Here is a 49972-nt window from a genome sequence, read left to right as displayed (position 1 = left end):
ATGATCGCCCGGGGCTTCAGCGTCCTCGTCACGACGGGGACGCGCAGCGCCGCCGAACTGATCGGGCGGCGCCTGCCGGCGGGCGCGGTCCATCAGTACATGCCCCTCGACGCGCCGCGCTGGATCGAACGGTTCCTCGATCACTGGCAACCGGACCTGGCGCCGGTGGCGGAATCGGAGATCTGGCCGAACACCCTCATCGCCCTGCACCGGCGTTGTCACTGAAGCAAGTCGCGTGCGCCCTCTAACGCATCGACCCATCACTAGTGCGCTGGCTCAGACGGATGGTTCAGGGGTTCGGCTGATGGCTGCGAGACCGTCAGGCATGGCTTGCCCAATGAAGAATGCCGCCGCACTGAGTGCGCTAATGGTTGCCGGGAAAGCGGCGCGGCTCTACCATTCGGAATGACCGAAAAGCTGACGACAGCCGCCCTGTGCGACCTGAATTTGATTTCCCAAGAGGAAGTGGCGGCTGCCGTCGAAGTGTTTCTTGCAAATTCGATGGCGCCGCCTTTCGTTTTCAAGGAAGGCTACCGTCTCGATCTGGGAAAAGCCGTGCGACGGCATCCCGGCGCGAATGATTTCGTCAACCGGGGCAATGCCGGCCCCCTGATGAAGCGCCCCTTCGTGTTGGCGGCCATCCTGCAAGCCCGCCCCATGCGGGGCTGACCCCGTTTTCCGGTCTCGGCGCCAGCTGTTTCGTTGAAAACGGGAGTCGCGCGGCCTCTTTGTGCGGCCTGACCCAGCATCGGCTCATGCCGTTGCCCGTGTTCTGAGATTTTCGCTGAGAGTCCCTGGCGGCCCGATCACAATGCGGGCGGAGACGACAAAACTCTGACCGCCGCGGCCTTCAGTACCGGCAGAGCCGCCTTTCCCCCCGATAGGCCGAGAGCGACATCCTCAGACAGGGCGCGCTCCACAGCGACGCATCTTGACGCTTCTCTTTGGCAAAATATATGTTACTCATCATCTTATTCGCGATGAGTCGTCGACGGGGAAATGCGTGATGGATGCGAGGATTGCGCTCGGGATGATCGGGCTTGCCCTGACGGCATGCTCGCCGGCCGAGACCGCCGTGTCACCTCAGCCGCCCTTGGTCCAGACCGTGGAGGTCGTGCGCAGCGGCAGCGGGATGGCCCGCTACACGGGGGTGATCCGGGCTCGCACCGAGAGCAATCTCGGCTTCCGCGTCGGAGGTAAGATCTTCGAACGTCTCGTCGATCCGGGTGACCGGGTGACGCGCGGCCAGCCTCTGATGCGCCTGGACCGGACCGATTTCAGCCTCGCGCTCAACGCCGCCCGCGCCTCCGTCGAGGCTGCCCGCGCTCAGATGATCAAGGCCAAAGCCGACGAGGAGCGCAGCCGAAAACTCGTCTCAGACGGCTGGACCTCGAAACAGACCTACGATCAGAACAAAGGCGCGGCCGACGCCGCCACCGCGCAATTCGCCAATGCCGAAGCCCAAGCGAGCCAGATCGCCAACCAGGCCGGCTATGCCGAGTTGCAGGCCGATGCGGACGGGGTCGTGATGGAGGTCCCCTCGGAGCCCGGTCAAGTGGTCGCCGCCGGGCAGACGGTGGTGAAACTGGCACGCGATGGCGCGCGCGAGGCAGAAGTGTTCCTGCCGGAGGGCAGCCGGCGTGCCGCGCAAGGCGAAGCCTCGGCCACCCTCTACGCCGAAGGCGAGAGCACCTATCCCGCGCGGCTACGTGAACTCTCGGCAACCGCCGACCCCGCCACGCGCACCTACCGCGCGCGCTACATTCTGTCGGGCGGCGGCGAGACCGCGCCACTCGGCGCGACCGTGACCCTGCTGCTTAAGACCTTGAGTGCCGGCCGTGCCGCCGCGGTGGAAGTTCCGCTTGGCGCGCTGTTCGACCAAGGCCAAGGCACCTCCGTCTGGCGCTACGACGCAGCCACTGAAACAGTGCGGCCTCAAGTCGTGAAGGTCGCTCGTATGGGCGAGGAGCGCGCGGACATCTTCGCGGGCCTGAGTGCGGGTGACCGTATCGTGGCGCTGGGTGCTCATCTGCTGAAGCCCGACCAGAAGGTCAGGCCGGCCCCGGCGAGCATGACGGGAGTCGTGCGGTGAGCGGCTTCAACCTTTCAGCACTTGCGGTCCGAGAACGAGCGGTCACGCTCTTTCTCCTCATTGCCCTTACGGGCGCCGGCTTCTTCGCGTTCGAAAAGCTCGGGCGCGGAGAGGATCCGGCCTTCACCGTCAAGGTGATGACGGTTTCGGCTGCCTGGCCCGGCGCCACCGCCGAGGAAATGCAGCGTCAGGTCGCCGACCCGCTCGAAAAGCGCCTGCAGGAACTCGTCTACTACGATCGCGCCGAGACGACAGTCCGGCCCGGCCTGATGATGACCAAGGTCATTTTCAAGGACAACATGCCGCCGGCCAAGCTCCAATCGGAGTTCTATCAGGCCAGGAAGAAGCTTTCCGATCAGGCCTCCAGCCTGCCACGTGGCGTGCTTGGGCCGCTGTTCAACGACGAATTCTCCGACATCTATTTCGCCCTCTACGCGGTGCAGGCAAAGGGTCTTCCGCACCGGCAGCTGGTGCTACGGGCCGAGGATATGCGCCAGCGCCTACTGCGCGTGCCCGGCGTCGAGAAGATCAATATCCTCGGCGAGCAGGCCCAAAAGATCTTCGTCGAAATCTCGTATCAGCGCCTCGCCACCCTCGGAATCACCGGCCAGCAAGTGCTGGCGGCGCTGGCCAATCAGAACGACGTCACACCGGCAGGCTTCGTCGAGGCGGTGGGTCCACGCGTCTACCTGCGCCTGGACGGCGCCATCGACGGACTCGACGCGATCCGAAACCTCCCCGTTGCGGCCGGGGACCGCAGTCTCAAGCTCGGCGATATCGCCGAGGTCAAGCGCGGCTACGAAGACCCGAAGACCTTCGAGATCCGCAACGACGGCGAACCGGCGCTCATGCTCGGCCTCGTGATGAAGCCTGGCTTCAATGGCCTGAACCTCGGCGCGGCCCTCAATGCCGAGGAGGTGGCGATCCATCACGAGACGCCGGTGGGCATCACATTCACCAAGATCACCGACCAGGCCAAGGTCATCGACGACGCCATCCATGAATTCATGGTCAAGTTCTTCACGGCCCTCGGCGTGGTGATCTTCGTCTCCCTTGTGGCGCTCGGCTTCCGGGTCGGCATCGTCGTGGCGCTCGCCGTGCCGCTCACCCTCTCGGCGGTGTTCGTCGTGATGATGGTGACGGGCCGCGACTTCGACCGCATCACACTGGGCGCCCTCATCATTTCGCTCGGGCTACTCGTCGATGACGCCATCATCGCCATCGAGATGATGGTGGTGCGCATGGAGGAAGGCGCCGACCGGATCGAGGCCGCGGCCTATGCCTGGAGCGCCACCGCCGCGCCGATGCTGACGGGCACGCTTGTCACCATCGCAGGCTTCCTGCCGGTGGGCTTCGCCGCGTCCACCGCCGGGGAGTATGCCGGTAACATCTTCTGGGTCGTAGCATTCTCGCTGATCATTTCTTGGATCGTCGCCGTGACTTTCACGCCGTATCTCGGCGTCAAGCTTCTGCCGAACATCAAGAAAGTGGAAGGTGGCCACGAGGCCATCTACGCCACGAAAAACTACCAGCGCCTACGCCGCGTCGTGCGGATGTCGGTCGACCACAAATGGATGGCAGCCGGCATCACGGTAGGTCTGTTCGCGCTCGCGGTGGTCGCCATGGGGAAGGTCGAACAGCAGTTCTTTCCGAATTCCGAGCGCCCCGAACTCATCGTCGAGGTGACCCTGCCGGCGGGATCGGCTTTCGCCACCACCGAGGCCAGCGTCAAGCGGATCGAAGCGGCCGTACGCGAACTGTCCGAGGCTGGGGAGATCACGAGCTATATCGGCCAGGGCATGCCCCGCTTCGTGCTCTCTTTCGATCCCGAACTGCCAGATCCGGCCTTCGCCCAAATCGTGGTGCAGACCGCCGATGCGGCGACCCGCGACGTCCTACGCGGCAGAGTCCGCAAACTTGTGGAAGAGGGCCGCTTCCCCGAGGCGCGGGTGCGCGTGCTGCAGATCGTGTTCGGCCCCCCCATCCGCTTCCCCGTGGCCTTCCGGGTCGTCGGTCCTGATCTCGACGTGATCCGTGGCATCGCAGCCGAGATCCGAGAGGTCATGGCGGCCAACCCGAACCTGCGCCTGGTTCATCTGGACTGGGGCGACAAGACCCCCAATCTGAGGCTCGCCTTCGACCAGGAGCGACTGCGCCTGATCGGGCTGACCCCGAAGGAGGCAGGCCAGCAGCTGCAGAATTATCTCAACGGCACCCCCGCCACGCAGGTGCGCGAGAACCTGCGCTCGGTCGATGTGCTGCTGCGCAGCCCCGGCCCGGAGCGGCGCTCACTCGGCGAGATCGGTGACCTGACGCTGGCGACGAAGGACGGCCGCCAAGTGCCCGTGTCCCAAGTCGCCCGGCTCGAGAGCACCAGCGAGGATGCAGTCCTGAAGCGCTACAATCGCGAGACCTATATCCGCGTCCAGGGCGACGTGATCGACGGAAAGCAGCCACCGGACATCCACGCTCAGGTTGCGCCCCTGCTCGATCCGATCAAGGCCAAGCTACCCCCGGGCTACCGCATCGACACAGCCGGCGCGGTCGAGGAAAGCGCGAAGGCGATGATGTCGCTCGTGGCGGTTTTCCCGATCATGTTGATCGTGACCCTCACGGTCATCATGATTCAGGTGCGTTCGTTCGCGGCCATGTTCATGGTTTTCGCCACCGCCCCGCTGGGCTTGGTCGGTGCCGCGCCGACTCTGCTGATTTTTCACCAGCCCTTCGGCTTCAACGCCATCCTAGGGTTGATCGCCCTGTCTGGCATCCTGATGCGCAACACACTGATTCTGGTGGACCAGATTCACCACGACCGTGAAGCGGGCCTGTCGGATTACGACGCCATCGTCGAATCGACGGTGCGGCGCGCCCGCCCCGTCATCCTGACCGCAGCCGCCGCCATGCTCGCTTTCATCCCGCTCACCCATTCGGTGTTCTGGGGGGCGCTGGCTTACGTCCTCATCGGAGGCGTCGGTGTCGGGACGCTTCTGACCCTGCTGTTCCTCCCCGCGCTCTATGCCCTCTGGTTCCGCGTGAAGCGAGTTCCGGACAAGGACCGGACGACTGTTGGCGCGACCTCGATGGCTCACCCGGCCGCATCGTAGCAGGACACATCAATCATGCCCGGCCGCTTCGGGCATGCCGACATCGCGCATTCACCCGGTGAATGCGCGGTACATCGACCGGCTCGCGATGGTGCCCTCCTCGCGCGGGCCGGTCGATCGTCTGATAACTGGTCTACGGTCGATTAAGCGGAGCGGCTTCCGCCCAAATGCAAATACCGGATTGCGTGAATGCCATACAGGCCACGAATTCATCACACCCGTAGCGTTCTAATTTTCAGCAATCGAATGAATAAAATCTAATGTCGAGCTGATATCATCGTATAAGCCAAGTCATATCTGCCGATATAAAGCCCTCGTTCAACGAAATCCTAGATCTATACCGTCGGCACGAGCAACTGACTAGCACCAATACGGTTGTGTGAGTACGTCCAAAGCACGGTCTATCGTCCGCCACCACCGCCCGTATTGGGGATCGCGACTTCAGGCTTGTTGGCGTTGCCCGCAGCACCCGAGTTATTCGAACGGCTTTCCGCGCCTACGGCACCATACGCCTCGGTTCCAATAGAGCCTGGACCACCGTTATCGATGCCCCCCGGCTTCACCACCGGTGCGCCGGTGGTCCCTGGCGTTGTCATACGTGCCGGGCCGGGTTGCTTGATTTCCGCCGGCCCTGTCGATTGCGCGAAGGCGGGAGCGGACGCAGTCATCATCACCGCAAAGAAGGAAGTGGCGATCTTCGTCATGAAACGTCCCAGAATTCACAAGTGAATCTCTGAGACGTCAACCTACGTGAAGGCGATCAGTTTCAAGCTTTGCAGCGTATCACACTCGCCACAACTCAAGACCTTGTAGGCAGCCAGCTATGAACCCGGCAATATGGCGGGTCGAACAAGCTCCTTACGTTCGGTCGCATGGCTGTATCCAGGTTCCGCCTGCGGTATCCGCTCGCTTGGCGTTCCGCCCTGAAGCCCATCCTCTATCGAAGGAGGCACCTCATTGGGTTCGTCCGGAAAAGGAGGCCAGATTGGACGATCGGGTTGCACCAGCTTCACCATCGAGCGACCTCCCAGCAATCGGCGTCAGAGACACATACTGGGATATAATATGCCAACGCAATTTGCAAAGCGGCCGGCAGGACCCATACGGATTAGGTCGCTGCGGCCATGGTAGTCAGGAAGGAATTCGGCCGTTCGTGGAAGGGCTCAGGCATCAACCATGACGCCATATATCCCATCGGCCGAAGCCAATTAGGGAAGCCCGCTCCCACGTCACGTTCCGGCGATACGGTCTTAGCGGCGGTCCGGCGTTCAACCAGGACCTGCTGCTATCCGGGTGCGGAACCGAAGAAAACCGAGCTTATCGCTCGCCAAAGCCCGATAGGAGCTTCTCGATCTGAGCGAGACCGTTCTCGCGGGCCTTGGCCTCGCTAGTCAGGCTTCGGTCCGAGCGCTGAACCAGCTTGCCACCCTTGCGAATGGCCCATTGGTAGGTCGCGCCCTCGGTGCGGGGGCTGAGGATTTCCAGGGTGTAGGGGTATGTCGATGTTTCGGTCATGTCCCCTATATGGCGCAAGCCTTGCGCGCCTTCCACCCTTTAATAGCCATATCGCTTACTGACGGAACAAACCCAGCGGGCGCTCTGGGTCGGAGCAACGTGCGAAGTGGTGGCGCTATCCCGGCTCCGGTCCCGCCTGGCTCGTCACATGGTCGGCGATGGCTCCAGCGGTGGTGAGCCAGATTTCGTCGCGGTGGGAGGCAATGTGGGCAAGCGCCGCCCGAAGCGGCCGCAGCCGATGCGGCTGACCGACGATATAGGGGTGCAGGGCAATCCCCATGACAAGCGGGGCCCGCTCCGATTGCAGCAGCATCTCGTCGAAGCCATCGACGATCATATCGGCGAAGTCCCGCGCGGAATCTTTCCTCGCCACGATAGCGGGGATGTCATTGAGTTCCTGGGGATACGGCACTGAGAGGATGCGCCCGCCTCCGCGTGTGGAGAACCAGATCGGCTGGTCGTCATGGGCCCAATCGAGGAGATAGCGGTATCCCGCCTCGGCCAGGAGGTCCGGCGTCACGCGAGATTGCGAGATCCAGGGACCGAGCCATCCGGCGGGGGCCTTGCCTTCCTCCCGAGCCAGGATGGCAGTGGCTTCGGCGATGAGGGCGCGTTCGGCATCCTCGTCGAGGCTGCCCTGTCGCTCCGCGTTGGTGCGGCCATGCCCGACGATCTCGTCGCCGCGTGCCCGGAAAGCCTCGATCAGACCGGGGCAATCCTCGTAGATCCGGCTGTTGGCAAGGACGCTGGCGGGAAGGCAAAGCTCGTCGAACAGCGCTTTCATCCGCCAGGCACCGACGCGATTGCCCCAGTCGCGCCAAGCATAGTTCAGCACGTCCGGCTGGAGACCGCCGGGAGCCAGTTCGGCGCCGAGGCCCGATCCGAAATCGAAAGTCTCGAGATTGAGCGCGACATAGACCGCGAGGCGCTTCCCCCCCGGCCAGTCGTAGACGGGACGATCGGGCAGGGCGCTATAGCGGTAGCGGCCGTGGTGTTTCGGTGCATCCCTCAATGCATCGCGCTCCATGATCGATCTCATTCCCTCGAATTGTCAGGCGGCACCGAGATAGGCCGCGGCAAGGGTCTCATCGGCGGAGAGTTCCGCCGCCGAGCCCGAGGCGACGACGCGGCCCTGTTCCAGCACGTAGCCGCGATCCGCCACGGTCAAGGCCAGTGCGGCCATCTGGTCGACGATGAGGATGGTCACGCCCTGGTCGCGTAACTCGGCCACGACGGCGTAGAGGGCGTTGATCATGGACGGGGCGAGCCCGAGCGAGGGTTCGTCGAGGAGGAGGATGCGCGGCTGCGCCATCATCCCGCGAGCGATGGCCAGCATCTGCTGTTCGCCGCCCGAAAGTAGCCCGGCCCGGCTCGTTGCCCGGTCGCGAAGGCGGGGAAACCGGTCGAGCAGGGCCTCGATCTCACTCGGATCGATCGGGGCCTTGCGTCCATGCGCGCCGAGCCGGAGGTTCTCCAACACGGAGAGTTCCGGGAAGACCTGCCTGCCTTCAGGCACGAGGGCGAGGCCGAGGCGGGCAATGGCATGGGCCGGTAGGCCGGCGATGGCACGGTCCTCCAGGATCACCGCGCCCTCTACCGGGCGGAGGAGACCGCTCAACGCACGCATGGCGGTGGATTTTCCCGCCCCATTCGCGCCGAGGAGCGCGACGGTCTCGCCGGGACGGACATCCAGCGACAGCCGGTCCAGGACCGGTGCGGCGCCGTAACCCGCGGTCAGGTCGAGAGCCGAGAGAACCGCGTCGGCGGGACCTTTCCAAGGGGACGGGCGCGGCCGGGCAGGGGTATCGGCACCACCGAGATAGGCCCGCAGGACAGCGGGATCGGCCCGTACCGCAGTGGCGTCCCCCCGCGCGATGGGCCGGCCGGCATCCATGACGAGGATATGGTCCGAGATGCCCATGACGAGGGGCATGTCATGCTCGACGAGAACCACCACGATACCGCAATCGGCGATGCGGCGCAGGAGACCACCCAAACGGTCGGTATCAGCGCGAGTGAGGCCCGCTGCGGGCTCGTCAAGCAGAAGGACGCGTGGCTGACCGGCCAGGGCCCGCGCGATTTCGACGAGGCGGCGATCCACGTGAGGCAGTTCGGCGGCGGGCCGGTGGAGGGCTCCGGTATAGCCGACAAAGGCGAGGAGGGCGGTAGAGGCGGCGACATCGCTTCTCGCGCCTGCTCGGAACAGACGCCCGGGGGCAATGGCGAGGGCCACGTTGTCGATGACCGACAGTGAACCGAACAGCCGCGTGGTCTGGTAGGTCCGGGCAATGCCAGCGCGGGCAATACGGTGGGCGGGCAGACCGGCGAGATCCCGACCCGCGAGTCGGATCGCCCCGGCACCGGGCCGGTAGAACCCCGAGACCATGTTGAGCACGGTGGTCTTGCCGGCCCCGTTCGGGCCGATGATGCTCGTGACGGCGCCAGGTGCGGCGTTCACCGAGACGCCCTCCGCAGCCTTGATGCCGCCGAAGCTGATGCCGATCCCCTCCACCGAGAGCGCTTCCGGCTGCGTCTGCGCCAAGTAGGACACGACGTCGCCGCCGGTTCCAGACGCAGTCCCGGAAACGCGGCGCGGCAGGAGCCGGGCGAGGCTCCCGACGATGCCGGCCGGCACCAGCCACAGGACCACCAGCGTCGCGAGGCCGAAGAACAGCAGGCGGTACTCTGCGAGCCCGGAGAGGGTCTCTGGCAGGAGAACGGTGACCAGGGCACCGAAGAGCGGCCCCAGCACTGTGCCGGCGCCTCCCACCACCACCGAGAGTACGAACAGGATCGACTGGGTGAACGGGAACGAACTCGGCGCAATGAACAGCATCAACGGCGGCAGCACCGCCCCGGCGAGGCCGGTCAGTGCCGCCGAGATCATGAAGGCCAGGGTCTTTACCCGCACCGGATCGAAGCCGAGGGACGCGGCGGCGACATCCGCGTCCCGCACCGCCCGCATGGCGAGGCCGAGGCGGCTGCGCGCGAGGCGATGGAAGCCGTAGAGGGCGAGGCCGGCGCCGAGGACCGACAGGATCGCGAGTTCGCGCTCCAGGAACGGGAATCCGAACAGGGTCGGGCCGGTGGCGATGACGAGGCCGTTCTGGCCTCCGGTGAGCGCGCCGCCCTCGATCAGCCCATGCTCGACGATGAAGCCGAAGGCGATGGTCACCATGGCGAGATAGGGGCCCTTGACCCGCATGGCGGGGATCGCGAGTACGCCGCCAAGAACCCCGGAGAGCAGGCCGGCGGCGGGGAGCGCCAGCCAGAAGCTCACCCCGGAAAGGGTCAGGATGGCGCTCGCATAGGCGCCGATCGCGTAGAAACCGGCATGGCCGAAGGAGATCAGGCCGGTGAGGCCGAGGAGGACGTTCAGCCCCGTTCCGGCCAGCGTCGTCAACGCCACGAGGGCGATGATGAAATGGCTGTAGCCGTCGGTGGCGGCCACGAGGCCGATCCCCGCGACGGTGAGGGCGAGAATGGCGATGGGCAGGGCGGAGCTTCCGGCGCGCATCGGCTCAGACCTTGTTCACGGCGGCCCGGCCGAGGAGGCCGTCAGGACGCAGCGCCAGCGCGAGGATGATCACCGAAAACACCACGATCTGGGTGTAGCCGGAACCGAGATAGCCGGTGACCAGGGCTTCCACGACGCCGTAGAGCAGACCGGCCAGGACCACGCCGGTGGCGGAGCCGATCCCGCCGAGAATGGCGACGGCGAAGGCCTTGATGCCGAACAGGGTGCCCATCTCGGCCGAGACCGAGAACAGCGGGGCGATGAGGAGGCCCGCCGCCCCCGCGAGGAGGGCGGAGAGCGCGAAGGCGCAGGCCACCGTGCGACGCACGTCTATGCCCATCAGCCGCGCGGCGTCGGCATTCTGCGCCACCGCAAGCAGAACGCGGCCAAGATCTGTCCGGCGGAACACCGTGTGGATGGCGAAGGCGACGGCGAGCCCGACAACGGGGATCACGATCTGCAGTGGGTAGATTCCGGTACCGAAGAAATCGACCGGGTTGCGCGCCAGCGGGGAGGGCAGGCTGCGTGGCTCCTTGCCAAAGGTGAACAGAATGACGTTGTCGAGCACCACGCCCCCGGCCACCGTGGCAAGGAGCCAGGCATCCGAGTTCCGCTCGACGAAGGGGCGCACCAGAATGCGCTCGACCACGATGCCGAGAAACGCGCAGCCGGCCAGGGCTGCGGCCAGCGCCAACGGCATCGGCCAGCCTAATGTGACGCCGAGCATGTAGCCCAGCACCGCCCCGAGAGTGACGGCGCTTCCTTGCGCGAAATTCACCGTACCGGAGACGGCGTAGGTCACGTGGAAGCCGAGGGCGATGAGCCCGTACATGCTCCCGAGACCGAGGCCGCTCACAAGGGAGCCGGTCAGCATGGAACTCTCACTTTCACCGTATCATGTGGTCCATCCCACCCAGCCACCTCATCGCTGAGACGCCGCAGCGAAGCGGAGGCCTCGAAGGAGGCGTCCAGTTCGCACAGTGAGTTCCGGAGACCTCCTTCGAGGCCGCTTCGCGGCGCCACAGGATGAGGTCGCGGGTGGGATGAACGGCGATGGCCGCTTCCTCAGTTCGCCACGGCGACGATCTCGCCGTCCTTGAACCGCGTGAACACGTAATCCTGTGGGCCGAGCGCGTCGTGACGGTCCGGGGCGAAGGGCTTGTCGTAGGTCTTGATCAGGCCGGGATAGGTGGCGATCTTGTAGAAGCCGTCGCGCACGTCCGGCCCCTTTGTGGACTTGGCCTCGCCAATCGCAAGGGCCAGGAGATGCGTCGCGTCGTACGCGTTGGCGATGCCCACGGCTGGGGTCACATCGGCCATGGACTTGATCGCTGGATACTTGGCCTTCAGGGCATCGAGCACCGCCATCGCCTTTGGCGAGGTATTGCCGGCGAAGGTGAAGGTCTGAATGAAATGCACCTTGGCGGCGCTCGGGCCGGCAAGCTCATCGAAGCGACCGCCGGCGGGGCCCCAATGCGACACGACGGGTACGCTCCATCCCATCCGGTCGAGGGATTTCACGATCTGGGCCGAGGGCCCGACATTGCCGACTAGGAACAGGGTGTCGGCGCCGGCCTCCTTCAGCCGCGTGAGTTGGGGCACCATGTCCACGTCGGACGCCTCGTATTTCTCGATGCCGGCGGCAGGAAGACCGGCTGTCTTCAAGGCCGCCGTCAGACCCTGCTGGTTCGACTCGCCCCAGGCGTTGTTGACGAGGATCATGCCGGGCTTCTTCGCCTGATGGGTCTTGATCGCATAGGCGACGAGAGCCTCGTCCACGAGGGCATCCACCGCCGAGACGCGGAAGGCGTAGTTGTCGGCGGCACCGTTACGCGTGATGCCGGTGCCCGCCGCCCAGGGGCCGAGGAAGGGCACTTTCATCTGGTTGGCGATGGGCACGATCGCCATCGAGACCGGGGTATCGAGACCGCCGACCAGGGCGACGACGCCGACGCGCTGGATCAGCTCCCGGGCGGCCAGCACGCCCTTCGACGGGTTGGCCTCGTCATCCCGCGCCACTAGCTCCAGAGGCCGCCCTAGAACGCCGCCGGCAGCGTTGACCTCGTCGATGGCGAGACCGATGCCTCGCGAGATCGCTTCGCCGGACTTGGCGGATTGGCCAGACAAAGCGGTTACGAGGCCGATCTTGATTGTCTCCGCCGCCTGCACCGGCGCGACGAACGCGAGACCGACCAACGCGGTCGCCCCGAGGGCGAGGCGGCGGGTCAGCGATGATGGGCTGTGCTTGCGCATGGACGGCTCTCCGGAGGAATCGGACCCATCACCGCAACCACCGTGCCATTTGTCAAAGCGTTGATATCTTTTATCTAATTCCAAAAGCGCGGATTGCGATGCCTGCTTTCACGCCAAACTGCATACACTTGTTGCATGCACTTTTTGCGAGCTCGGAGCAGTGTCGGGATCGAACGGAGACCAGAGCATGACCCAAGCGACCGAGGCAGAAACCACCACCGACACCGATGCGGCCATCGTCACTGCCTATCTCGAAGCCTCCATGGTGCCCGACCCTGAAACCGCCGCGCGCTATATGGCGCCGGGGATCGAGATCGTCTTCACTGGCGCCCGGGTCTTCCGGCATCCCCGCGAGGTGACGGCCTTCAACGCGGGCCGCTATGCCTGGGTGAAGAAGCGCATGGAGCGTCTGGACGTGGTGCCGGGAGAGGGGGGCACCACGGTCTACAGCCTCGGCACCCTTTACGGCGAATGGCCGGATGGAACGCCGTTCGAAGGCAATCGCTACGTCGACCGCTTCACGGTACGTGACGGTCTGATCGTGACGATGGAAGTCTGGAACGACAGTGCCGAACGACTGCTCACGAAGCACGGCGTCTCGGCTTAGGCGCTCCCCTCAGGCGTCGGCTCCGGCGAGCCGCCGCGTGTCGACGAAGGTGCGGCCATCCGGAAAGCGATAGCTGATGCTCTCGGACAGTCGTCCGTTGGCACGGATCAGGATCGCGGAGGGCCGGGTGAGATCGTCGATCCGCGTCAGCGCCTCGGCAACCGTCATCGGCACGTCGCGGCCGCCGCCGAGTTGACGCCACCATTGCACCGCCTTCTCTCGGGGGTAACCGGCCTGCTCCAAGGCGATCCGCACCCGGTGGCTCGACCCGTCATCGGTCTGGAACTCGACGTCGAGGCTGCCGGATGAAGCATGGCGGCCGAGCCGCCACCGGGAGACGCCGCGCCAGACCGGTACCGCGCGGGACAGGATCGGATGCTCGTCGTCGGCCGCGGCCTCATGGCTCGGCCCATCCTCGTCGGTCTCGTCCGGCTCGACCCAGCACGCCTCGCAGGTGCTGGCATTGAGAGCGATGAGCGCGCCGCAGCCGGGGCAGGGCTTGGCCCGGATCTCTCCCTCTCGGCCCTTGATCGCGGCGGCACTGCGCGCGGTGACGATATCTACCGGCCCGTGCATCCGTACCAGGCCGGCATAGTCGAGGATCAGCGCATCGGACTTGCCCGGCGCGGTCCGCAGCGCACGGCCCACCTGCTGGACGTAGAGGCCCGTGCTCTGGGTCGGCCGCAGCAGAGCGATGAGGTCCACGCGCGGGACGTTGAATCCGGTCGAAAGGACGCCGACCGAGGTTAGGCAGCGTAGCCTTCCGGCGGTGAAATCGCGCACGATCCGGTCGCGATCGCGCTTGCCGGTCTCGCCCGTCACCATTTCGCAGCTGAAGCCTTCCGCCCGCACCGCATCGCGCACCGCCTCGGCATGGGCGACACCGGCGCAGAAGGCGAGCCAGGCCCGGCGGTCGCGGCCGAAACCGGCCATTTCCTCCACCGCCGCGCGGGTGATCCAATCCTGGTTCACCGCCGCCTCGAGGGCGCTCGGGATGTAGTCGCCGCCGCGCTTGGCCACGCCAGACACGTCGAGCGCCGTGGCGGTGGCCTTGCAGATCAGGGGGGCGAGGTAGCCCTGGTGGATCAGGTCGCCGACATTGGCCTCATAGACGATGCGTTCGAACAGGCGGCCTTCGCCTTCGTCGAGGCGGCCGCTATCGAGGCGGTACGGAGTCGCGGTGAGGCCGACGACGCTCAGCTCCGGTCGGGCGGCACGCAGGGCCGCGAGGAACCGGCCGTACCGAGTCTCCGCGTCGCGAGGAATCAGATGGGCTTCATCGACCACCACGACATCGAAGGCACCGATGGCGTCGAAGCGGTTCCAGACCGATTGGATGCCGCAGAACAGGATCTGCGTCGCGGTTTCGCGTCGGTTCAAGCCGGCCGAGTAGATACCGGCCGGCGCAGCCGGCCAGTAGGTCATAAGCTCACGATGATTCTGGGCGATGAGCTCGCGGGTATGTGTGACAATGGCAATCCGCGCGCCGGGACGCTCGGCGAGCACTTCGCGGACCAGGGCCGCGATGACGAAGGCCTTGCCCGCCCCCGTGGGCAGGACGATCAGCCCATCGCCGGTCTCGTTGCGCCACGAGGCATAGAGTGCGTCGAGGCTGGCGCGCTGGTAAGGTCTCAGGTCCATCGCCGGCTCTGTAAGGCCGTTCTCGCCGAACCGGAACACTGCCCGGCGGGATGCGGCCTCGCCGGATGGTCAAGCCTCTTCGCCGACCACCTCATCGCGCATCACCCGCGCGATGCGCTCCACCATTCCCTGCGACAGACGCACGAACTGCCCGGTGCCATGCCCGCGCCCATCGAGTAACTCGGCGAAGAGGGGCTTCGCGGGCTCGCAGACCAGGGCCGCCACCGGCCTCGTATTGCGCCGCTTGGCCCGCAGCCGCTCGGCCAGCGCATCGGGAACGAAAGGTTCACGCAAGGCGGGCTTCTCCTGTCAGGGCCGACGGTCCGAGGAGAGGGGCCTAGGCTTTCAGGGTTGCCGAGAGATTAAAGCCGCCGGATTGGCGCATGTCGCAAGCCGGCGCGGAATCGCATTTGCGCCGCTTCAACCAGCCCGGCGTCGCAAAGTACTCTTCTCGGTGACGTAGGGCGCCAGGACCCGGCGGAGGTCACGCTCGCGCGGGGGCTCGGCAACGATATGCGCCCGCACGGCCACGGCATCGAGGTGATGATCCATCAGATGAGTCGCACGATCGACGTCGCCGGCCATGAGCGCCGCCACGATCTCGCGGTGCTCGTTGACGGCGCAATCCGAGGAGTGCGGACGGCTGTACAGCGAGAGGGTCAGCGCGCAGCGATAGCCGAGCTCGGCCACGTAGCGGACGAGGACGGGGCTGCCGGTCATTCGCGCCAGCAGGAGGTGAAACTCGGTGGCGAGCCGGATCGATGGGGCTTCCGGTCCGCCACGGACCGCGTCCTCCTCGTCGATATGTGCGAGCAGAATCGCTTCCTGCTCGGCGGTGAGGCGACCGGCCAGTCGCTGGACCACGAGGCGCTCCAGGGAGATGCGGACCTCGAACGTGTCGCGTGCCTCTTCCCAACTCGGCGTCGCCACGATGGCGATCCGGTTGCGGCGGAGTTCCACCAGCCCTTCACCGGCGAGTTGCCCCAGCACCTGCCGCGCGATGGTGCGGCTCACGCCGAAACGGTCGCCAAGGGCATCTTCCGGCAGGCGATCACCGGGCGCCAGCGCGCGCTCGACGATGGCGCGGCGCAGGGATTGGCACATCATTCCCACGCGATCCTTGGCCACCTGCGTCTCAATTCCCGCCATCGCCCACTCGCATCCCTTTTCGCAGCGTTTCGGCCACGGGCGTGTCTCCGGCACGCTTGTCATCGTCGTCCACCGGTGACGCAACCGCCATGCATGAGCGAGACCAAAGCTGAGCGGGAATCGAAAACTCTCGCAGAAGTTGCAAGGCCGCAGCACCAGCGCCACCGTGATGTGCTGGACGCTTCCCGACGTTCCTGGCATCACCTCGACTGTTCGTCGAGCGGCCCGAGACACGCTTGTGACACCCGCTCCCGACGGCGCTTCCTGGAACAAGCCGCCGGCTCTCCCTTTCATTGTGCCCCAGCGAGCCACCCGATGACGATGCTCTCGCTCCTGTCCCTCCGCGCCCGTATCGAGGCGGGAACGCTCACCCCCGCCCAGGCCATCGTGCGGACCCGGGACGCGATAGCTGAGCACGAACCGTCGGTCCGTGCCTTCGTGGCGACCGATGCAACCCCGCAAGTGTCCGATACGGGCCCGCTCGCCGGCATCGCGGTCGGCATCAAGGACATCATCGACACCGCGCACCTCCCGACGCAGATGGGATCGTCGATCTATGCCGGTTGGCAGCCGCGCGCCGATGCGCCGATCGTGGCGCGTCTGAAGCGCCTCGGCGCCGTGCCCCTGGCCAAGACCACGACGACCGCCTTCGCCTTCGTCGATCCCACGGAGACACGAAATCCCCGCGCGCCGGGCCGGACCCCGGGTGGATCGTCCGCAGGTTCGGCAGCGGCGGTGGCCGCCGGGATGCTGCCGCTGGCACTGGGAACACAGACAGGCGGCTCGGTGATCCGGCCAGCGGCCTTTTGCGGCGTGGTGGGCGTGAAACCCTCGTTCCGGCTGCTGCCGACGGTCGGCGTGAAGTGCTTCTCCTGGACCCTCGACACACTCGGCCTGTTCGCCGCGAGCGCAGCCGACGCCGCCCATGCCCTCGCCCTCATCGCCGGCCGGCCGGAGATCGACGGGACGGGGCCGATTCCAAGGATCGGCCTCCTCGTTCCCGAGTATTGCGAGGCCGCCGAACCCGACGCGCTGCAGGCTCTCGACCGGGCGCGGGTGATGGCGGAAGCGGCAGCTGCCGACATCCGCGACTTCGCGTTGCCCGACGAGTTCCGCCATGCCTTCAATGCGCACGCGACGATCCAGGATTTCGAATCGGCGCAAGCCCTCGCCTGGGAATACGAAACCCACCGCGATTCGCTGCCGCCGCTCCTGCGCGGCCATCTCGACACCGCCCGGACCATCGAGGCCGCTACCTACGATGCCGCCCGGCGGGTGGCTCATCATGCGAGGCGCAGCCTGCGGGACATCCTGCGCGATTCCGATCTCGACGTCCTTCTGACGGTCTCGGCCCCGGGCCGGGCGCCGGAGGGGTACGCCTCCACCGGGGATTCCCGCTTCAACCGGCTCTGGACGCTGATGGGAGTGCCCTGCGTCACCATCCCCGTGCCGGGGGAGGGGGCCCCGCTCGGCGTGCAGATCATCGCCCGTTTCGGGGACGATGCTCGTGCGCTCTCGGCCGCGAAGTTCCTGGAAAAGGCTTTCGCCAAGCAGTCATGACGCCAGCCCGGTTGCCAAGCTGCCGTCGCAAGTCTGCGACTCGGATGATCGAAGCTCAGGCCAGCGCGAAACCTCTATTGATCGTGCGTCATGAAAAGGCCGGCGTCTTAGAGAAGAGACAAGCGCGGCGGCTTCGCTTCGCCTGGGTCATCCAGACTTCTCCGCTGAACGGTGAGCTACGTTTCCATGCGCCTGCTTCAGCTTCTCTCGATCCTCATGCTCTTGGCATTGTCCTCGACGGCTCGGGCGGTTGAGGCGCCGCCGGTGAGCGGCGCAACCGCGCCAGCCCCGGCAGTGACCATCGTGCCGGCCGCCGGCCGGGAAATCGTCGAGCAGGCCGTGGTCACCGGCACGCTCGTCCCGCGCGACGAGATCTTGGTGGCGCCTGAAATCGAGGGCTACCGCATCACCGAATTACTGGTGGAGGAAGGGGCAGAGGTCACGAAGGGCCAGGTCCTGGCCCGGCTCTCGTTGGAGATGATCGCCACGCAGGAGGCGGCCAACGCCGCCGCCATCGCCAAGGCGCAGGCGGCCATCGTTCAGGCCCGTAGCCAGATCGTCCAATCCGAGGCCGCGCAGATCGAGGCCAACCTCGCGCTGGAACGCGCCCGCTCCCTCATCAAGACCGGGAACGCCACGGCGGCGGTGCTGGAGCAGCGGGTCTCGGCAGCCCAAGGCGGCGAAGGCCGGCTCGCCGCGGCGAAGGGCGGCTTGCAACTCGCCGAGGCCGATCTCTCGGCGGCGCGGGCGCAGAGCAACGAGATCGCGCTCAAGCGCGCGCGCACCGACATCAAGGCACCCGACGGAGGCATCGTCAGCCGCCGCACCGCCCGGATCGGCGCGGCGGCGACGTCCACGGGCGAACCGTTGTTCCGGCTTATCGCGCGCGGCGAGATCGAACTCGAAGGCGAAGTGCCGGAAACCTGGATGCCCCGGATCAAGCGCGGCAACATCGTGCGCCTCGAAGCGGACCAGGGGCGAATCGTGACGGGCAAGGTCCGACGGATCGACCCCGAGATCGACCGGCTGACGCGCCTCGGCAAGATCCGTATCAGCCTCGACCGCGACCCGGCCCTGCGCATCGGCGCCTTCGCGCGCGGCAAGGTCGAGGTGGCGCGGCGCGATTCCGTGGCCGTCCCCCTCTCCGCGGTACTCTACGGGATCGATGGCTCGGCCCTCGTCTACGTGGTGAATGACGGCACGGTGGAGGCCCGCAAGGTCGTCTCCGGCCTCGCGGCGGACGGGTTCATGGAAATCCGCGAGGGGTTGAAATCCGGTGAGGCCGTCGTCGCGCGGGCCAGCAGCTTCCTTCGCCATGGCGACCGGGTCAGACCGGTGCAGCCGAAAGCCGAAGCCGCCGCCTCCGTGACGTCGCGCTGAGAATCGGACCCGTCAGCCCATGCGCCTCAACATCTCAGCCTGGGCGATCCGCAAGCCGATCACCTCGATCGTGCTGTTCCTCGTCCTGATGATCCTCGGGCTCGTCAGCTTCCGCTCGCTGCCGATCACGCAATTCCCGAACATCGACATCCCGATCGTGGCGATCCAGGTCACCCAGGCCGGCGCGGCTCCCTCCGAGCTGCAGACCCAGGTGACGAAGGTGGTGGAGGATGCGGTTGCCGGGGTGAAGGGCGTCAAGCACATCATCTCGACGATCTCGGAGGGCGTCTCGGCCACCACCATCGAGTTCCGCCTCGAAGTGAACGTGGACCGCGCCGTCAACGACGTGAAGGACGCCATCGCCAAAGTGCGGGTGACGCTTCCACGCACCATCGACGAGCCGATCATCAGCCGCGTCGAGATCGCCGGGCTGCCGATCATGGTCTACGGCGCCTCGGCGCCGGCGATGACGCCGGAAGACCTGTCCTGGCTCATCGACGACGTGATCGCCCGGCAGGTCCAGGGGGTGAAGGGCGTCGGCGGCGTCGAGCGTCTGGGCGGCGTCGCCCGCGAGATCCGCGTGACGCTGAAGCCCGACCGCCTTTTGGCACTCGGCATCACCGCGGCGGACGTGAACCGCCAGCTCCGCCTCACCTCGGCCGACATGGCGGGCGGGCGCGGCGAACTCGGCGGCCAGGAACAGTCGATCCGGACGCTGGCCGGTGCCGCCAGCCTCGACACCCTGGCCCAGACCTCGATCGTCGTGCCGGGCAACCGCAAGGTCCGCCTGGACGAGTTGGCGACGCTGGTGGACGGGTCGGAGGAGCCGCGCACCTTCGCGCGCTTCAACGGCGAGCCGGTGGTGGCTTTCGCGATCTCGCGCGCGACGGGCGCCAGCGATGCCGAGGTCGCCAGCGCGGTGGCTCGCAAGATCGCCGATCTCGGCACGAAGAATCCCGGTGTCCGGTTCGACCTGATCGACACCTCCGTCATCAACACGGTGGGCAACTACCATTCGGCGATGCTGAGCCTCATCGAAGGCGCGGCGCTGGCCGTCATCGTCGTGTTCCTGTTCCTGCGGGATTGGCGGGCGACGCTCATCGCCTCCATCGCGCTGCCGCTCTCGGTGCTGCCGACCTTCTGGGTCATGAGCACCCTCGGCTTCTCGCTCAATGCCGTCAGCCTGCTCGCCATCACCCTCGTGACCGGCATTCTGGTGGACGATGCCATCGTGGAGATCGAGAACATCGTCCGCCACATGCGGATGGGGAAATCCGCCTACCGGGCGGCTCTCGAAGCCGCCGACGAGATCGGCCTCGCTGTCATCGCGATCACCGCGACGATCATCGCTATCTTCGCACCCGTCTCCTTCATGAGCGGCATCGCCGGTCAGTATTTCAAACAGTTCGGCCTCACCATCGCGGCGGCCGTGTTCATGTCCCTGCTGGTGGCGCGCCTCATCACGCCGCTGCTCGCCGCCTATTTCCTGCGCGATCACGGACCCGATCACGAGCGCGAGAGGCCTGTGATGCGGGCCTATACCCGCGTGGTCGCTTGGTCCGTCAGGCATAAATACGTCACGCTGGTCGTCGGCCTCGCGTGCTTTGCCGGGTCGATCATGTCCACCGGGCTGCTGCCCGCCGGCTTCCTGCCCGCGGAGGATGCGGCACGAACGATCTTCGTCGTGGAATTGCCGCCCGGTGCCCGCCTCGCCGACACCACCCGCGTCACGGACGGCATCGTCGACAAGATCAGGGCGCTGCCTGAAGTCCGCAGCGTATTCGTGGATGGCGGCCGCCAGTTGCCGGCCAAGAAGGAGGTGCGGCTCGCGAGCTTCACCATCAACCTGACGCCGAAGAACGCCCGTCATCGCACGCAGAAGCAGCTCGACCGGATCATCGGTGCGATTCTGCGAGAGGAGCCGGACATCCGGTTCTGGTCGCTGCGAGACAGCGGGCAGCGCGATCTCGCGCTCATCATTTCGGGGCCGGACCTGCGCCTCGTCTCGGAGACGGCGGCTCAGTTGCAGCGTGAGGCGGCCACCGTGCCCCACCTCGTCAACGTACTCTCCACGGCACCGCTCGACCGTACCGAGATCCGCATCCGCCCCAAAGCCGGCGTCGCCGCCGATCTCGGTGTCTCCACGGACCTCATCGCCGAGACCGTGCGGGTGGGGACGATCGGCGACATCGGCGCCAACCTCGCCAAGTTCAACGCCGTCGACCGGCAGGTGCCGATACGGGTGCAGCTGCCCCTCGCCCTGCGCGGAGACCTGTCCCAGTTGGAGAGCCTGAAAGTCCCGGTGAAGGGGGGCGCCTCCGTTCCGCTCTCCACGGTGGCCGATCTCAGCCTCGGTCGCGGTCCCACGGCGATCGACCGTTACGACCGCTCGATCCGCGTGGCCCTGGAGGCCGACATGGAGGGCTCGGACGCGCTGGGCACCCTGATCGAAGCCGTGATGGCGCTGCCGACTGCGCAGAACCTGCCGCCGGGCGTGAGCATCAGCCAGACCGGCGATGCGGAAATCATGGGCGAGGTGTTCGAAGGGTTCGCCCTCGCCATGGGTGCGGGACTGATGATGGTCTTCGGCGTTCTGGTGCTGCTGTTCGGAAACTTCCTGCAGCCGCTCACCATCCTGTTCTCGCTCCCTCTCTCCATCGGGGGAGCGATCCTCGGTCTCTTGATCTTCCACATGCCGATCTCAATGCCGGTGGTCATCGGCATCCTGATGCTCATGGGCGTGGTCACCAAGAACGCGATCATGCTGGTGGATTTCGCCATCGAGGAAATGGCGCGGGGCGTGGATCGCGCCACCGCGATCATCGATGCGGGGCGCAAACGCGCCCGCCCCATCGTCATGACCACCATCGCGATGGCGGCGGGCATGGTGCCGTCGGCCATGGCGCTCGGCATCGGTGGCGAATTCCGCGCGCCGATGGCCGTCGCGGTCATCGGCGGCCTCATCGTCTCGACCGGCCTGTCGCTGATCTTCGTGCCGGCCATCTTCGTCCTGGTCGACGACCTGTCTCGCCTTTTCGTCCGACTCTTCGGCCGTTTCATCGGGCGGAAGGACGAACCCACCGAGGGGACATTCGCCCTGCCGGCCACACTGGCCAATGACGGAAAGGGCTTTCCGTCACGCTCTGCGGCGGAGTAGGCGCCGCCCTCAGCCCTTCCTGTCGAGGGGACGCCCCAGCAGCCGCGCGAACTCGGCCTCGATCTCCTCCACGGAGAATGGATTCTGCGCGGCGGGAGTGGCGCGCCGCGGGGCCAGCGGCTCCTTGCTCGCCGGCTCCCGAGCGGCTGGGATAGGAGATGGTGGTGCCGGCAAGAATACTTCCGGTTCGCTCTTGTCCTGACCGTCGGGAGCAGACTCACTCGGAACGGGCTCGTCCCGGCTCGGCTTCACCGTCGATGGATCGGCCTTGGGAGGCACCGCGGCCTGCGGCGGTTCGGCATCTGCGGGCTCGGCCATGGCGGCCGCAATCGGATCCACGGGCCGATCAGGGGCGGATTTCTCTGTCTTCATCGGATCGAGAACCGGCTCAGGCCTCGGCGCAGGCTTGGGCTCCGCCAGCGGCGTGGATGCCTTCGGCGGCACGGCCTGCGGCGACGGAGAAATCGCGGCGGATGGCCGGCGAAGAGCCTCTTCGAGCTGCCTTGCCATGTCGGACAGGATCGCCGCATCCACCGGACGGGAACTCGTCGGCCGCGCCAGCGGCGGCGGAACGGCGGGAACCTGCTCGACCATCGGGGCGGGTTTCGCCGTGGGTTGTGGACGCACCGGCGGCTCGGTGCGCACAGGCTCGGTCACCGGTGGCGCGACTGGGGCCGGGGGGGCTTCAACGACCTCATTGGCATTCGGCGTTGGGGCGGAGGACACCGGTTCATTGGCCGCATCCGAGCGTGTCTCCGTGGGGCGCTGACGGTCGGGGGCTTCGGCCTTGAGGTTCGCGAGCGGCGGCGGATTCCGACGGGCCGCCTTTGCGGCGATGATGTCGGCTTTGCTGGGCTTCGGAGCGGTCTTCGGCTCTTCGGGATCATCGCCGCGCGGCTTGGGCATTGCCGCCAGATCCGGCGCCGCTGCCGGTGAATTCGGCTCGCTGTAGGCCTGAGCTTTCGAGACTTGAGAACGGGGGGCCGGCGGCTGCAGATCCGGCATTTGAAAGACCGGCGCCTGGAACACCGGAGGCTCGGTCGACCGCGCGGGCTCGAAGGCCGACTCCTCCTGAAGCGGATCGACCTTGGCCACTTCGTCGACAGGGAGGCGGGCGCCGGCGCCGCGATGGATGTTGCGTTCTACGATGACGTCGTTGGGGCCACCGACGAGAAGCAGATGCTCGACATTGTCCCGGCGCAGCAGGATCAGTTGCCGCTGTCTGTCGAGTTCGTAGATATCGACGATACCGAGGCGGGGCTGTCGTCCGCGGGGGCCGGATTTGGCCAACGCCATGCCCCTCCCCGAGAATCGCCGGAAGACCAGCACGATCGCAGCCAGCACGGCGAAGATGACGGCGAAGATGATCAGGAACTGGAGCGGAAACGAGCCGTCCGAATTAAAGAACGCTGACAAGATCGGGCTCTTTCGGGTTTCTGGCCGAGGCCATACGCACAGGTTGTCCTGATATCACGCTTGGGGCGGTCACAGGCAATAACGTTAAGATTTCGTTTACGGTAACTCGTTGATTTGGTTAACGCACGTTCCCCTGCTCGCTGAAATTGCAGGAATGCCGTTGCCCACAGAAAAAGCCCGGCACGCGATAACCGCGGTAGGGCCAAGAGCAACCGGGACCGCCAGCGACCAGTGTTATTTGACGTGTATGACCGAGCTTATAGAAATGCTTGGTCACCCAAGAAGCGAGCGATCGCACGAGCTCAAGCAGCTGAGCGGCAACACGCCAGTGATCGCGTGCTCGGCGAGCATATTGCTGAGGTCGATGGAATTATTGTGCCCATCTAGCCAGTCGTCGATGACCGGTGAGGCGTTCATCTGAAACAAAAAGCCCGCCGCGGCATGAGCCGGGCGGGCGAAGTCCGTTCAGGGGAGGAACACGAGGTCATGCCCAGGAGGCCGTACTAGTTCCGACTTGGTGCGATCCTGTACAGAGAAGAAATCAGCTCAGAGAGGTCTGTAGGTCGATCGCGCACCCCGCTACCGGCAAGTCGCCGCCTCACGGAACTCGTCCAGCCCCACAGTGACGTGTCGGCCGTTTTCGACGATGCCGGGATGTGCCGCCCGCCTAGAACATGGGAGTGCCCCCTGTCACCGGCACCAACGCGCCGGACATGTAGCTGCCCTCGCGCGAAGCCAGAAGGACATAGGCCGGCGCGAGCTCGGCAGGCTGACCCGCTCGGCCAAGGGGGGTGTCCTCTCCGAGCTTCTCGATCTGCTCCGGGCTTTTCACGATGGGTTGGATGGGTGTCCAGATCGGGCCGGGCGCCACGCAATTCACCCGAATACCCTTGGGGGCGAGCAAGTTCGACAAGCCAATGGTGAGGCTCGCGATGGCGCCCTTTGTCGCTGCGTAGATCAGCATCGTCTTATCGGCGATCTTGGCCTGCTGACTGGTCGAATTGACGATCGCGGAGCCGGGTTTCATGTGAGGTACCGCCGCTTGGCAGAGGTAGTACATGGCGAACACATTGGCTCTGAACGACCCTTCGAGATCCTCCGACGTCACGTCGTCGAGATCTTCGTTGACCGTCTGCGCAGCTGCGTTGTTCACCAGGATGTCGATGCCACCCAGCGCTTCGACGGTGCGAGCGACGAGTTCACGGCAATGCGCCTCGTCGCGTAGATCGCCCGGCAGCAACAGAGCACGCCGGCCGGCCTTCTCGATCCACCGAGCGGTCTCCTCCGCATCGGACTGCTCAACCGACAGGTAGGAGATTGCGACATCCGCTCCTTCGCGGGCATAGGCGATCGCCACCGCGCGACCGATTCCGCTGTCGCCACCCGTGATCAAGGCGACCTTGCCGATCAACAACCCCTTGCCGACATAGCTCTCCTCACCATGGTCCGGCACGGGCGTCATCTTCGAGGTCAAGCCAGGTCGTTCCTGCTGCTGGTCGCCGGGGAAAGGCGGGCGGGGGCCGGCTGTGCGTGGGTCTGAGGTCATCGTCTGTCCTTCCGAGGGCCTCGGCTAACGTGACAGAAGGCCGTTCGTAGCTGCGGCAGAATGGTGCTGGAATGTGCAACCTCTACAGCCTCATCACCTCGCAGGCAGATATCCGTGAGGCATTCGGCGTTGCGGAGGATCGCGCCGGAAACCTCCCGAGGATGCCGGGCATCTTCCCCGACCAGATGGCGCCCATCGTGCGGATCGAGGATGGCAGGCAGGCCCTCGAGATGTTTCGATGGGGCATCCCAGGTCCGAAGCAGTACGGCGAGCATCCGGTCACAAACGTCCGGAATGTGAAGAGCCCGCATTGGCGGCCCTGGCTCAAGCCGGAATACCGCTGTCTCGTCCCGGTCTCCTCTTTCAGCGAGTACGCGGACACCAAGCCGAAGAAGACGCCCACGTGGTTCGCCCTCGATGACGACCGTCCGCTCTTCGCCTTCGCCGGCATCTGGCGTCCCTGGACCGGCGTGCGCGGTACCAAGGCCGAGAACCCCGACCGCGAGGAAGCCGAGCACCGGCTGTTCTCGTTTCTCACGACAGAGGCCAATGGGATCGTCGGCCCGGTTCACCCGAAGGCCATGCCGGTCCTGTTGACGACATCGGAGGAGTGGCGGACGTGGCTCGAGGCGCCGACCGAGATCGCCCTCGAGCTACAGCGCCCGCTGCCCGACACCATGATGAAGGTTGTGGCGGCCGGAGCCCGGCGCGATCCGGCAGAATGACTATCGCGCGCCGGTTGTCTCAGTCCTGTAAACAGATCCGTCGCGATATGAATCTAAACGAGCCGGTGCATTGCATGCACAGGTTGAGATGCGAGAGACAGCCGGAGCGAGCCGACCTATTTGTGGGGGCCCTTGGCTAGGAACGCGTCCTCGGGCCTTGCGTCGTGAGCCTATTGACCGCCGATTCTGCGGCAAGACCTATCAGAGCGCCTGTCAACACATCTGCGGGGAAATGCGCCCCGCGTAGAACTTGAGCTGCGACAACCCCGGCAGCGGTGACATACGCGGCACCCTTGACCTCAGGATAGACTCGAACGGCGGCACAAGCGACCGCAGTACTCAGGGCGGAATGGCCCGAGGGGAAGGATTGCCATGGCCCGTTGCCGGTTCCAGGCCACCCTCGCGCGTAGATCCCCTCATCCATGAGAACGTTTGGGCGCGTTCGATGCACCGTCCGTTTCAAGCTCGTTTTCACGGCGCTCGCCAGAATACCGGCCTGGAGCATATGTCGCCCTGCCTCAGCGAGGCGACGATCGCGCTTCACGATGCCCAAGGCCAAAGCACCAGCCGACAGAGCGAGCAGCGACTTCCAACTTCCGATTTCGCTCGCTAGCCCTAGCGCTCGAACGGCCGGATGATCCTTGGCGCCTGCGAGCGTCAGCCCCGCCGTGACGTCTCCAGCCTCGAAACGATCGGCGATAGCCGATGCCCTGGAATGAGACTGTCGAGGGGGCGATCGCGCAAGCATGGCCTTAAACGCCCGCCATCGGGAATCGTTCGCCGCTGCCTTGATGGACAGAAGCTCCTACACCGCTTCGGACTGATTGGATGATGCCTTTGGGCCGTCACCTGTGATGCATCGGGCATAGCGCCTCCATCCTGCGCCCCCTATTCCGTCCGGCCCATCACAACTGCCGGACCCCATGTCTGCATCACCCGCCTTCAAGATCGAACGAGGCAGCCCCCAATCGTGGCGTGAAGCCTTCCTCAGCATGAAGCCTAATGTGGTCCCTTGCCCTGGGCTGACGGTACAGAATTGGCAGGGCGTCCATGCCGCGGCCCTGGACTTCCTCGACAAGTACGCCGACGAGGCTGGCCGTCTCGGCTGGACGACGCTGGACTTGTTCGGCGTGCACCCCGAACTCGGCGTGATCCGCTCCGATTTCTGCGGAGCCCTCGTTCTGAGTAGCGATCTCGTGTCGAAGGTCGAGCCGGACTTCATCCGTTTCGAGCGGACGCGATACTTTCGGACTGTGCCGGGGCGACCGCACGGTGCCGTGCCGATCTGGACGGTGAAGCGTTAGACGCAGCGGATGACCGTTCGAGCCGCGAGTCCTGTGTCGAGATATCTGCCTCGTCTCGCGTGCCGCAAACGCACGGTGCTGCGGCACTCGTACCGGGTTCGCGTGGCGAACCTAGCGAGGGTGCGTTACGTTGTGGGTTTATGACAAATGCGCCTCACACCCCGACCTCGGACAAGATCGCGGATGCGAACCGCCGGGAAATCGCGATTGAGCATCTGCTGTTTGGCACGATTCGGTTCGTCGCCCAGCGCCACCCGGACTTACTGGACGAACTCGACCGCAGCGTGGATCATCTTTGGGACAAGGCTCATGACGACACCCGAGATGATGAGGCTGTGCGCGAGATAGCGAGGCGTTTCATCAACAGCCTTCGTGCTTCGGATTAGGCCGAGGGGTTAAGGCCCGCGGATGGGTCGCCACGACGGATCTGTCTTTCGACCATGCGCGCTGGGTCATTCCGCATCTGTGCCGTGAAGCGCGGACTGAGCATCTCAAACTTCGTCGACCGGGTCCGCTTCTTCTGCAGGCCGGCTTGAGCCGGCACGACGGCCTCACGTTCGGGGCGACGATTGCACTCGTCCTTCGCGACCATCGAAGGAGCGCTGCGTTTGCGATTGAACTGGCCGATAAGGCCCGCTGGGTTTCCTCGATCAGCTATCGAAGCCTAAGGTTCGAGTAAGCCGGCTCAGCCCTGCGGGTGGCTTGAGGGAAGGGGACCGCGATGGCGTTCAAAGCGAAATCAGCCTCGGAGACGAAGGCCGCCGATCTGGCGCTGGCCCTCGCTCGGATCGCCGACCGCGAAGGAGCGCCGGTCAGCATTGGCGTCGAGCAGTTGCGACGCGGCAACCCCCGGCTGACCCCCCTGGCGATCGGCCAGATGTACCGGAAGCACCGCGATATCCTCGAAGCGGGTTTGGCTGAGCGCGGGTACGTTCTGGTCGATTATACCGACGAGGGTCCCGGGCGGGGGATGGAATTCGAGGTTGGGGCTGCCTGACCCGTTGAGCGATGAGCGAAATGCCCCGCGTGGCCGAAGCCATGCGGGGCAGAATTCGCAGCATGCAGAGGGTCAAGCGAGATCGTTCTGCTCCTCGGGATCATCAGACAGCCGCTCGGCCGGATCGACGGTTTCCTGGGTATGGCTGCCTTCGATCTTCGAGGTTTTCGTGATGACCTGATCCATTGGTACGTTCAGCGGATCCTGAGCGTCCGGCGCAGCCGTTGGGCCTGCCTGATCGGTTTGGGGCGTTTTCTTCTCGGTCATGGTGTCCTCGCTGGCGTCTTCAACGAGACCAACGACTGGGCGAGACGGATGTTCGAGCAGGATCCTGTCTCACGTCATCTGTGCGAGCGCGCATATATTAACGGTGAAGCTCGAACTGCCTGGATGGGCAGGACTTGGGGGCCAAGAGCGATGGTGCCGACACAATCGCGATATGTCGTAAGGCCCCTCAAGGGAATCGCGGGGCTCGTACTCTTATGGCTGAGCTATCAGATATGGTTTGGGCTGATCACGTACCTACCGCGTGATAGCGCGTTGGGCTGGAGCGCAGCGACCGCACTTGGCGCGCTAGGGATCCGTTGGATATTCCGCTGCTTCAAATCCAATTCGGAAATCGAAAGGCCGGCTGTAGCATCAGCTTAGCGTATTCACGGGCATGTCTCGTCAGGCTACGGGCTTTCATTCTCACGCGGCCTTGCGGAGTAGATGTATCAAGTAAGGACGCCAGAAACCTATCGCATCTTGTCCGAAAGATGGGATCTTACGGGGGGGGGGCCGTCGCCTCGTTCCACAAGGCAAAATTTCGATCCGCCTTACTCCGCACTTCCATAACCGGATGAGGCGTTCCACCGACATGCACCTGACTATGCAACTTAGGAACTCTTACGGTAATGGCAATTGTGCTTGTATGATATACTGACGTATTATATATCATAATACCAGAAAAATTTTATTATTATACAATATTTATATAGTATGACGACTTTTCTTTCGCGATTTTGTTTTGTCGCCATTGAGTTTTAGAAGCACTATCTCTGCATTTTTAATTACATCCTGTTTAGGTGAACTCATCATTGTTTCTTTTTCAATAATACGCTCCATTCTGGCGATTTCAGTTTCTATTCTTCGCAGCTTTCGACCCGGCCACACAGATAACACGACGTCGGAAATCTTATTTATAAGGCGTCCGGCTGATTTTTTCATTGGATCTTGAATTATACAACTTGAGATTTCTTTTCATCTAGCCTTGTATGGGCAACCATGCGTTTGTACAAGGCTGAAATAGAATTATCGTGCCGAATGCACCGAACCGTCTGATTGATGACCAAGTTGGACAAGCTGTGAAAACAGGCAGCGGGAAACTCGGAAGGGCACTAAGCAATGAGCCCGTATGTCGCGGTTATCATGGCCTCGACCGCCATCGGCTACTTTGGCCTGCTGATCTTAGCGCTTCTCTACGATCTGCCATTCCTGCTTGCGATGCTGGCGCTCCTGGCCGTCTATGGATTCACGCCTCGTCGCTGGTTCGATTGAAAACCAGAATCCGCCGTGGTGTGAACCGGGCTGGTGAAGGGTGACTGGTCCTCATGCCGCATTCATCGAGTTGGCGTATAGGTTCCTTGGAGCGACGGCTTGGGCTCATCGAAATGCCCAGCCTAAGGTTGGATTTGGAGGAAAACGATGACGTACAAAATGCTCTCTGCGATTGCGATCGTGGCCAGCGCCATTGGCTTCGGCAGTGCCGCACAGGCAGCCCCATTCGCCGCTGCACCGGCTGCCGGCGAGTTGGAGAACGGGCTTGTGACCAAGGCGGCGGGATATTGCGGCCTCGGCTATTACCCTGACCGCTTCACCGGGCGCTGCCGCGGCAACGGCTCCATCAATCACGGCCCGCGCCGCTTCTATGGCCCTGGCTATGCGAGGCCTTACGCCCGCCCCTACTACCGGCCCTACGGTCGCCCGGTTTATCGCGGCTACTGATCGGCAGACACCGCTGCGCAAAGACGCGTTAAGGAAACCCCGCTCCGGTTTTCACCGGGCGGGGCCAGATCGTGCTGTCGGAATGACCGAAAGTCGGGATGGGCAGCGTCGGGTCCAGTATGCTGTAAGGGCGCGCTGAACACGTGCATCGCATCTGTGCATTTGGTTCTCGATTGCTCGCTCTCACACGATTGCGGTCAGTAACCCGCTGTGAGGCTCCCCCTGGTCATGGATGACCCGGACGGTCTTTGCGATCCGGTTAGTGACCTCGGTCTGCCGGGGGCGAGGCCACGGAACTCCTTCATCACGTCGACTGCCGCGCGCGCAGCACCTGCAGGAACGGCGGCACGTCGGCCACCGTTATGGGAGCCGGCGGCGGTCAGTGTTCCCTTTCGCCTCGCGCTCCCGTCACCATTCATCCAATGAGCAGCATCGTATTCCCCGCTGAGGAAGACGCATGACCTCTTGGCCGGCAATGGCGTCCTTCAAAAGTCCAGCCGGCCCATCACCCGGCGACCCGTTCTAACGTGTCGGGCGCCGCACCCATTCGGCTCTTGCGCCAGACGCCGTCAGGACGGCAAGGTAGACCGGCAGCGCCGCGAACAGTGCGTGCGTATCGAAGAGCGGGATCTTGAACCGACCGTCGCAACTTACCTTCGGCCTGCTGCTCACCGGGCTGGCGGGCTACATCGATGCCATCGGGTTCATTCAGCTCACCGGGCTCTACACATCGTTCATGAGTGGCAACACCACACAGATGGGGGTGTCGATCTCTTACGGTGCGGTGGACGGCATCGTAAAACCGGCAGTCCTGATCGCCACGTTCCTGCTCGGGTCGACCATTGCCAGCGGCCTGTCGATCGTCACGCCCGCGCCTTGGAAGACGACGGTCGTTTTGACCTACGAGGCCATCCTGGTCTTCGGAGCGTTCGCCCTCGGGCTGCAACTGCCTGATTTAGGTCTGGTGTCGTTCTTCCTGGCTCTCGCCATGGGCGCACAGAACGCGGTTCTCGGCTCGGTGCAGGGCTTCCGAGCGGGAACGACGTTCATCACTGGGGCGCTGTTCAGCCTGGGTCAAAAGATCGCCGCTGCCTTCACGAAGACGGGACCGCCGCTGGGCTGGATTGGTGATGCCGCAGTTTGGTTGGCCCTGCTGATCGGAGCCATTGGCGGTGCCGCCGTCTACAGCGCGATCGGTATCTTCGCCTTGATCTTCCCGGCTGGATTGACGGCCTGCCTCGCGGCTCTGGCCGCGCTCTTCGCAAGGACGCATCGGGTTCGAGCCTGAAAGACGGCTGAGAGAGGCCGAAGGTCAATCTGATTGCCGACCCATCACTGTCCGACACCGTACGCGGAACCAGCCGGGGGTATTGCAGGATTGATCCTCAAAGAAGGAGCACGCGATGTGGATCTTGCAATGGGGCGACAGCACCAACCGAGCCGGCGGGCAATGGAACCACGAGGAGCATGAAAGCTCCGAGAAGGCCCTGGCAGCCGCCAAAACGAAACTTCAAATGGGTTTATTCGCGCATGCCATTCATTCCCCCGCAGGGGTGCAATGGATGACGGGAGACGAGATAACCAACGCGGTCGAGCAGGATGAAACTGTACCGAACCCCTGATCAGCGTCCGGCTGTCGCGTCCTCGCAACTGTCAGCGTGAAAGTGATCCGTCATGTCCAAAGCGAGACGACTTACCCCAGCAATATGGGTGGTGACTACGACCGCTTCACTCGCACAATCCGTAGACCAACCACATACCGAAGCGGGTCGGACCCAACCGGCCCCCAGCCCAGCGGGCAGCCATTACCCGGATATGGGATGGCTATGGTTTAGCATCCCGATTCTGCTTGTCATGGCTGCCATTTATTTCATTGCGAAATGGCGCTCTTCGTCCTCGCCTGAACGGAGAGACTAAATCTGTTGATTAGCGAATACATTATGCCCAGCCGAAACGAGAACTCTAATGGCGCAAGCAAAATCCAGCTAGCCTGTTAATCAGTAAAAATGTAAATTTATATTATCCGCCTCCATCTTGTCATCTGGTATAATCCGCTCTGCAGAGTCGGGGGATGTCCGATGGTCCTGGTAAAGCTCAGCCATGTGCTGGAGGAGGAGCGAAAACAGACCCGTCATCGTTTTACGAACGGCACATCAGGCCGTATCGAAGCTATCTGCTAACTCGGTTTGATTGGGCGGCGCGTGCGGGAGCCGATCTCCCGGTCAGCCTTTGGTCAGGCATCCTTCCTTAAGACTTCGTTAACACAAACTTTCCGCCCCGAACGCCGGTCGCGTCCAGGAATGTTCTTAACCGAACATTAACCATGGAGGCGGCAGATTTTGCCCAGCGCTCCGGGAGATTCTGGCGGCGCCGAGGGGCTTCGAGCACCGTGTCCGTCACCGACCTTCCCATCCTGTCCATGCTCCGCACCCGGATGCAATGGCACCAGACGCGCCAGAAGCTGCTCTCGGAGAACGTCGCCAACGCCGACATGCCGGGCTTCAAACCGCGTGATCTCGCGAGCCCGCGCTTCGGCAACGGAGCCGGCGACCTCGCTCAGCCGGCAGGCTCCATGGGCGGCAACTCGGGCCTCGCGGTCACCAGCCCGGCCCACATCGCCCTGAACGGCGGTCCCGAAGGACCGGGTGCCGATCCCCGCCGGTTCAATGGCTTTGAGATCAGGCCGAGCGGGAACGGAGTGAATCTGGAGGAGGAGATGATGAAGGCGGGTGACAACCAGGCCGAATATCAATTCGCCGCGACGATGTACCAGAAGAGCCTCGATAAATTGAAGATCGCCATCGGCAAGCGCTGATCGTCCCGCCCTCTGAGCTTGCGGAGAACCTGCCGTGGACTTCCTCAAATCCCTGACCATCGCCGCATCCGGTCTCAAGGCCCAGTCGGGCCGGATGCGGATCATCGCCGAAAACATCGCCAATGCGGATTCGGCCCCGAGCGCGGTCGGCGCCGAACCCTATCGACGCAAGATTCCGACTTTCACCCAGCACATCGACCGGGAGACCGGCGCGTCGATGCTGGAGGCCGGGCGGGTCAGGCGCGATCCCTCTCCGTTCCGCACCAAATACGATCCCGGCAATCCCAGCGCCGATGCGCGCGGTGAAGTGCGGATGCCCAACGTCAACGGGCTGATCGAGAACATGGACATGCGCGAGGCACAGCGCTCCTACGAGGCCAATCTGAACATGGTCACCGCGACCCGCAAGATGATCAACGCCACCCTCGCCATCCTCAAGGCCTGACGCTCCTCTCCCTCCGAAAGTCCGCCGCCATGCCGACCAACGCCTTCGCCGCAGGAGCCTACGCCGCCGTCCAGAATATCGGCGGCATGAAGGGCGGCGCGCCCAAGATCGCCCCGACTTCGGCAGCGGATGGCGGCTTCACGTCGCTTCTTTCCTCGGCCCTGGACAAGATCGGCGAGAGCGGCGCCAAGGCCGATGCGCAAACCCTGGCGGTAGCGGGCGGCAAGGCCAACGTCGTCGATGTGGTGACCGCCGTAGCGGAGAGCGAGACGGCACTCCAGACCCTGGTCGCCGTCCGGGACCGCGTGATCTCCGCCTATGAGGAAATCATGCGGATGCAGATCTAGTCGCCACCGCTTTTCTTTGCCTTCCTGCCCGCCTCCTCATCCTGAAGTGCCCGCGTCAGCGGGCCTCGAAGGAGCCCTCCAGAGCCCGGCGAGCGAACTGGAGCCCTCCTTCCAGGCCTCCGCTCCGGCACCTCAGGATGAGGGCGCAGACGAGATGCCGGCCGACATCGCCGCCGCCCCGAAACAATCCGCGAGCTCACTTCCATGACCGGCCTTGCCATCCTCGACGTCTCCCGGGACGGGATCTTCGTCTTTCTCAAGGTCGCAGGACCGCTGATGATCGTCGCCTTGGTCGTCGGTCTCGTGGTCTCGCTGCTCCAGGCGCTGACGCAGATCCAGGAACAGACGCTCATCTACGTGCCCAAGATCGTCGCGGTCTTCGCAGCGCTTCTCTTCATGCTGCCCTTCATGGGTGATGCGCTCGCCGGCTACATGACGCGCATCGCCGCCCGCATCGTGTCCGGCGGATGACGCGCCGGGCCGGGCGCTGCTATGCAGGATCATGAACCTGCTCCTGCCCGGCATCGCGGCGGCCTACCTGCTCACCTTCGCGCGTATCGGCACGCTGATGATGCTGCTGCCGGGGCTCGGAGAACAATCCGTCTCGCCGCGGATCCGCCTCGCCTTCGCATTGCTGGTCTCGCTGATCCTGTTCCCGATGGTGCGCCCGCTCCTGCCGATGCAGGGCGCCACCCTCGCGGCCCCCGGATTGATCTCGCTTCTTATCGGCGAATTACTGATCGGGCTCGTCCTCGGCCTCACCGTCCGCATGGTGCTGGCCGCATTGCAGACCACGGGCGTCATCGTCTCGCAGCAATTGGGCCTGTCCTACGCGATGACCGTGGACCCGACGCAGGGGGGCCAGCAGGCGGCGCTCGGCAATTTCCTGATGATGCTCGGCATCACCCTCATCCTCGCCACGGATCTGCACCACGTGGCTCTCGACGCTATCGGGCGAAGTTACGTGATGCTGCCGCCCGGCGGCGTGCTGGCCATGGGGGAGGCGGCCCAGCTCGCCCTTCGGGCGATGGCGCGGGGCTTCCTCCTGGCGGTCCAGATCTCGGCGCCGTTCATCGCGTTCGGCATCCTGTTCAATGTCGGGCTCGGTGTGCTCTCGCGCCTGATGCCGCAGATGCAGGTCTTCTTCATCGCGGTGCCGGCCTCCGTCCTCATCGGCATGCTGATCCTGTTCGGCAGCCTCGGCATCATGATGGGTGTCTTCCTCGACGACATCGGCCGCTATCTCGGCGAGTTGACCGGGCGGTGACGGCAGTGTCGAAAGGACCTGTGAGACAGCGGACAGGGGAGCGCTGAGCCATGTCCGACGACAGCGATCAGGAAGACAAGACAGAAGAGCCGACTCAGCGGCGCATCGAGAAAGCGATCGAGCAGGGCAACGTCGCCAACAGCATCGAGGTCAACACCTTCTTCATCCTGTCCGCCTTCATGATGGCGCTGTTGCTGGCATCGGGAACGATCGCCAAGGACCTCCTCGTCAGCTTGCGCGCCTTCCTGATGAACGCGCATCAGGTCCCTTCCGACCCCACCGCCTATACCGAGATGGGGATGCGGATGCTGCTGATCTGCGGCCAGGCGCTCCTGATTCCCGTCGGCCTCGTGGTCATTGCAGGCCTCGCCGGCGGTTTGGTCCAGCACCCCCTGGTCTTCTCCACCGATGCCCTGATGCCGAAATTCGATCGCATCTCACCGATGGCCGGCGTCAAGCGCATCTTCGGCGTGGAGGCCATGGTCCAGTTCATCAAGGGCTTGGCCAAGTTGATGCTGGTGGGGGTCGTCGCCAGCACCATCCTGTGGAACGAGCGCGACCGGCTCGAGGTCTTCGCCCGGCTCGACCCCGCGGCGATGCTGCCTGCCATCCTGGGCATCGCCCTCAAGCTTCTCGGCGGTATGCTCGCCATGTTCGTGGTCATCGCCATGGGCGACGCCTTCTATCAGCGCTTCCGCTGGCGCTCGAAGCTGCGCATGACCAAGGAGGAGATGAAACAGGAGCACAAGGAGAGCGAGGGCAATCCGGAAGTGAAGGGCCGGATGAGGCAGATCCGCGCGTCGCGGGGCAACAAGCGCATGATGGCCGACGTCCCGACCGCCACGGTCATTCTCACCAACCCCACCCACTATGCCGTCGCCCTGCGCTACGAGGCCGGGATGGCGGCTCCGATCTGCGTTGCCAAAGGCGTCGATTCCCTCGCGCTGCGCATCCGGGCCGTGGCCAAGGAGCACGATGTTCCCATCATGGAGAACCCGCCGCTGGCCCGGGTGCTCCATGCCACGGTGGAGATCGATTCCGAGATTCCGGCCGAACATTACCGCGCGGTGGCGGAGGTGATCGGCTTCGTCATGCGGCTGAAGCGCCGCGCGGCGTGAAAACGCCACGCTTTATGCACCGTTTTTGACGAGACTGGTCCGTGACGTCCTGAGGATACCCTTGCTGCCGACGCGGCCCGGGCGCTAACCGGGATCGGTCGAGGGTGGAATGGCGCCGAAATGGCTGAGGTGAGCGGACCAACGAAACCGGTGTCGAGCGCCATCGACCGGTCGGAGAGGCCTGGGCGGGTCGGACTGCTCCTCGTTCTCGCCGGACTTCTCGTGGGCGCGGCGGTGGGCTTGTCCTTCGTCGCGAACGAACAGGCGCAGCCGCTGATCCTCGGCCTCCTCGCGCTGCTGGCCATGGCGGGCGTGTTCTGCCTGTTCGCCCTGGCGATCGGCGCGCTCCAGCTCTCGGGACAGACCGGGCGCGACGACATCACCAAAGCCATCGTCGACGCGTCGCCCGAAGGCGCCATCGTGGTGGAGGATGGCGGCCGCCTCATCTACGCCAACGAAGCCTATCTCCGTATTTCCGGTGGAGAGACCTTCTCGAACCTGAGGCCGGTGGAGCGCGTCTTCGTCGGCTCGCCCGATGTGTCGGAGGCGGTCTACCGCCTCGCCCAGGCAGCCCATGACGGGCGCGGCCACGTGGAGGAAATCCGCATGGCGCCCCCGCCTCAGGGCGAGACCGAGCGCGCCTTCGCCTGGTTCCGCATCGCCGTGCGCGCGGTGGAGAGGCCGAGACTCCCGGCGACCCTGTGGACAGTCACCGACATCACGCACGAGCGCGAGCGCCAGGAGAACGTCTTCCAGGAGCTTCAGCACGCGATCGATTACCTGGACCATGCGCCGGCCGGCTTCCTGTCCATCGATCCGGCAGGCTCCATCGTCTACATGAACGCGACGCTGGCCTTCTGGCTCGGCTACGACCTCGCGACCGTGGGGTCCGGCGGCCTGCGCTTGCCTGATATCGCACCCAGCGCCGACGTGCTCACCGCCACCGAGGGATTGCCCGGCGAGGTGCGCACCGACCGGTTCGACCTCGACCTGCGGCGCCGCAACGGCCAGCCGTTGCCGACCCGGCTCTACCATCGCGTCGCCTTCGGCCAGGACGGCAAGCCGGGCCCGTCGCGCACCTTCGTGCTCAACCGCTCCGCCGGGGCCGAGAGCGACGAGCCGCAGCGCGCCGCCGAGGTGCGGCTCGCCCGCTTCCTCAACAACAGCCCCATCGCCATCGCGACCCTCGACCGGACCGGGCGCATCGCCCGGGCCAACGCGTCCTTCGCCCGGTTGTTCGGCGGCACCCCACGCCAGGCCGTGCCGGATGGGCGTGGCGAGCTCGGCACCGAGCCGACGATGTGGGAAGCCCTGCTCGACCGCGACAGGGCCGTCCTCGAGGGCGCCCTGGTGAAGGCCGCCGACGGGACCGTGGAAGTCCAACCGATCGAGGTGGCGCTGGCGGGGCCGGGAAACCGTTCCGCGCGGGTCTGGCTCAGCCCGGCCGGCGGCGACACCTCGGCAGCAGCGGATGCGGCCACGCCGGCCGACCGCGAGCGCGTGATCCTCTATGCCCTCGACACCACGGCGCAGCGCCAGCTCGAGCAGCAGATCGCCCAGACCCAGAAGATGGACACGGTGGGCCAGCTCGCCGGCGGCATCGCGCACGATTTCAACAATGTCCTCCAGGCCATCATCGGATATTCGGACCTTCTGCTGGCCAGCCACAGGCCGACCGATCCGGCCTTCCAGGACATCATGCAGATCAAGCAGAACGCCAACCGGGCCGCGAGCCTGGTGCGGCAGCTGCTGGCCTTCTCGCGGCGCCAGACCCTGCGCCCGGAAGTGATGAATGTCGGCGAAGCCCTGTCCGATCTGACGCTGCTGCTCAAGCGCCTGCTCGGCGAGCGTGTCGATCTCGACCTCAAGCACGGGCGCGACATCTGGCCGATCAAGGCCGACGTGAACCAGTTCGAGCAGGTCATCGTCAATCTCGCGGTGAATGCCCGTGACGCGATGCCGAATGGCGGCCAGCTGCTCATCCGCACCGCCAACATCCTCGAAGGCCAAGAGACCAACGAGCGCCAACCCGGCGCACCGGCGGGCGACCATGTCCTGATCGAGGTGCTCGATACCGGCGAGGGCATCCCGCCCGACGTGATGGAGAAGATCTTCGAGCCCTTCTTCACCACGAAGGATATCGGCAAGGGGACCGGCCTCGGCCTGTCCACCGTCTTCGGCATCATCAAGCAGAGCGGCGGCACCATCGACGTGCAATCGACCGTTGGCAGCGGCACCGCCTTCCGGATCTACCTGCCGCGTCACGAGCCTGCGGCCGAGCCCGTTCCGGAAATCGCCGTCGCCGTTGCCCCGCAGAGCAACGCGGAGATCGCCGCCAGCCGGCTCAGGGGAGCGCGTGACCTCGAAAAGCCCGGCAGTGGCGGGCAATCCGCCCCGCGCAAACCCTCGCCCGATCATACCGGGCAGGGCGTGATCCTGCTGGTGGAGGACGAGGATCCGGTCCGCGCGGTCAACAGCCGGGCCCTGTCGGCACGGGGCTACACAGTGCTGGAAGCGGCCTCGGGCCTCGACGCTCTGGCCCTCATCAGCGATGTCGACCAAACCATCGATCTCGTCGTCTCCGACGTGGTGATGCCCGAAATGGACGGCCCGACGCTGCTACGCGAACTGCGCAAGCACCGTCCTGATCTGAAGGTCATTTTCGTATCCGGCTATGCCGAGGACGCGTTCCGCAAGAACCTGCCCGACGGCGAGGATTTCAACTTCCTGCCCAAGCCCTTCAGCCTCAAGCAGCTCGTGGAAACGGTGAAGGAGACGATCGCCCGTTAGGGCGACGTTCTCCCGCCGAATGATGCGAAATCGGCACCCGGCACCTTGCAAAAAGAGAACAAAACAAGTACATCATTCGCATCCGAGGCACATTGAGCCTTGAGCTCTCCCCATGCATAAGGATGCCGACGAATGGCTCAGCCCGCGCTGAAAGTTGTGGATTCCCCGATGGTGGACAAGGACAAGGCGAAGGCGATCGATGCCGCGCTGTCCCAGATCGAGCGTGCTTTCGGCAAGGGCTCGATCATGCGACTCGGCAAGAACGATAAGGTGGCGGAGGTCGAGACCGTCTCCACCGGTTCGCTCGGCCTCGACATCGCGCTCGGCGTCGGCGGCTTGCCGCGTGGCCGGGTGATCGAGATCTACGGCCCCGAATCATCAGGCAAGACCACCCTTGCCCTTCACACCATCGCCGAGGCCCAGAAGAAGGGCGGCGTCTGCGCCTTCGTGGATGCAGAGCATGCTCTCGATCCGGTCTATGCGCGCAAGCTCGGCGTGCAGCTCGACGATCTCCTGATCTCGCAGCCCGATACCGGCGAGCAGGCCCTGGAAATCACCGACACCCTGGTGCGCTCGGGCGCTATCGACGTGCTCGTGGTCGATTCGGTGGCGGCGCTCACGCCCCGCGCCGAGATCGAGGGCGAGATGGGCGACAGCCAGCCCGGCCTTCAGGCCCGCCTGATGAGCCAGGCCCTGCGCAAGCTCACGGGCTCGATTTCGCGCTCGAAATGCATGGTCATCTTCATCAACCAGATCCGGATGAAGATCGGCGTCATGTATGGCAGCCCGGAGACGACCACCGGCGGCAATGCACTGAAGTTCTACGCGTCGGTGCGCCTCGACATCCGTCGTATCTCGACCCTCAAGGATCGTGACGAGGCGATCGGCAACCAGGTCCGCGTCAAGGTCGTCAAGAACAAGGTCGCGCCGCCCTTCAAGCAGGTCGAGTTCGACATCATGTTCGGCGAGGGCGTCTCGAAGGTCGGTGAGTTGATCGACCTCGGGGTGAAGGCCGGGATCGTGGAGAAGTCCGGCGCCTGGTTCTCCTATGCGAGCCAGCGCCTCGGCCAGGGCCGCGAGAACTCGAAGGGGTTCCTGCGCGACAATCCGGACATCGCCAACAAGATCGAAGCCGCGATCCGGCAGAATTCGGGATTGCTGGCCGACAAGATCCTCGAGACCGCCAAGCCCACGGCGGACGATCTGGACGAAGGCGAGGCCTGATCGCCTCGTAAGTCATGAAAGAGGCCGTCGCGGACCATCGCGGCGGCCTCTTTCATGTTCGGATTATCCTATCGGTGCGAATCGGCCCGATGCTCACTCTTTGGTCGATCGCCAAGTCCAGAGACGAGCGCCGCCGAGCGTTCGAAGGGTGCAGCGTTAAGAAACAGGAACGCACGATCGCGGAGCGGGCGTGACTCGACGGTCCGGCCTCCTTATGAGGGCGCAAGCCACGAAGAAGCCTCGGGTTGTCGTCTCGACCGCCCCAAGCGCACGACAGAGTCATTTCACGATGAGCGGCGTCAACGAGATCCGGTCGGCCTTTCTCGACTATTTCGCCAAGGCGGACCACGCCGTGGTGCCGTCGTCGTCCCTCGTTCCCCGTAACGACCCGACCTTGATGTTCACCAATGCGGGGATGGTGCAGTTCAAGAACGTCTTCACCGGCGTCGAGAAGCGGCCTTACAACCGTGCCACCACGGCGCAGAAATGCGTCCGCGCCGGCGGCAAGCACAACGACCTCGACAATGTCGGCTATACCGCGCGCCACCACACCTTCTTCGAGATGCTCGGCAATTTCTCCTTCGGCGATTATTTCAAGCCGCAGGCGATCGAATTGGCCTGGAGCCTGATCACGAAGGGGTTCGGCCTGTCGAAGGACCGGCTCCTCGTCACCGTCTACGCAGATGACGAGGACGCGGCCGGGCTCTGGCGCAAGATCGCCGGCTTCTCCGACGACCGGATCATCCGCATCGGCACCTCGGACAATTTCTGGCAGATGGGCGATACCGGCCCATGCGGTCCCTGTTCGGAGATCTTCATCGATCAGGGCCCCGGATTGCAGGGCGGTCCTCCCGGTTCGCCGGACGAGGATGGCGACCGGTTCCTCGAATTCTGGAACCTCGTCTTCATGCAGTACGAGCAGATCGAGCCGGGCAACCGCCTCGCTCTGCCACGCCCCTCCATCGATACCGGCATGGGGCTGGAGCGCATGGCGGCGATCCTCCAGGGCGTCACCAGCAATTACGACACCGATCTGTTCAAGGCGCTGATCGACTCGGTGAGCCACGCCGTCGGCCGTCCCCCCGAGGCAGGAAACGTCGCCTCCTACCGCGTCATCGCCGATCACCTGCGCTCGGTCTCGTTCCTCATCGCCGACGGTGTGCTGCCGTCGAACGAGGGCCGCGGCTACGTCCTGCGCCGCATCATGCGCCGGGCCATGCGCCACCTCGAACTCCTCGGCTCACGCGAGCCAGTGATGTTCCGCCTGGTCCCCACCCTGGTCCGCGAGATGGGTCAGGCCTATCCCGAACTCACCCGCGCCGAGAGCCTGATCTCGGAAACCCTCCGCCTTGAGGAGACCCGCTTCCGCCGTACCCTCGAGCGTGGCCTCGCCATCCTCGATTCGGAAAGCCGTTCGCTGGTTCAGGGCCAGAACCTGTCCGGTGAGACCGCCTTCACCCTCTACGACACCTACGGCTTCCCTCTCGACCTGACGCAGGACGCCTTGAAGGCGCGCGGCATCGGCGTGGACACGGAGGCGTTCGGCCAGGCGATGGAGCGCCAGCGCCAAGCGGCGAGAGCAGCCTGGACCGGCTCCGGGGAATCCGCCACCGAGACGGTCTGGTACGGCATCAAGGAGCGCGTCGGCGCCAGCGAGTTCCTCGGCTACGAGACCGAGAGCGCCGAAGGCATCATCACCGCGATCCTACGTGAAGGCAGCGAGGTCGACGGCCTGTCGGCGGGCGAGACCGGCCTCGTCCTCGTCAACCAGACACCCTTCTACGCCGAATCCGGCGGTCAGGTCGGCGATACCGGCCTACTCTCTGCCACCGGCCTCAAGGCGCGCGTCACCGCCACGGAGAAAAAGCTCGGCGATCTTTTCGTCCACCACGTCACCGTGGACGAAGGTCGGCTCACCATGGGTCAGCCGGTCGAGCTTGCCGTCGATCATGCCCGTCGCTCGGCCATCCGGGCCAACCATTCGGCGACGCATCTGTTGCACGAGGCGTTGCGTCAGGTACTCGGCGACCACGTGGCCCAGAAGGGCTCGCTGGTCTCCCCCGAGCGGCTGCGCTTCGATTTCAGCCACCCCAAACCGCTGGACGAGGTCGAACTTCGCGCCGTCGAGGACATCGCCAACGCCGTGCTGCTGCAGAACACGCCGGTGGTGACCAAGCTCATGGCCCAGGACGAGGCCGTCGCCTCCGGCGCCCGCGCGCTGTTCGGCGAGAAATACGGCGACGAGGTTCGCGTCGTCTCCATGGGGCGTCCGGTCGACAACCAGGGTGAACTCGCCGAGGAGGGCCGGCTCCCGGCCTTCTCCATCGAGCTATGCGGCGGCACCCATGCGGCTCGTACGGGCGAAATCGGCCAGATCACCGTGCTCGGCGAGAGCGCGGTCGGTGCCGGCGTACGCCGGATCGAGGCCCTGACGGCGGGGACGGCCCGGCGTCACCGCGCCGAGGAAAGCCGCACCCTGAGCCAGATCGCAGGCCTGCTGAAGTCCCAGAGCGCCGACGTGCCCGAGCGACTGAGCGCCCTCATCGAGGATCGCCGCCGCCTGGAACGCGAATTGTCCGAAGCCAAGAAGAAGCTGGCGATGGGCGGAACGTCGGGGGGCGATGACGGCGTCACCGAAATCGCCGGCATCAAGGTGATGGCCAAGGTCGTGGAAGGCGTGGAGACCCGCGATCTCAAGAGCCTGGTGGATGCCGGCAAGAGCCGTATCGGCTCCGGGATCGTCGCTCTGGTCGGGCTGTCGGCCGATGGAAAAGCCGGTCTCGTGGTCGGGGTGACCGCGGATCTCACCGACCGCTACGACGCGGTCGCCCTCGTCAGGGCGGGCGCCGGGCATCTGGGCGGTAAGGGCGGCGGCGGTCGCCGCGACATGGCACAGGCCGGCGGACCGGAAGGATCGGGCGCCCAGGCCGCCATCGACGCAATCCGCGAAGCCCTGTCGGTCAGTTGACGCGTTTCCAGGTCTGCCGCTTGCAGAACACGCTCATTACGCAGCCGGCGACCTCGACGACGTTCGGCCCCTTCACCGTGAGACTTCCCGAATAGGTCTTGCCGTCATTGGGGTTGTAGAGCGAGCCGTCATAGCCGTCCCCCGACGGGGTGCCCGCATTCATGATCTGAATCCCGATGAGGTTGCGCGATTTCAGCGACGCATCGGGGTTCTTGGAATCCAGCCCCGGACCGGGAACGCTGACGAGCGTGCCGCAATAGCCGCTTCCGCAACGTGCGATCCGCACTTTCGAATCACCGTTCTCCGTCAACCACACCCCGCTCGGGTCGATGCCCTTCTGGGCGAAGGCCGCCCCGGTCATGGCCAGCGCCATCAAAAGCGCAACGGTGGGCCGTGAGGTGACTTGCCTCGACGTCATGATGATCCTTTCTGCTCTCGAATGGTCACGGCGGCCGTCGGATCGGCCCGGCTCTGAAGGAGGCGGGAGTTACCCCTCCGGTACGGGGGGAGCAAGTCGATCGAGGGCTGGGGCATCCCTTGACAGGAAAGCCGTCCACGCGCCTACAGGCACTGTCTGGCGAGGGTTGTATCCAGCGATGCGTGTGATTGAGACAGAAATTCCTGCGGTGAAACGGGTCGTGCCCAATCGTTTCGGCGATGACAGGGGCTGGTTTTCGGAGACCTTCCGGGCGGACATCCTGGCCGAGGCCGGCATCGACGTCGCCTTCGTGCAGGACAACCAGTCCTTCTCGGCGCAGACCGGAACCGTGCGCGGCCTGCATTTCCAGCTCGAACCCGCAGGGCAGGCCAAGCTCGTCCGCGTGCTTTCCGGGTCCATCCTCGATGTCGCCGTCGATCTGAGGCATGGGTCCGAGACCTATGGCCGGCATGTCGCCGTCCGGCTCGACGCGGCCGAGGGGGAGCAGCTTTACGTTCCCGTCGGGTTCGCCCACGGGTTCTGCACTCTCGAACCCGACACCATGGTCGCCTACAAGGTGTCGTCCTATTACAGCCGGGCGCATGACCAGAATCTCGCCTGGAACGATCCGGATCTGGCGATCTCCTGGCCGGTCAGCGCGGAAGCAGCAATCCTGTCCGACAAGGACCGGGTGGCGCCGTCCCTCGCCCAATTGGGCACGGTCTTCTGATCGGCGGTCCTTCCACAATTTCAGCGACCGCAGCTTCAGCGACAGGATACGAGCCCGCTGATGCGCGACCACCAGGATTTGTCGACATGGCCAAACCCCAACGCATCTTGGTCACGGGCGGATGCGGCTTCATCGGATCGGCGCTGGTCCTGCACCTCGTCGAGGATCTCGGCCGTGAGGTCGCGACACTCGACTCACTGACCTACGCGGCCAACCCGATCTCGCTGGCGTCCCTCGACGGCAATCCGCGTCACCGGCTCGTCACGGGAGACATCTGCGATGCCGCCGCCGTCCATGCCCTCTACGCCGAGTTCCGGCCCGACGCGGTGATGCATCTCGCCGCCGAGAGCCATGTGGACCGCTCGATCACCGATCCGGGCGCTTTCATCCGCACCAATGTCGTGGGCACGCAGGTGATGCTCGACGGCGCCCGCACCTATTGGGAAAGCCTCGACGGCGAGGCGAGGGCGGGATTCCGTTTCCTCCACGTCTCCACCGACGAGGTCTACGGCTCGCTCCCGCCGGACGAGTTCTTCACCGAGGACAGCCGCTACGACCCGCGTTCGCCCTATTCGGCTTCCAAGGCCGCCTCCGACCATCTGGCGCGAGCCTGGGGAGAGACCTACGGCCTGCCGGTTCTGATCACGAACTGCTCGAACAATTACGGCCCCCGGCATTTCCCGGAGAAGCTGATCCCCCTGATGATTCTCAACGCCCTCGAAGGCCGTCCGCTGCCGGTCTATGGCGACGGGCTTAACGAGCGCGACTGGATCCACGTCGAGGACCACGCACGCGGCCTCGTCGCGGTGCTGGAACGTGGGTCGCTGGGGGAGACCTACCTTCTCGGTGGCCGGTCGGTGCGCAACAACCTCGCGGTGGTGAAGGCTCTCTGCGCCGCCTTCGACCGACTACGGCCGGAGCATGGCCCGCATGAGCGCCTGATCTCGTTCGTCGCCGACCGTCCGGGCCATGACCGGCGCTACGCCATCGACCCTGGCAAGGCCGAGCGGGAAATCGGCTGGACCCCCACCAAATCCTTCGAGGACGCGCTCGAGGACACCGTACGCTGGTATCTCGACAACGAAGCCTGGTGGCGTCCGATCCGCGAGGGCCGCTATACCGGCGAGCGCCTCGGCCTCGGCACACCTGCCGCGAAGGCCTGAGATGAATATTCTGATCCTCGGCGGGGCGGGCCAGGTCGGCACCGAACTGCTGGCCTCCCGGCATTGGGGCGCGGGCGTGACCCTCGTCGCCCCGACCCGTACCGAACTCGACATCACGGACGCTGCGGCCGTGGCGCGGATCTTTACCGAGCGCACGATCGGGGCGGTGGTGAACGCCGCCGCCTACACCGCCGTGGACAAGGCCGAGTCGGAGGTGGTGGAGGCCTGGCGCCTCAACGCCCTGGCTCCCGCCATCCTGGCGGCCGAGACGGCGCGGCGGGGCATCCTCCTCGTCCATGTCTCCACCGATTACGTCTTCGACGGCACCGGTTCGGGCGCCTACACGTCCGACGCGCCGATCGGCCCGACGAGCGTCTACGGCGCCAGCAAGGCCGCTGGGGAGATGGCGGTCCGCACCGCCAATCCGCGTCACGCAATCCTGCGCACGGCCTGGGTCGTGAGCCCGCACCGGGGCAACTTCGTGAAGACGATGCTGCGGCTCGCCGCCGAGCGGGATGCGCTGAACGTCGTGAACGACCAGCGCGGCTGCCCGACCTCCGCCGCCGATCTCGCCGACGCCCTCGCGGATATCGCCCTGCGTCTCGCCGCCGACAGCGACGCGCCCACGGGCACGCACCACTTCGTCAATGCGGGTGCCACCACCTGGCACGGTTTCGCGCAGGCCATCGTCGCCGGTTCGGTCGCGCGCGGGGGCCGGAACGTTCCGGTCAACGGCATCCCCACGAGCGCCTATCCGACGCCGGCGCGGCGGCCCGCCAACTCCGAATTGTCGACGGAGAGCCTGACGAAAGCCTACGGGCTGACTCCGCGCCCTTGGCAGGCCGCCCTGGACGACATCCTCGACCGGCTGATCGGCCCCGCGCATCATTCAGCAGAGGCACAGTCATGAAGGGCATCGTTCTCGCCGGCGGGTCCGGCACGCGGCTCCATCCGGCGACCTTGTCGATCAACAAGCAGCTTCTGCCCGTCTACGACAAGCCGATGATCTATTATCCGGTCTCGGTGCTGATGCTCGCCGGCATCCGCGAGATCCTCATCATTTCGAGCCCCGAGCATCTCGGCAATTACGAACGCCTGTTCGGCACCGGCGAACAGTTCGGCCTCTCCTTCAGCTACGCGGTCCAGCCCCGTCCGGAAGGCCTCGCCCAGGCCTTCACCATCGGTCGCGACTTTGTCGGCTCGGACGATGTCGCCCTCGTTCTGGGGGATAATCTCTTCTTCGGCTCGGGCATGAGCGCCATGCTGAAACAGGCGCGCGAACGCGAGACCGGCGCGACGATCTTCGCCTATCACGTGGATCACCCGGAAGCTTACGGCGTGGTCACGCTCGACCGCGAGGGGCGGCCGTTGCGCATCGTCGAGAAGCCCCAGGTACCAGAGAGCCCCTGGGCGGTGACCGGCCTCTACTTCTACGACAACCGCGTGCTCGACATCGCCGCCGCAGTGAAGCCCTCGGCGCGCGGCGAATTGGAGATCACATCGGTCAACCAGGCCTATCTCGACCTCGGCGAACTCCATGTGCAGCGCATGTCGCGCGGCTATGCCTGGCTCGATACGGGGACGCATGACAGCCTGCTGGAAGCGGGCGAGTTCGTGCGCACGCTGCAGAACCGGCAGGGCCTCCAGGTCGCGTGCCTGGAGGAGATCGCCTATCTCCAGGGCTTCATCGACACGGCGCAGCTGATCGCGCGCGGCGAACTCTTCGCCAAGACCGCCTACGGCCAGAACCTCCTGAAACTGTCGAAGCTCGACCCGGAATCCCGCCTCGACGAGTGACGGACGAGGCTAAGCGTCGCCGATTGCCAGGATGGCGCCCGTATAGGTCTCGCTGACTTCGCAGATCGGGCGTCCGGATCGATCCGACAGGATCGCCTCGATGGCGAAGACCTGGTCGGACGGGCCGGGAACACCTGCATCCTGGGGCCATAAACGAAGCAGTCGCAGGTTTCGCCGTCTGGGGAACAGGGTGTGGACCACCCGGCCGAAGGGAATCTCGGTCTCGTCGAGGAGCAGGTTCATCTCTCTCGTTAGACGAGCCGGGACGTACCAGTTCTCGGCCTGGGAGAGAACATGGCCTCCCCAGCTCAGCCGGACGTGCCGGTACCGGACCACCTCCCCGTCGGAGAGGTCGAGCCTTTGACTCTGAACGGGGCTCGGCTGTCGTTCGGGACCCACGACCCGCGACGCCACCAGATGGGCGCTTGAGGCGAGCCGACGCTCCCGGCACCAGCCTTCCAGCACGGATGTCGCACTGTCGCCGCCAAGGAGCCGCGCGCTTAGGGTCTCGATCAGCGCCTCGGCCGTTTCCGTAGAGCAGGAGGCGAGGGGGGCATGCGGTCCGGCGGGAAGGGTCATGGCTTCGACCTATCATGCGGCCGAAACCGACACACGCCATGATCGGGCACCTGTCCCCGCTGGGAAAGCGGGCGCGCAGGAACTCATCAGCGTCTCGGCATCCTTGGCGGGATGGAAGGGAGGGCCGGCTGCTCGGGGCGGGAAGCGCCTTGGTGTGGGATCGTCACATGCCGCCCGCGCCGATGACCGTGAGGCCCGTGACCTGCGAACACCACGGATCGACAGAAATCGCCAGAGGCGCCGATCCACGTTTTATTTAACTGAATTTGATCTCATCGTTCGATAACAGTTTATACCCGCATAGTGACACGAATCCATAACTCAAATTTTTATCAAACAAGAGCGACTCAAATGGCGGTGGTGAACCTGACTCAAAATTCCGACGTCTACGTTAACCTGCTCGGGCGAAGTGACACGATCAACGGTCTATCCGGCGATGATATCATCTCGGGTCGGGACGGGAACGACGTGATCGACGGTGGGGCGGGTTTCGACATCGCCAATTACATGGATGATTACGAGGCCAAGGGCATCAAGGGCGTCATCGTCAATTCCGCCACCGGCAAGGCCACCGACGGGTTCGGCAATACCGATACGCTGATCGGCATCGAGGCGACGATGGGATCGCGGCTCGCCGACCGGTTCACGGGAGGCAATAAAGCCCTGGACAGCGCGGGAGAGTATTTCTACGGGCTCGCCGGCACGGACATCATCGATGGCGGCAGCGGCTTCGACGAAGCCCGCTACGATCGGGATGCAGGGTTCGGCGGCAAGAAGGGCGTCACCGTCAACCTCACGACAGGCAAGGCCATCGACGGGTTCGGAACCGTCGATACGCTGCGCAACATCGAATCGGTGCGGGGCACCGCCTTTGCCGACCGGCTTTCGGGAGGGGACACCGATCCCGTCGGTCCGAACAACTTTTTCCTCGGTCTCGACGGGAATGACGTCATCGATGGCGGTTCGGGCTACGACGAGGTACGCTACGACAAGGACGTCAATTTCGGTGGCACGCGTGGGGTCATTGTGGACCTCGCCGCGGGAAGAGCCACCGACGGGTTCGGAGCGACCGACACGCTCCGCAACATCGAAGGCGTACGCGGCACGCAATACGCCGACTCCCTGCACGGTAACGATTCGAACGACCGGAGCTTCGATAGCCTGATCGGCCTCGGCGGCGGCGACACGCTCGACGGCGGCGGCGGCAACGACGCGGTCCGCTACGACAGGGATGCGAGTTTCGGCGGAGCCCAGGGCGTCACGGTCGATCTCGCCAAGGGCATCGCGACGGATGGGTTCGGCTATCGCGATACGCTCATCAGCATCGAGGCCGTGCGAGGCACGCAGTTCGCGGACATGCTGACGGGCGGCAATACGGCGAGCGCCGCCTACGAAGGCTTCTACGGACTTGGGGGTAACGACACGATCGCCGGCGGTCGGGGGTTCGACGAGATCCGCTACGACCGGGATGTGGATAATGGCGGCACCCGGGGCGTCGTCGTGAACCTCGCCACCGGCACGGCGACGGACGGTTTCGGCAATACCGATACGCTATCGGGGATCGAGGCAGTCGTGGGCACGGCTTCCGCCGACCGTCTGACCGGCGACGGGCTGGCGAACCGCTTCACGGCGCAAGGCGGCAACGACGTCCTGGATGGCGGAGCCGGGCTCGACACGATCGATTTCCGGAACGACGATCTCGCCGGGGCGACCCACGGCGCGGTGGTGGATCTCGGGGCCGGCACGGCCACCGACACCTATGGCGGCACCGATAGCCTGATCTCGATCGAATCGGTTTCAGGATCGGTCTTCGCCGACACGATGACCGGTAGCAAGGTGGCGAACACGTTGGTGGGCAATGCCGGCGGCGACCGCCTCGACGGAATGCTGGGTAAGGATATCCTGACCGGAGGGGCGGGAAGCGACACGTTCCGTTTCAGCACCGCCTTCAATGCGGCCAATCTCGACCACATCACGGATTTCGCATCCGCCGATACGATCGAGATCGCGCGGACGATCGTGCCGGCACTGCCCATCGGGACATTGGCCGCCGCGGCCTTCAAGGACCTGTCCACCGGTTCGGTGGATGCCAGCGACCGCATTCTCTATGACCGGACCACCGGGACCGTGTCCTACGACAAGGATGGCAGCGGCAGCGCCCTTGCGGTCACCTTCGCCGTCCTCGATCAGCCGATCATGCTCACCTATGTCGATTTCCACATCGTTTAAGTGGACCTATCATCCCTGCCGGGCGCGTCGTTCTACACGGCGCGGCCGGTATTCCGATATCCGAGACGAGCGTGGGGATATCATGCTTCGTTCGCTCGCGGCTCATGAGGCCGGACTATCGAAGAAAGCGAAT

General features: G+C 64.9%; 45 protein-coding genes and 1 pseudogene. 31 read left to right on the top strand and 15 right to left on the bottom strand.

The annotated features are described in order from the left end of the window. The 4 genes and pseudogenes from AC0IXR_RS11535 to AC0IXR_RS11520 form a co-directional block, all read left to right on the top strand. A pseudogene (locus tag AC0IXR_RS11535) lies at positions 1-216 on the top strand (glycosyltransferase N-terminal domain-containing protein); the annotation flags it as partial. Between the two features lie 189 nt (positions 217-405). Continuing rightward, positions 406-669, top strand: a complete 264-nt coding sequence (locus tag AC0IXR_RS11530; RefSeq protein ID WP_056432548.1) for a hypothetical protein — start codon at positions 406-408, stop codon at positions 667-669. A gap of 337 nt (positions 670-1006) precedes the next feature. Beyond that, positions 1007-2092 carry an efflux RND transporter periplasmic adaptor subunit gene (locus AC0IXR_RS11525; RefSeq protein WP_471760779.1) on the top strand — a complete coding sequence of 362 codons (1086 nt, stop codon included), beginning with the start codon at positions 1007-1009 and terminating at the stop codon, positions 2090-2092. Next, positions 2089-5196, top strand: coding sequence for an efflux RND transporter permease subunit (locus AC0IXR_RS11520; protein ID WP_471760778.1), 3108 nt, complete (start codon positions 2089-2091; stop codon positions 5194-5196). The genes AC0IXR_RS11525 and AC0IXR_RS11520 overlap by 4 nt, the downstream gene beginning before the upstream one ends. A gap of 401 nt (positions 5197-5597) precedes the next feature. Here the strand turns inward: AC0IXR_RS11520 and AC0IXR_RS11515 are convergent, their stop codons facing one another. The 6 genes from AC0IXR_RS11515 to AC0IXR_RS11490 form a co-directional block, all read right to left on the bottom strand. Then, the gene (locus AC0IXR_RS11515) at positions 5598-5900 is read right to left on the bottom strand and encodes a hypothetical protein (RefSeq protein ID WP_471760777.1); all 303 of its coding nucleotides are present in this window, start codon (positions 5898-5900) and stop codon (positions 5598-5600) included. Between the two features lie 613 nt (positions 5901-6513). Next, positions 6514-6711, bottom strand: a complete 198-nt coding sequence (locus AC0IXR_RS11510) for a hypothetical protein (RefSeq protein ID WP_018042694.1) — start codon at positions 6709-6711, stop codon at positions 6514-6516. Between the two features lie 115 nt (positions 6712-6826). After that, the gene (locus tag AC0IXR_RS11505; RefSeq protein ID WP_471760776.1) at positions 6827-7738 is read right to left on the bottom strand and encodes a polysaccharide deacetylase family protein; all 912 of its coding nucleotides are present in this window, start codon (positions 7736-7738) and stop codon (positions 6827-6829) included. Between the two features lie 24 nt (positions 7739-7762). Beyond that, complete coding sequence (locus AC0IXR_RS11500) at positions 7763-10228, bottom strand: branched-chain amino acid ABC transporter ATP-binding protein/permease (protein ID WP_311274957.1); 2466 nt, start codon at positions 10226-10228, stop codon at positions 7763-7765. A gap of 4 nt (positions 10229-10232) precedes the next feature. Further along, positions 10233-11102: a branched-chain amino acid ABC transporter permease gene (locus AC0IXR_RS11495; RefSeq protein WP_311274958.1), complete on the bottom strand. Its 870-nt coding sequence runs from the start codon at positions 11100-11102 to the stop codon at positions 10233-10235. 191 nt (positions 11103-11293) lie between these two features. After that, a complete protein-coding gene (locus AC0IXR_RS11490) occupies positions 11294-12481 on the bottom strand; it encodes an ABC transporter substrate-binding protein (protein WP_311274959.1) in 1188 nt (395 codons plus the stop codon). Positions 12482-12668: 187 nt separating this feature from the next. Between AC0IXR_RS11490 and AC0IXR_RS11485 the strand changes: the two genes are divergently transcribed. Continuing rightward, positions 12669-13088, top strand: a complete 420-nt coding sequence (locus tag AC0IXR_RS11485; RefSeq protein ID WP_471760775.1) for a nuclear transport factor 2 family protein — start codon at positions 12669-12671, stop codon at positions 13086-13088. Between the two features lie 9 nt (positions 13089-13097). Here AC0IXR_RS11485 and AC0IXR_RS11480 read toward each other — a convergent pair whose 3' ends face one another. From AC0IXR_RS11480 to AC0IXR_RS11470, 3 genes are all read right to left on the bottom strand, one after another. Further along, positions 13098-14729 carry a DEAD/DEAH box helicase gene (locus AC0IXR_RS11480; RefSeq protein ID WP_471760774.1) on the bottom strand — a complete coding sequence of 544 codons (1632 nt, stop codon included), beginning with the start codon at positions 14727-14729 and terminating at the stop codon, positions 13098-13100. Positions 14730-14798: 69 nt separating this feature from the next. Then, on the bottom strand, positions 14799-15023 hold the full coding sequence (locus AC0IXR_RS11475) for a hypothetical protein (protein ID WP_207412839.1): 225 nt from the start codon (positions 15021-15023) through the stop codon (positions 14799-14801). Between the two features lie 126 nt (positions 15024-15149). After that, on the bottom strand, positions 15150-15878 hold the full coding sequence (locus tag AC0IXR_RS11470) for a GntR family transcriptional regulator (RefSeq protein WP_311274962.1): 729 nt from the start codon (positions 15876-15878) through the stop codon (positions 15150-15152). 321 nt (positions 15879-16199) lie between these two features. Between AC0IXR_RS11470 and AC0IXR_RS11465 the strand changes: the two genes are divergently transcribed. The 4 genes from AC0IXR_RS11465 to AC0IXR_RS11450 are packed head-to-tail and all read left to right on the top strand — an operon-like array spanning position 16200 to position 21975. Next, a complete protein-coding gene (locus AC0IXR_RS11465) occupies positions 16200-17438 on the top strand; it encodes an amidase (RefSeq protein ID WP_471760804.1) in 1239 nt (412 codons plus the stop codon). 44 nt (positions 17439-17482) lie between these two features. Then, positions 17483-17692: a hypothetical protein gene (locus tag AC0IXR_RS11460; protein WP_424753651.1), complete on the top strand. Its 210-nt coding sequence runs from the start codon at positions 17483-17485 to the stop codon at positions 17690-17692. After that, positions 17625-18818 carry an efflux RND transporter periplasmic adaptor subunit gene (locus AC0IXR_RS11455; protein ID WP_311274963.1) on the top strand — a complete coding sequence of 398 codons (1194 nt, stop codon included), beginning with the start codon at positions 17625-17627 and terminating at the stop codon, positions 18816-18818. Before AC0IXR_RS11460 ends, AC0IXR_RS11455 begins: the two co-directional genes overlap by 68 nt. Positions 18819-18837: 19 nt before the next feature. After that, complete coding sequence (locus AC0IXR_RS11450; protein ID WP_471760773.1) at positions 18838-21975, top strand: efflux RND transporter permease subunit; 3138 nt, start codon at positions 18838-18840, stop codon at positions 21973-21975. Positions 21976-21984: 9 nt separating this feature from the next. On the opposite strand, the gene AC0IXR_RS11445 is transcribed toward AC0IXR_RS11450, so the two are convergent. Then, positions 21985-23391 carry a hypothetical protein gene (locus tag AC0IXR_RS11445; RefSeq protein WP_471760772.1) on the bottom strand — a complete coding sequence of 469 codons (1407 nt, stop codon included), beginning with the start codon at positions 23389-23391 and terminating at the stop codon, positions 21985-21987. Positions 23392-24058: 667 nt separating this feature from the next. Next, a complete protein-coding gene (locus AC0IXR_RS11440; RefSeq protein WP_471760771.1) occupies positions 24059-24937 on the bottom strand; it encodes an SDR family oxidoreductase in 879 nt (292 codons plus the stop codon). 71 nt (positions 24938-25008) lie between these two features. On the opposite strand from AC0IXR_RS11440, the gene AC0IXR_RS11435 reads away from it, so the two are divergent. Then, positions 25009-25662, top strand: coding sequence for an SOS response-associated peptidase (locus AC0IXR_RS11435; RefSeq protein WP_471760770.1), 654 nt, complete (start codon positions 25009-25011; stop codon positions 25660-25662). Between the two features lie 136 nt (positions 25663-25798). Here the strand turns inward: AC0IXR_RS11435 and AC0IXR_RS11430 are convergent, their stop codons facing one another. Then, positions 25799-26167, bottom strand: a complete 369-nt coding sequence (locus tag AC0IXR_RS11430) for a phosphatase PAP2 family protein (RefSeq protein ID WP_471760803.1) — start codon at positions 26165-26167, stop codon at positions 25799-25801. A gap of 418 nt (positions 26168-26585) precedes the next feature. Here AC0IXR_RS11430 and AC0IXR_RS11425 point away from each other — a divergent pair, with 418 nt between their 5' ends. The 3 genes from AC0IXR_RS11425 (at position 26586) to AC0IXR_RS11415 (ending at position 27963) form a co-directional block, all read left to right on the top strand. Beyond that, complete coding sequence (locus AC0IXR_RS11425) at positions 26586-26966, top strand: hypothetical protein (protein WP_471760769.1); 381 nt, start codon at positions 26586-26588, stop codon at positions 26964-26966. A 140-nt stretch (positions 26967-27106) separates the two neighbouring features. Then, entirely contained in the window at positions 27107-27352 is a 246-nt protein-coding gene (locus AC0IXR_RS11420; protein ID WP_056432602.1) for a hypothetical protein, read from the top strand. A 335-nt stretch (positions 27353-27687) separates the two neighbouring features. Next, positions 27688-27963 (top strand): adenylosuccinate synthase, encoded by a 276-nt coding sequence (locus AC0IXR_RS11415; protein ID WP_471760768.1) that lies wholly within the window; start codon positions 27688-27690, stop codon positions 27961-27963. 72 nt (positions 27964-28035) lie between these two features. Here AC0IXR_RS11415 and AC0IXR_RS11410 read toward each other — a convergent pair whose 3' ends face one another. Further along, positions 28036-28230 (bottom strand): hypothetical protein, encoded by a 195-nt coding sequence (locus AC0IXR_RS11410; RefSeq protein WP_471760767.1) that lies wholly within the window; start codon positions 28228-28230, stop codon positions 28036-28038. Positions 28231-29349: 1119 nt separating this feature from the next. Here AC0IXR_RS11410 and AC0IXR_RS11405 point away from each other — a divergent pair. The 13 genes from AC0IXR_RS11405 to alaS all read left to right on the top strand — a co-directional run bounded on the left by AC0IXR_RS11405 (position 29350) and on the right by alaS (position 42923). Next, complete coding sequence (locus AC0IXR_RS11405; protein WP_200919207.1) at positions 29350-29502, top strand: hypothetical protein; 153 nt, start codon at positions 29350-29352, stop codon at positions 29500-29502. A 147-nt stretch (positions 29503-29649) separates the two neighbouring features. Further along, positions 29650-29949 (top strand): hypothetical protein, encoded by a 300-nt coding sequence (locus AC0IXR_RS11400; protein WP_471760766.1) that lies wholly within the window; start codon positions 29650-29652, stop codon positions 29947-29949. 631 nt (positions 29950-30580) lie between these two features. Next, positions 30581-31237, top strand: coding sequence for a YoaK family protein (locus AC0IXR_RS11395; RefSeq protein WP_471760765.1), 657 nt, complete (start codon positions 30581-30583; stop codon positions 31235-31237). A gap of 115 nt (positions 31238-31352) precedes the next feature. Beyond that, positions 31353-31571, top strand: coding sequence for a hypothetical protein (locus AC0IXR_RS11390; protein ID WP_207412853.1), 219 nt, complete (start codon positions 31353-31355; stop codon positions 31569-31571). Positions 31572-32338: 767 nt separating this feature from the next. Further along, complete coding sequence (flgB, locus tag AC0IXR_RS11385; protein ID WP_056432617.1) at positions 32339-32764, top strand: flagellar basal body rod protein FlgB; 426 nt, start codon at positions 32339-32341, stop codon at positions 32762-32764. Positions 32765-32798: 34 nt separating this feature from the next. Next, complete coding sequence (gene flgC, locus AC0IXR_RS11380) at positions 32799-33209, top strand: flagellar basal body rod protein FlgC (protein ID WP_056432620.1); 411 nt, start codon at positions 32799-32801, stop codon at positions 33207-33209. 29 nt (positions 33210-33238) lie between these two features. After that, a complete protein-coding gene (fliE, locus tag AC0IXR_RS11375) occupies positions 33239-33556 on the top strand; it encodes a flagellar hook-basal body complex protein FliE (RefSeq protein ID WP_056432623.1) in 318 nt (105 codons plus the stop codon). Positions 33557-33760: 204 nt separating this feature from the next. After that, entirely contained in the window at positions 33761-34027 is a 267-nt protein-coding gene (gene fliQ, locus AC0IXR_RS11370) for a flagellar biosynthesis protein FliQ (protein ID WP_027174271.1), read from the top strand. Between the two features lie 31 nt (positions 34028-34058). Continuing rightward, positions 34059-34823 (top strand): flagellar biosynthetic protein FliR, encoded by a 765-nt coding sequence (gene fliR, locus AC0IXR_RS11365; protein ID WP_056432627.1) that lies wholly within the window; start codon positions 34059-34061, stop codon positions 34821-34823. A 50-nt stretch (positions 34824-34873) separates the two neighbouring features. Then, positions 34874-35941, top strand: coding sequence for a flagellar biosynthesis protein FlhB (flhB, locus tag AC0IXR_RS11360; RefSeq protein WP_471760764.1), 1068 nt, complete (start codon positions 34874-34876; stop codon positions 35939-35941). Positions 35942-36061: 120 nt separating this feature from the next. Next, positions 36062-38731 carry a cell cycle histidine kinase CckA gene (cckA, locus tag AC0IXR_RS11355; RefSeq protein ID WP_056432633.1) on the top strand — a complete coding sequence of 890 codons (2670 nt, stop codon included), beginning with the start codon at positions 36062-36064 and terminating at the stop codon, positions 38729-38731. Between the two features lie 132 nt (positions 38732-38863). Then, on the top strand, positions 38864-39955 hold the full coding sequence (gene recA / locus AC0IXR_RS11350; RefSeq protein WP_056432636.1) for a recombinase RecA: 1092 nt from the start codon (positions 38864-38866) through the stop codon (positions 39953-39955). 289 nt (positions 39956-40244) lie between these two features. Further along, positions 40245-42923 (top strand): alanine--tRNA ligase, encoded by a 2679-nt coding sequence (gene alaS / locus AC0IXR_RS11345; RefSeq protein ID WP_471760763.1) that lies wholly within the window; start codon positions 40245-40247, stop codon positions 42921-42923. Here the strand turns inward: alaS and AC0IXR_RS11340 are convergent. Further along, complete coding sequence (locus AC0IXR_RS11340) at positions 42916-43341, bottom strand: DUF2147 domain-containing protein (RefSeq protein ID WP_056432646.1); 426 nt, start codon at positions 43339-43341, stop codon at positions 42916-42918. The genes alaS and AC0IXR_RS11340 overlap by 8 nt on opposite strands. Positions 43342-43519: 178 nt before the next feature. Here AC0IXR_RS11340 and rfbC point away from each other — a divergent pair, with 178 nt between their 5' ends. The 4 genes from rfbC (at position 43520) to rfbA (ending at position 47031) form a co-directional block, all read left to right on the top strand. After that, complete coding sequence (gene rfbC / locus AC0IXR_RS11335; RefSeq protein WP_471760762.1) at positions 43520-44071, top strand: dTDP-4-dehydrorhamnose 3,5-epimerase; 552 nt, start codon at positions 43520-43522, stop codon at positions 44069-44071. Between the two features lie 86 nt (positions 44072-44157). Further along, on the top strand, positions 44158-45234 hold the full coding sequence (gene rfbB, locus AC0IXR_RS11330) for a dTDP-glucose 4,6-dehydratase (RefSeq protein WP_471760761.1): 1077 nt from the start codon (positions 44158-44160) through the stop codon (positions 45232-45234). Position 45235: 1 nt separating this feature from the next. Next, positions 45236-46144, top strand: a complete 909-nt coding sequence (rfbD, locus tag AC0IXR_RS11325; protein ID WP_471760760.1) for a dTDP-4-dehydrorhamnose reductase — start codon at positions 45236-45238, stop codon at positions 46142-46144. Next, a complete protein-coding gene (rfbA, locus tag AC0IXR_RS11320) occupies positions 46141-47031 on the top strand; it encodes a glucose-1-phosphate thymidylyltransferase RfbA (protein WP_471760759.1) in 891 nt (296 codons plus the stop codon). The genes rfbD and rfbA overlap by 4 nt, the downstream gene beginning before the upstream one ends. Before the next feature lie 9 nt (positions 47032-47040). Here the strand turns inward: rfbA and AC0IXR_RS11315 are convergent, their stop codons facing one another. Continuing rightward, a complete protein-coding gene (locus AC0IXR_RS11315) occupies positions 47041-47610 on the bottom strand; it encodes a hypothetical protein (RefSeq protein ID WP_471760758.1) in 570 nt (189 codons plus the stop codon). A 351-nt stretch (positions 47611-47961) separates the two neighbouring features. Between AC0IXR_RS11315 and AC0IXR_RS11310 the strand changes: the two genes are divergently transcribed. Continuing rightward, positions 47962-49839 carry a calcium-binding protein gene (locus tag AC0IXR_RS11310; protein WP_471760757.1) on the top strand — a complete coding sequence of 626 codons (1878 nt, stop codon included), beginning with the start codon at positions 47962-47964 and terminating at the stop codon, positions 49837-49839. Positions 49840-49972 lie beyond the last annotated feature (133 nt).

The sequence above is a fragment of the Methylobacterium sp. AC832 genome, from assembly GCF_979256025.1.
This window is presented reverse-complemented; position numbering and strand designations above follow the sequence as displayed.

What these genes read in the sequence shown, in the direction of transcription:
- AC0IXR_RS11530 (WP_056432548.1), top strand. Translation starts at nt 406, where the DNA reads ATGACCGAAAAGCTGACGACAGCCGCCCTGTGCGACCTGAATTTGATT.
- AC0IXR_RS11525 (WP_471760779.1), top strand. Translation starts at nt 1,007, where the DNA reads ATGGATGCGAGGATTGCGCTCGGGATGATCGGGCTTGCCCTGACGGCA.
- AC0IXR_RS11515 (WP_471760777.1), bottom strand. Translation starts at nt 5,900, where the DNA reads ATGACGAAGATCGCCACTTCCTTCTTTGCGGTGATGATGACTGCGTCC.
- AC0IXR_RS11510 (WP_018042694.1), bottom strand. Translation starts at nt 6,711, where the DNA reads ATGACCGAAACATCGACATACCCCTACACCCTGGAAATCCTCAGCCCC.
- AC0IXR_RS11505 (WP_471760776.1), bottom strand. Translation starts at nt 7,738, where the DNA reads ATGGAGCGCGATGCATTGAGGGATGCACCGAAACACCACGGCCGCTAC.
- AC0IXR_RS11500 (WP_311274957.1), bottom strand. Translation starts at nt 10,228, where the DNA reads ATGCGCGCCGGAAGCTCCGCCCTGCCCATCGCCATTCTCGCCCTCACC.
- AC0IXR_RS11495 (WP_311274958.1), bottom strand. Translation starts at nt 11,102, where the DNA reads ATGCTGACCGGCTCCCTTGTGAGCGGCCTCGGTCTCGGGAGCATGTAC.
- AC0IXR_RS11490 (WP_311274959.1), bottom strand. Translation starts at nt 12,481, where the DNA reads ATGCGCAAGCACAGCCCATCATCGCTGACCCGCCGCCTCGCCCTCGGG.
- AC0IXR_RS11485 (WP_471760775.1), top strand. Translation starts at nt 12,669, where the DNA reads ATGACCCAAGCGACCGAGGCAGAAACCACCACCGACACCGATGCGGCC.
- AC0IXR_RS11480 (WP_471760774.1), bottom strand. Translation starts at nt 14,729, where the DNA reads ATGGACCTGAGACCTTACCAGCGCGCCAGCCTCGACGCACTCTATGCC.
- AC0IXR_RS11470 (WP_311274962.1), bottom strand. Translation starts at nt 15,878, where the DNA reads ATGGCGGGAATTGAGACGCAGGTGGCCAAGGATCGCGTGGGAATGATG.
- AC0IXR_RS11465 (WP_471760804.1), top strand. Translation starts at nt 16,200, where the DNA reads ATGCTCTCGCTCCTGTCCCTCCGCGCCCGTATCGAGGCGGGAACGCTC.
- AC0IXR_RS11460 (WP_424753651.1), top strand. Translation starts at nt 17,483, where the DNA reads ATGATCGAAGCTCAGGCCAGCGCGAAACCTCTATTGATCGTGCGTCAT.
- AC0IXR_RS11455 (WP_311274963.1), top strand. Translation starts at nt 17,625, where the DNA reads ATGCGCCTGCTTCAGCTTCTCTCGATCCTCATGCTCTTGGCATTGTCC.
- AC0IXR_RS11450 (WP_471760773.1), top strand. Translation starts at nt 18,838, where the DNA reads ATGCGCCTCAACATCTCAGCCTGGGCGATCCGCAAGCCGATCACCTCG.
- AC0IXR_RS11440 (WP_471760771.1), bottom strand. Translation starts at nt 24,937, where the DNA reads ATGACCTCAGACCCACGCACAGCCGGCCCCCGCCCGCCTTTCCCCGGC.
- AC0IXR_RS11435 (WP_471760770.1), top strand. Translation starts at nt 25,009, where the DNA reads ATGTGCAACCTCTACAGCCTCATCACCTCGCAGGCAGATATCCGTGAG.
- AC0IXR_RS11430 (WP_471760803.1), bottom strand. Translation starts at nt 26,167, where the DNA reads ATGCTCCAGGCCGGTATTCTGGCGAGCGCCGTGAAAACGAGCTTGAAA.
- AC0IXR_RS11425 (WP_471760769.1), top strand. Translation starts at nt 26,586, where the DNA reads ATGTCTGCATCACCCGCCTTCAAGATCGAACGAGGCAGCCCCCAATCG.
- AC0IXR_RS11420 (WP_056432602.1), top strand. Translation starts at nt 27,107, where the DNA reads ATGACAAATGCGCCTCACACCCCGACCTCGGACAAGATCGCGGATGCG.
- AC0IXR_RS11415 (WP_471760768.1), top strand. Translation starts at nt 27,688, where the DNA reads ATGGCGTTCAAAGCGAAATCAGCCTCGGAGACGAAGGCCGCCGATCTG.
- AC0IXR_RS11410 (WP_471760767.1), bottom strand. Translation starts at nt 28,230, where the DNA reads ATGACCGAGAAGAAAACGCCCCAAACCGATCAGGCAGGCCCAACGGCT.
- AC0IXR_RS11405 (WP_200919207.1), top strand. Translation starts at nt 29,350, where the DNA reads ATGAGCCCGTATGTCGCGGTTATCATGGCCTCGACCGCCATCGGCTAC.
- AC0IXR_RS11400 (WP_471760766.1), top strand. Translation starts at nt 29,650, where the DNA reads ATGACGTACAAAATGCTCTCTGCGATTGCGATCGTGGCCAGCGCCATT.
- AC0IXR_RS11390 (WP_207412853.1), top strand. Translation starts at nt 31,353, where the DNA reads ATGTGGATCTTGCAATGGGGCGACAGCACCAACCGAGCCGGCGGGCAA.
- fliE (WP_056432623.1), top strand. Translation starts at nt 33,239, where the DNA reads ATGCCGACCAACGCCTTCGCCGCAGGAGCCTACGCCGCCGTCCAGAAT.
- fliQ (WP_027174271.1), top strand. Translation starts at nt 33,761, where the DNA reads ATGACCGGCCTTGCCATCCTCGACGTCTCCCGGGACGGGATCTTCGTC.
- fliR (WP_056432627.1), top strand. Translation starts at nt 34,059, where the DNA reads ATGAACCTGCTCCTGCCCGGCATCGCGGCGGCCTACCTGCTCACCTTC.
- flhB (WP_471760764.1), top strand. Translation starts at nt 34,874, where the DNA reads ATGTCCGACGACAGCGATCAGGAAGACAAGACAGAAGAGCCGACTCAG.
- cckA (WP_056432633.1), top strand. Translation starts at nt 36,062, where the DNA reads ATGGCTGAGGTGAGCGGACCAACGAAACCGGTGTCGAGCGCCATCGAC.
- recA (WP_056432636.1), top strand. Translation starts at nt 38,864, where the DNA reads ATGGCTCAGCCCGCGCTGAAAGTTGTGGATTCCCCGATGGTGGACAAG.
- alaS (WP_471760763.1), top strand. Translation starts at nt 40,245, where the DNA reads ATGAGCGGCGTCAACGAGATCCGGTCGGCCTTTCTCGACTATTTCGCC.
- AC0IXR_RS11340 (WP_056432646.1), bottom strand. Translation starts at nt 43,341, where the DNA reads ATGACGTCGAGGCAAGTCACCTCACGGCCCACCGTTGCGCTTTTGATG.
- rfbC (WP_471760762.1), top strand. Translation starts at nt 43,520, where the DNA reads ATGCGTGTGATTGAGACAGAAATTCCTGCGGTGAAACGGGTCGTGCCC.
- rfbB (WP_471760761.1), top strand. Translation starts at nt 44,158, where the DNA reads ATGGCCAAACCCCAACGCATCTTGGTCACGGGCGGATGCGGCTTCATC.
- rfbD (WP_471760760.1), top strand. Translation starts at nt 45,236, where the DNA reads ATGAATATTCTGATCCTCGGCGGGGCGGGCCAGGTCGGCACCGAACTG.
- rfbA (WP_471760759.1), top strand. Translation starts at nt 46,141, where the DNA reads ATGAAGGGCATCGTTCTCGCCGGCGGGTCCGGCACGCGGCTCCATCCG.
- AC0IXR_RS11315 (WP_471760758.1), bottom strand. Translation starts at nt 47,610, where the DNA reads ATGACCCTTCCCGCCGGACCGCATGCCCCCCTCGCCTCCTGCTCTACG.
- AC0IXR_RS11310 (WP_471760757.1), top strand. Translation starts at nt 47,962, where the DNA reads ATGGCGGTGGTGAACCTGACTCAAAATTCCGACGTCTACGTTAACCTG.